49 protein-coding genes and 1 pseudogene (2 of these 50 running past the window's edge) are annotated in these 57,671 nt (G+C 40.8%); 19 read left to right on the top strand and 31 right to left on the bottom strand.

What is annotated here, in order from left to right:
- A protein-coding gene (locus GUU89_RS13785; protein ID WP_162128454.1) for a hypothetical protein crosses the window boundary here: on the bottom strand, positions 1-247 show its 5' portion. 215 nt of this gene lie to the left of the window's left edge; only the first 247 of its 462 coding nucleotides appear in the window; it begins with the start codon at positions 245-247; the stop codon falls past the left edge of the window.
- Between the two features lie 354 nt (positions 248-601).
- On the opposite strand from GUU89_RS13785, the gene GUU89_RS13780 reads away from it, so the two are divergent.
- Positions 602-3,151 carry an Ig-like domain-containing protein gene (locus tag GUU89_RS13780; protein WP_162128453.1) on the top strand — a complete coding sequence of 850 codons (2,550 nt, stop codon included), beginning with the start codon at positions 602-604 and terminating at the stop codon, positions 3,149-3,151.
- Between the two features lie 62 nt (positions 3,152-3,213).
- Here GUU89_RS13780 and GUU89_RS13775 read toward each other — a convergent pair whose 3' ends face one another.
- Positions 3,214-4,239, bottom strand: a complete 1,026-nt coding sequence (locus GUU89_RS13775) for a hypothetical protein (RefSeq protein ID WP_162128452.1) — start codon at positions 4,237-4,239, stop codon at positions 3,214-3,216.
- A gap of 220 nt (positions 4,240-4,459) precedes the next feature.
- On the opposite strand from GUU89_RS13775, the gene GUU89_RS13770 reads away from it, so the two are divergent.
- Both GUU89_RS13770 and GUU89_RS13765 read left to right on the top strand, forming a co-directional pair.
- The gene (locus GUU89_RS13770; protein WP_162128451.1) at positions 4,460-5,515 is read left to right on the top strand and encodes a hypothetical protein; all 1,056 of its coding nucleotides are present in this window, start codon (positions 4,460-4,462) and stop codon (positions 5,513-5,515) included.
- Positions 5,516-5,517: 2 nt separating this feature from the next.
- Positions 5,518-6,954 carry an MBOAT family O-acyltransferase gene (locus tag GUU89_RS13765; RefSeq protein WP_162128450.1) on the top strand — a complete coding sequence of 479 codons (1,437 nt, stop codon included), beginning with the start codon at positions 5,518-5,520 and terminating at the stop codon, positions 6,952-6,954.
- Between the two features lie 77 nt (positions 6,955-7,031).
- Here GUU89_RS13765 and GUU89_RS13760 read toward each other — a convergent pair whose 3' ends face one another.
- Positions 7,032-7,463, bottom strand: coding sequence for an SHOCT domain-containing protein (locus GUU89_RS13760; RefSeq protein WP_202924468.1), 432 nt, complete (start codon positions 7,461-7,463; stop codon positions 7,032-7,034).
- Positions 7,464-7,616: 153 nt separating this feature from the next.
- Between GUU89_RS13760 and GUU89_RS13755 the strand changes: the two genes are divergently transcribed.
- Positions 7,617-8,021, top strand: coding sequence for a response regulator (locus GUU89_RS13755; RefSeq protein WP_162128449.1), 405 nt, complete (start codon positions 7,617-7,619; stop codon positions 8,019-8,021).
- A 12-nt stretch (positions 8,022-8,033) separates the two neighbouring features.
- On the opposite strand, the gene GUU89_RS13750 is transcribed toward GUU89_RS13755, so the two are convergent.
- Both GUU89_RS13750 and GUU89_RS13745 read right to left on the bottom strand, forming a co-directional pair.
- A complete protein-coding gene (locus GUU89_RS13750; RefSeq protein WP_162128448.1) occupies positions 8,034-8,741 on the bottom strand; it encodes a DNA alkylation repair protein in 708 nt (235 codons plus the stop codon).
- Positions 8,742-8,819: 78 nt separating this feature from the next.
- Positions 8,820-10,367 (bottom strand): T9SS type A sorting domain-containing protein, encoded by a 1,548-nt coding sequence (locus GUU89_RS13745; RefSeq protein WP_162128447.1) that lies wholly within the window; start codon positions 10,365-10,367, stop codon positions 8,820-8,822.
- Positions 10,368-10,866: 499 nt separating this feature from the next.
- On the opposite strand from GUU89_RS13745, the gene GUU89_RS13740 reads away from it, so the two are divergent.
- Positions 10,867-11,442, top strand: a complete 576-nt coding sequence (locus tag GUU89_RS13740) for a helix-turn-helix domain-containing protein (RefSeq protein WP_162128446.1) — start codon at positions 10,867-10,869, stop codon at positions 11,440-11,442.
- 207 nt (positions 11,443-11,649) lie between these two features.
- Complete coding sequence (locus GUU89_RS13735; protein ID WP_162128445.1) at positions 11,650-13,746, top strand: ATP-binding protein; 2,097 nt, start codon at positions 11,650-11,652, stop codon at positions 13,744-13,746.
- A 26-nt stretch (positions 13,747-13,772) separates the two neighbouring features.
- On the opposite strand, the gene GUU89_RS13730 is transcribed toward GUU89_RS13735, so the two are convergent.
- The 5 genes from GUU89_RS13730 to GUU89_RS13710 form a co-directional block, all read right to left on the bottom strand.
- A complete protein-coding gene (locus GUU89_RS13730) occupies positions 13,773-15,149 on the bottom strand; it encodes an alginate export family protein (RefSeq protein WP_162128444.1) in 1,377 nt (458 codons plus the stop codon).
- Between the two features lie 95 nt (positions 15,150-15,244).
- On the bottom strand, positions 15,245-15,838 hold the full coding sequence (locus GUU89_RS13725) for a short chain dehydrogenase (protein ID WP_162128443.1): 594 nt from the start codon (positions 15,836-15,838) through the stop codon (positions 15,245-15,247).
- Positions 15,839-15,975: 137 nt separating this feature from the next.
- The gene (locus tag GUU89_RS13720) at positions 15,976-16,989 is read right to left on the bottom strand and encodes an NAD(P)/FAD-dependent oxidoreductase (RefSeq protein WP_162128442.1); all 1,014 of its coding nucleotides are present in this window, start codon (positions 16,987-16,989) and stop codon (positions 15,976-15,978) included.
- A gap of 5 nt (positions 16,990-16,994) precedes the next feature.
- Entirely contained in the window at positions 16,995-17,216 is a 222-nt protein-coding gene (locus GUU89_RS13715; protein ID WP_162128441.1) for a hypothetical protein, read from the bottom strand.
- A gap of 88 nt (positions 17,217-17,304) precedes the next feature.
- Entirely contained in the window at positions 17,305-18,201 is an 897-nt protein-coding gene (locus GUU89_RS13710; RefSeq protein ID WP_202924467.1) for a helix-turn-helix domain-containing protein, read from the bottom strand.
- A 382-nt stretch (positions 18,202-18,583) separates the two neighbouring features.
- Here GUU89_RS13710 and GUU89_RS13705 point away from each other — a divergent pair, with 382 nt between their 5' ends.
- Entirely contained in the window at positions 18,584-18,826 is a 243-nt protein-coding gene (locus GUU89_RS13705) for a hypothetical protein (RefSeq protein WP_162128440.1), read from the top strand.
- A 207-nt stretch (positions 18,827-19,033) separates the two neighbouring features.
- Entirely contained in the window at positions 19,034-19,864 is an 831-nt protein-coding gene (gene ygiD, locus GUU89_RS13700; protein WP_162128439.1) for a 4,5-DOPA-extradiol-dioxygenase, read from the top strand.
- 454 nt (positions 19,865-20,318) lie between these two features.
- On the opposite strand, the gene GUU89_RS13695 is transcribed toward ygiD, so the two are convergent.
- The 15 genes from GUU89_RS13695 to GUU89_RS13630 all read right to left on the bottom strand — a co-directional run bounded on the left by GUU89_RS13695 (position 20,319) and on the right by GUU89_RS13630 (position 34,925).
- Positions 20,319-21,068: a maleate cis-trans isomerase family protein gene (locus tag GUU89_RS13695; RefSeq protein WP_162128438.1), complete on the bottom strand. Its 750-nt coding sequence runs from the start codon at positions 21,066-21,068 to the stop codon at positions 20,319-20,321.
- 129 nt (positions 21,069-21,197) lie between these two features.
- A complete protein-coding gene (locus GUU89_RS13690; protein WP_162128437.1) occupies positions 21,198-22,112 on the bottom strand; it encodes a fumarylacetoacetate hydrolase family protein in 915 nt (304 codons plus the stop codon).
- 98 nt (positions 22,113-22,210) lie between these two features.
- Positions 22,211-23,065 (bottom strand): cupin domain-containing protein, encoded by an 855-nt coding sequence (locus GUU89_RS13685; RefSeq protein ID WP_202924466.1) that lies wholly within the window; start codon positions 23,063-23,065, stop codon positions 22,211-22,213.
- A 5-nt stretch (positions 23,066-23,070) separates the two neighbouring features.
- Positions 23,071-23,319, bottom strand: a complete 249-nt coding sequence (locus GUU89_RS14845) for a hypothetical protein (protein ID WP_202924465.1) — start codon at positions 23,317-23,319, stop codon at positions 23,071-23,073.
- 36 nt (positions 23,320-23,355) lie between these two features.
- Positions 23,356-24,345 (bottom strand): carbon-nitrogen hydrolase family protein, encoded by a 990-nt coding sequence (locus tag GUU89_RS13680; RefSeq protein WP_162128436.1) that lies wholly within the window; start codon positions 24,343-24,345, stop codon positions 23,356-23,358.
- A gap of 19 nt (positions 24,346-24,364) precedes the next feature.
- A complete protein-coding gene (locus GUU89_RS13675; protein WP_162128435.1) occupies positions 24,365-24,799 on the bottom strand; it encodes an acyl-CoA thioesterase in 435 nt (144 codons plus the stop codon).
- Between the two features lie 132 nt (positions 24,800-24,931).
- Positions 24,932-26,512: an FMN-binding glutamate synthase family protein gene (locus GUU89_RS13670; RefSeq protein WP_162128434.1), complete on the bottom strand. Its 1,581-nt coding sequence runs from the start codon at positions 26,510-26,512 to the stop codon at positions 24,932-24,934.
- A gap of 1 nt (position 26,513) precedes the next feature.
- Entirely contained in the window at positions 26,514-28,103 is a 1,590-nt protein-coding gene (locus GUU89_RS13665) for an AMP-binding protein (RefSeq protein ID WP_162128433.1), read from the bottom strand.
- Between the two features lie 19 nt (positions 28,104-28,122).
- Complete coding sequence (locus tag GUU89_RS13660) at positions 28,123-28,476, bottom strand: four helix bundle protein (protein ID WP_162128432.1); 354 nt, start codon at positions 28,474-28,476, stop codon at positions 28,123-28,125.
- A 51-nt stretch (positions 28,477-28,527) separates the two neighbouring features.
- A complete protein-coding gene (locus GUU89_RS13655; RefSeq protein WP_162128431.1) occupies positions 28,528-30,825 on the bottom strand; it encodes an oxidoreductase in 2,298 nt (765 codons plus the stop codon).
- Positions 30,826-31,431, bottom strand: coding sequence for a flavin reductase family protein (locus GUU89_RS13650; RefSeq protein WP_162128430.1), 606 nt, complete (start codon positions 31,429-31,431; stop codon positions 30,826-30,828).
- A 127-nt stretch (positions 31,432-31,558) separates the two neighbouring features.
- Positions 31,559-32,404, bottom strand: coding sequence for a class I SAM-dependent methyltransferase (locus GUU89_RS13645; protein WP_162128429.1), 846 nt, complete (start codon positions 32,402-32,404; stop codon positions 31,559-31,561).
- A gap of 113 nt (positions 32,405-32,517) precedes the next feature.
- Positions 32,518-33,156, bottom strand: coding sequence for a class I SAM-dependent DNA methyltransferase (locus GUU89_RS13640; protein ID WP_162128428.1), 639 nt, complete (start codon positions 33,154-33,156; stop codon positions 32,518-32,520).
- 76 nt (positions 33,157-33,232) lie between these two features.
- Complete coding sequence (locus GUU89_RS13635) at positions 33,233-34,642, bottom strand: alpha/beta hydrolase family protein (RefSeq protein ID WP_162128427.1); 1,410 nt, start codon at positions 34,640-34,642, stop codon at positions 33,233-33,235.
- Positions 34,643-34,760: 118 nt separating this feature from the next.
- A complete protein-coding gene (locus GUU89_RS13630) occupies positions 34,761-34,925 on the bottom strand; it encodes a hypothetical protein (protein WP_162128426.1) in 165 nt (54 codons plus the stop codon).
- Positions 34,926-35,196: 271 nt separating this feature from the next.
- Here GUU89_RS13630 and GUU89_RS13625 point away from each other — a divergent pair, with 271 nt between their 5' ends.
- A complete protein-coding gene (locus tag GUU89_RS13625) occupies positions 35,197-35,487 on the top strand; it encodes a helix-turn-helix domain-containing protein (protein WP_162128425.1) in 291 nt (96 codons plus the stop codon).
- A 179-nt stretch (positions 35,488-35,666) separates the two neighbouring features.
- On the opposite strand, the gene GUU89_RS13620 is transcribed toward GUU89_RS13625, so the two are convergent.
- Positions 35,667-36,779 (bottom strand): pyridoxal phosphate-dependent aminotransferase, encoded by a 1,113-nt coding sequence (locus GUU89_RS13620; protein WP_162128424.1) that lies wholly within the window; start codon positions 36,777-36,779, stop codon positions 35,667-35,669.
- Positions 36,780-36,885: 106 nt separating this feature from the next.
- Here GUU89_RS13620 and GUU89_RS13615 point away from each other — a divergent pair, with 106 nt between their 5' ends.
- The gene (locus GUU89_RS13615; protein WP_162128423.1) at positions 36,886-37,029 is read left to right on the top strand and encodes a hypothetical protein; all 144 of its coding nucleotides are present in this window, start codon (positions 36,886-36,888) and stop codon (positions 37,027-37,029) included.
- Here GUU89_RS13615 and bla read toward each other — a convergent pair.
- The 3 genes from bla to GUU89_RS13600 all read right to left on the bottom strand — a co-directional run bounded on the left by bla (position 37,012) and on the right by GUU89_RS13600 (position 41,099).
- Complete coding sequence (bla, locus tag GUU89_RS13610; RefSeq protein WP_162128422.1) at positions 37,012-37,770, bottom strand: subclass B1 metallo-beta-lactamase; 759 nt, start codon at positions 37,768-37,770, stop codon at positions 37,012-37,014. The two genes, GUU89_RS13615 and bla, sit on opposite strands and share 18 nt — an antisense overlap.
- A 183-nt stretch (positions 37,771-37,953) precedes the next feature.
- Positions 37,954-38,757, bottom strand: coding sequence for an HNH endonuclease family protein (locus GUU89_RS13605; protein ID WP_162128421.1), 804 nt, complete (start codon positions 38,755-38,757; stop codon positions 37,954-37,956).
- Entirely contained in the window at positions 38,754-41,099 is a 2,346-nt protein-coding gene (locus GUU89_RS13600) for a leucine-rich repeat domain-containing protein (RefSeq protein ID WP_162128420.1), read from the bottom strand. Before GUU89_RS13600 ends, GUU89_RS13605 begins: the two co-directional genes overlap by 4 nt.
- Before the next feature lie 426 nt (positions 41,100-41,525).
- On the opposite strand from GUU89_RS13600, the gene GUU89_RS13595 reads away from it, so the two are divergent.
- Entirely contained in the window at positions 41,526-42,167 is a 642-nt protein-coding gene (locus tag GUU89_RS13595; protein ID WP_262886117.1) for a DUF6266 family protein, read from the top strand.
- A 180-nt stretch (positions 42,168-42,347) separates the two neighbouring features.
- Here GUU89_RS13595 and GUU89_RS13590 read toward each other — a convergent pair whose 3' ends face one another.
- Positions 42,348-47,984 carry a GEVED domain-containing protein gene (locus GUU89_RS13590; protein WP_162128418.1) on the bottom strand — a complete coding sequence of 1,879 codons (5,637 nt, stop codon included), beginning with the start codon at positions 47,982-47,984 and terminating at the stop codon, positions 42,348-42,350.
- A complete protein-coding gene (locus GUU89_RS13585; RefSeq protein WP_162128417.1) occupies positions 47,873-49,258 on the bottom strand; it encodes a hypothetical protein in 1,386 nt (461 codons plus the stop codon). Before GUU89_RS13585 ends, GUU89_RS13590 begins: the two co-directional genes overlap by 112 nt.
- 322 nt (positions 49,259-49,580) lie before the next feature.
- On the opposite strand from GUU89_RS13585, the gene GUU89_RS13580 reads away from it, so the two are divergent.
- The 8 genes and pseudogenes from GUU89_RS13580 to GUU89_RS13550 all read left to right on the top strand — a co-directional run.
- Positions 49,581-50,000, top strand: a complete 420-nt coding sequence (locus GUU89_RS13580; RefSeq protein WP_162128416.1) for a transposase-like zinc-binding domain-containing protein — start codon at positions 49,581-49,583, stop codon at positions 49,998-50,000.
- A gap of 94 nt (positions 50,001-50,094) precedes the next feature.
- A complete protein-coding gene (locus GUU89_RS15365) occupies positions 50,095-50,685 on the top strand; it encodes a hypothetical protein (RefSeq protein WP_317163891.1) in 591 nt (196 codons plus the stop codon).
- The gene (locus GUU89_RS15360) at positions 50,664-51,332 is read left to right on the top strand and encodes a hypothetical protein (RefSeq protein ID WP_317163890.1); all 669 of its coding nucleotides are present in this window, start codon (positions 50,664-50,666) and stop codon (positions 51,330-51,332) included. Before GUU89_RS15365 ends, GUU89_RS15360 begins: the two co-directional genes overlap by 22 nt.
- Positions 51,333-51,368: 36 nt before the next feature.
- The gene (locus tag GUU89_RS13570; RefSeq protein ID WP_162128415.1) at positions 51,369-52,907 is read left to right on the top strand and encodes an MFS transporter; all 1,539 of its coding nucleotides are present in this window, start codon (positions 51,369-51,371) and stop codon (positions 52,905-52,907) included.
- An 11-nt stretch (positions 52,908-52,918) separates the two neighbouring features.
- Positions 52,919-53,143 (top strand): DUF6814 family protein, encoded by a 225-nt coding sequence (locus tag GUU89_RS13565; protein WP_162128414.1) that lies wholly within the window; start codon positions 52,919-52,921, stop codon positions 53,141-53,143.
- A 252-nt stretch (positions 53,144-53,395) separates the two neighbouring features.
- Positions 53,396-56,083: an ATP-binding protein gene (locus GUU89_RS13560; RefSeq protein ID WP_162128413.1), complete on the top strand. Its 2,688-nt coding sequence runs from the start codon at positions 53,396-53,398 to the stop codon at positions 56,081-56,083.
- 10 nt (positions 56,084-56,093) lie between these two features.
- Positions 56,094-56,453 carry a response regulator transcription factor gene (locus GUU89_RS13555; protein WP_162128412.1) on the top strand — a complete coding sequence of 120 codons (360 nt, stop codon included), beginning with the start codon at positions 56,094-56,096 and terminating at the stop codon, positions 56,451-56,453.
- A gap of 28 nt (positions 56,454-56,481) precedes the next feature.
- A pseudogene (locus GUU89_RS13550) lies at positions 56,482-57,671 on the top strand (acetate--CoA ligase); it runs 708 nt beyond the window's last position.

Here is a 57,671-nt window from a genome sequence, read left to right as displayed (position 1 = left end):
CAAAAATGGTGTCCCCTTCTTTGGCTTTCTGATAGGCAGCGGATATAGTTAGTTTTGGAGAATCAGGCGATAGACCGTCGTTATTGTCATTTCCTATGGTTTTGGTATACAAATCTCCTTTCAGGGAAGTATCATTTACATAATAGTTGACAGCTCTTGTTTCATGATAAGAGAAAAAGATAATGCACAACAACAAATACTTGTATTCTTTACTTTTAGTCGAATAGAAGTGTAAAAGTGAAACCATAAAATAAAATGTTAATAAAAACTTAAATCAAATGTAATGAATTGAATGTTAAATTTCAAAATAAATCAGTTTGTTTATTGATTTGTATTCAATAAGTTGTGATTGAAAGACTTATTTTATCATGAAAATTATTAAATGACTGCTATTTCATCATTATTGGTTTTTAAGGAACATTTCAAGAAAATCATACCCGCTTTATTGTTAATAACTGCTATTTAATTGTTAATAAGTCCAACTTAAGTGTAGTTTGTAGAGTTTTTAGGTTGAATATCGACTTACTTGTGTAAACTGTTGATATGGAGATAACTTTGCCACATAGTTTAATCCCAAATCTATTTTTACAAAATAAAGCATATGAAAAAAATACTACTTTTATTAATCGTCGCTTCATTTTATTCGATCACGACCAGAGCACAATGTACTATTACGGGAGCTACCGTTAATTCAAGTACGTTAAGTTGTGCTTCATTGGCTTCATGTTCTACTATTTATGTTGGTAACGGAACAAATGCTACAGTCTTGAATATGAATGCTAACTTGGATTTGACTTGTTTAGGAGCCATCCAGTTTGTTATTAGAAACAATGCCAGTATTGATTTCTCTAATGGTAATTATGATTTGTCCTTTGCGGCTAACACCGCTATCATAGTTGAAGCCGGAGGAAATTTAAGTGCCGGAACTAACTGTAGTGCCTCAGATTTGATAAAGGTAGGAGGCACCAAAGTAGCTTCATGTAACGGTAGTGGTGGAGGAGTTTTAATGGATTTCCCTACTTTGGTTTCAGGTGGTGGCTATAACACCGTTAATACAACAGGGACAACTATATGTGCTTCAGGTTCAGCAACGATAACAGCGGCTAAAAATCCTACGCCTTCAGCCACAACAGTTTATGAATGGTTTACAGTTGCTACAGGTGGAACTCCTTTCTTAACGACTACAGTTACTTCAAGTCCTTATTCGACTACTTACACGACACCAACATTATCCGCTAATACAACTTATTATGTTCAGGCGACCACTGGTTCGGTTACTACGCTAAGAAAAGCAGTAACGGTAACAGTAACAGCAGCACCTGCCGCACCTACAGTAACGCCTACAAGTCCGGGTTGTAATGTTGCCAATGGTTCAATTACTATAACAGCACCTACCGGAGCTGGCTATACCTATAGTACTAACGGAACAACTTATACTAACACAACAGGAGTGTTTAACTCAATGGCTGCTGGCACGTATAGTGTTACAGCAAAAAATAGTACTGGCTGTATATCTTCAAGTACAAGCGTAACGTTAAGCCAGCCATCAAATACTTGGAACGGAACCGTTTGGTCATCAGGAACTCCTCCTACAAGTTCACAACGAATTGTTTTTTCAGGAGATTTTTCTTCTTCCTCTGATATAACCGGATGTTCTTGTCATGTAACATCAGGAAATGTAGTTTTTACTGCCGGAACAACTTTATCTCTTGTTAATGAGGTAAAAGTAACTGCAGGTTCTTTATCTTTTGATGATACGGCCAGTTTGGTACAAACCAATGATGCTGCTGTCAATTCAGGTAACATTACTTATAGTAGACAAACCTCTCCACTTAAATTATATGATTATACTTATTGGTCATCTCCGGTAGCCGGTGCTGCTTTAAGTCAATTGGCTACCAGCTCAATGTGTTATTCATTTAGTCCCAGTATCAACAATTGGGTTTACCAAGCCAACTCAACCGCAATGACACCGGGAGTGGGGTATATCGGAAGAACACCAGACCCTTTATTGTCTGCTACACTCCAAACAAATTTTGTCGGAGTTCCTAACAATGGAGTGGTTAATGTTTCTATAGTGAAAAGTACCGGAGCCTATAATCTTATCGGTAATCCTTATCCATCTGCTATTGATATTGATTTATTCCTAACAGATGCTACCAACTCAACAGTTGTAAATGGAACCATTTATTTTTGGACACACAACACCAGCATTACCAATAATAATTATACTATTAATGATTATGCAAAATATAATTTTACAGGAGGTGTAAGAACTTCAACACCTGCTCTTTCAGGAAATATTTACCCAACAGGAAAAATAGGAGCAGGTCAAGGATTTTTTATTGAAGCCAATACAGCCAAAGCGAATGGAACTTATACAGCTTCTTTTAAAAATGCTATGCGTGTAACGAATACAAATACTCAATTCTTTAGAAATAGTAATACGGCTGCTAATTCATCAGTATCATCTATAGAAAAACATAGATTGTGGTTGTCATTGACCGATACACAAGGCGCTTATAACCAAATGTTATTGGGATATGTTACCGGAGCTACTAATGATTTTGATACCATGTTTGATGGTAAAACAATGCCGGTTGGGAATCCTGTAGCAATTTATACTATGGTAGGTGACTATGATTTATCTATTCAAGGTAAAAGTTTACCTTTTTCAGAAAATGATGTAATTCCTGTAGCCTATAGCACGACTACTAATGGAACTTTAACCATAAGCTTAGAGAACTTTGACGGATTGTTTGAAAATCAGAATGTTTATATGCTTGATAAGGTAACAGGTGTGTATCATGATATGAAATCAGGCGATTTTACATTTACTACTACAAGCGGTACTTTTGAAAGTCGTTTCGAACTTCATTTCACTAACACGGCTCTAGGTACGGTTGTTCCCGATTTCAATGCTGCTGTTGTGGTGTTAACGAATCAACATCAACTTACTGTTCTTTGTGAAGCCTCACCAATTGCTAAACTAGAAGTGTTTGATCTTTCAGGAAAACAAATCTTCTCGCAAAGCGGATTAAACACTACTAATTTCCAAACCGGAAACTTATCAGTTGGCACACAAGCACTTTTAGTAAAAATAACATTAGAAAACGATATAACAGTAATCAAAAAAACGTTGATGAACTAACATTAACCCTGTTATCATAATCAACTAACCATCACTTCATGTGGTGGTTTTTTTTGTGATTATTATAGGTTTTGTGCTGTGGCAATATATTTTTCTAACTTTTCCTGAATGATTTGTAAAGGTGAAGCCAAAGCATTTATATATTGAAAATTACCTTCTCTTTTGTTGTCAATAGAAAGCTGAATCGGGCAGGCCTCACTTTGAATTGCATTTACTTTAAAGTCTTTGCTTTTGGTATCATAAAAAACATAAGGAGCGCCTGAAGAACCAAATCGGAAGTACCCTTTAATTAAATAACGCAATCCTTCAAAAGTATAATTTCCGCCAATTCTATCCTGAAAAAAGCTAAAATGGTCTGTAAAACCTTCAATTTGAGCTTTGTTGAGTAGCTTTCCAATTTCACTGGTTGGTGAGCTTTGCAGACAATAATACTGCTCCTGATTGTCATTTAAAATAGAAAAATCTACGGTTAGACTCGGCATGGCTTTAATCACTTCAGTCGGCGTATTTATGATACGGTACAACGCTATATCTTCGCTGTAAAAAGCCTCTACTAATTCTACTTCAACCAAAAATGTATGCCTGTTAATGCCTGATTCTTCAAAATATGTGTCTGAAGTAAAATGAGGTGTAAGCGAGGAGTCATTATAAAACTCATTGTTTTTAAATTGAATAATGAGATGGGGTTTGGCTATGTTTTTATCCATTAATGAAGTCCAACGGGTGTCAAAATTAATTTGCCTTAAAATATCAACGGCAAACTGATAATCACTGGGATTATTATTGGTCCAATACCGCTTGTTGTTTGTAGTATCTAACGGAAAACAAGTTTCAAACCATTGCGTTTGTGCCGAATTCAAATAGGGTAAAATAGCAGTTTCAAATACACTTTGCTCAATTGATTTAAATGTCTTTGCCTCGGTTTTCAAATTATGTGCTACCGAAAGAATCAATCCGTTGCCAATATGAAAAGCACAAATGTTATTTTCAAAATGACGGCGGTGGGGTTCATTCCGGTTTTGTATCCACATGATTCGGAATAGAGGAGAGGTTAATTCGTTTGTTAATTCCAATTGTTGTTGAAGCATCTTCTTTTTTAAGCTAATGTAACGAAAGATTATTGAATTTTAGTTCACTCCATTTTGAGTTCGATTTATTAACAGGAAAATCGTTAATAAGTAAAATAGGAGTATGTGTATGCCTCTTTATTAATTATTTAAATTTGAAATAGTTATGAGCAAATCCAGCATTCAATTCCCCACTTGATAGGATTGCATTTTATTTTTTACTAACCAACCTCTTTACAGTATGAATGAAAAATCGCTATTCAAGTCTGCTATGGTAACTTTGGTTATCGTAGTTTGTGTAGTCCTTGGTTATGAATTGTATTTAAGAAATCAGGGAATCTCTGTTGATTATGATGATGGACCGCCGTTATGGGCCGATAAACGCGCTCAAATTTATGGACCAACTGATAAAACGATTGTTTTTATAGGGTCTTCCCGAATCAAATATGATTTAGACAGAGCTACTTGGAGAAAACTCACCACCACACTACCGGTGCAGCTGGCCATGGAAGGCACTTGCCCGAGACCAGTTTTAACCGATTTAGCAAATGATCCTAACTTCAAAGGGAAATTGGTTATTGACGTAACCGAAGGTTTGTTCTTTAATATGGCACCCCCTTTTATGGAAACCGCGAACGAAAATATCAAATACTATTATGACCGAACACCGGCACAACGAGCTAGTTTTGAACTGAATAAAGTATTGGAATCAAAGTTTGCTTTTTTGGATAAGGATTTTTTGTCGACTAATGCCCGATTAGAAGCGCTACAAATTCCAAGTCGTCCGGGTGTTTTTATGATGCCGACATTTCCAATGAATTTTAAAAGAAATACTTTTGGCCGACAGGCTTATATGACCAATAGTTTTGTTGCCAATGAAGCCGAACGCAATCAAGTGAAAGCCATCTGGGGCTTTTTTGCTAAAATGGCTATGAGTGCTCCGCCAATGCCACCGGCTGCGTTTGATGCTATTTTTAAATCGGTTAAAGCTGATATTGATAAAATAAAAGCCCGTGGAGGTGAAGTAGTATTTGTGCGAACACCATCCAGCGGAGTCTATTTACAAGGTGAAAATATGGGGTTTCCCAGAGAAAAATTCTGGAACCGACTCTTAGCGGAAACAAAATGTCCCGGAATTCACTTCATGGATTATCCGGCTATAGCTCATTTTGACTGTCCTGAATTATCCCATTTAAAAAAGGCAGATGCCAAATTGTTTACCAAAGAGTTTTTCCGCTTACTGTCACAACAGCCCGGATTTACTTTTTTACAAAATACTAACCCTAAAAAACTGTAATTATGGTATTCAATTCGTACACTTTCGTCGTATTTTTTATACTGATATTATTCTTGCACAACTTACCGTTGTCGTGGAGGGTTAAGAAAATCAATTTACTGGCCGCCAGTTATATCTTCTATGCTGCTTGGAATCCCCCTTTTATACTGTTGCTGTGGTTGTCAACAGTAGTCGATTTCTTTGTGGGAAGAGCTTTGTATACCCAAGAGAACCCGCATAAAAAGAAACTCTTATTAGTCATCAGTCTGATTGGCAATTTAGGCATGCTCTGTTTCTTTAAATACGGTACTTTTTTGCTCGATAATTTTGTTGCAGTTTGCCATTTGGTTGGGTTCAATTTTCATCCGGCTACACCTAATATTATTCTGCCGGCAGGGATTTCGTTTTACACTTTTACCACCTTGTGTTATACGATTGATATGTTCAAAAAGAGAAGTGAACCGGTAAAATCACTGCTCGACTTTTCCTTGTTCGTGACTTTCTTTCCGCACTTGGTGGCAGGACCAATAGTAAGACCTCCGCAATTAGTCTCTCAGTTTGAATCGCCAAGAGTTGCTTCGCGCAAGCAAATGATGGATGGTTTATTACTGCTTACGTTAGGTTTATTCATGAAAGTAGTTTTGGCCGATAGTATGTTGTCGGACACGGCTGATACCGTTTTTGATGCCCATGATGCTTTGCCTATGCTTGATGCTTGGATTGGTGTGTTTGCTTTTTCGGGACAAATTTTTCTTGATTTTGCCGGCTATTCTACTTGTGCTATTGGTGTAGCATTGTGTTTAGGTTTTGTACTGCCTCAAAATTTCAATTATCCATATGCCGCTATAGGCTTTTCCGATTTTTGGAAACGTTGGCACATTACTTTGTCAAGTTGGTTAAGAGACTATTTATACATTCCGTTAGGAGGTAATCGTCATGGTAAAATGAGGACATATTTTGCCCTAATGATGACTATGTTATTAGGCGGATTATGGCATGGTGCCAATTGGACGTTTGTAGCTTGGGGTGGTTTGCATGGCATTTACCTTTGGGTAGAGAAATATTATAAAGATCGTAAAAACATCGATAACCCTAAAGGCATTGTCGATGAAAACAGTCAATGGGTTGGTTTTTTCTATGCCTTTTTAACGTTTATGCTGGTGAATGTAACTTGGGTGTTTTTCCGTTCGGATACATTTGGAAAAGCTTGGCAATTACTTTGTGCAATGTCTGGGTTTGCTTCAGGAGATAAAGCCTTATTAACTACGTTAGCCATTTTAAAGGTTGCTATTATTGTCCCGTTGATTTTGTTATGCCACTGGGTAATGCGCAATACCAAAGTGCTCGATGTAGCTCATAGAGTATCGTGGCTGTGGCTAAGTTTAGTTTGGTCATTTCTGTTATTGGCTATTATTTTCGCTCAAGAAAGTGGTAGCTCCTTTATCTATTTTCAATTTTAAGTTAAGTATTTAATTGAAAGTAAAAGAGACGCGAATATCGCGTCTCTTTTGTTTATATTTTAAAGTATATTAGGGTATTATTGCCCCAACATTTTTCTTTTTTGTTGGTCAAACTCTTCAGAAGTTATCACACCGGCATCTACCAATTCTTTCAGTTTCTTCAACTCATCAGCTAAGCTGGATGAAGGCTGAGTCTGTGTTGGTGACGATTCACGCTGACTGTTTTTTACTTCCAGCTTGCCTTTTTCTATACCTTCCTTAATTTGTTTTACTTCGGCTTTTGTAAACCCGTTAGCCGCCATCATAGTACCTCCTGCAAAAATGGTAATTGAAGAAAAGCCTACTAAAGGGGTATCAATTTCTACTGAAGCAATATGCTCGTAATCAAAATGTTTGGTTTCTCCGCTAAAAAGCCCCGGAATTTTAATAGTAACTCCGGTGGGTTCTAAATAAATCTCTGCGGGAAATATTTTGTTGCCGGAAGAAAGGCGAGAAGCTATAAATTTCATGATATCAATTTTAATTTTAACGACGCAAAGATAGGAAAAACTAAAGCGAAGACCACACAAGAAATTCATGTTGAAATTATACAACGAAATCCCATTATCATGTAAAAATTTTGATCGGTAATCCACTAATTTTAATATTATAAAACAGTGATTATGGAAACTTCTTTATCGATATTTTATCTTAATAACAGCCATGATGATTTGGCCAGTTTTAAAAATGTGGCTGAAGAATTAGGGAATAAAGTTTTGGTGTTTAAGGGTGGTTATGAGATGTTACAGGCACTTAGAAGCCAAACCACAACTCCCGATATGATATTTTTGGATACACACATGCCAATTGTTAATGGTGAAGAAGTGTTGGAGGTGTTAAAAAAATCCAGAGAATGGAAGAACATTCCTGTGGTTATCGTTTCCGGTGCTTTTCCCAAAAAACTGGCCCGTCATTTTTTTCAAATGGGTGCCAATTATTTAATGAAAAAACACCACAATCCTAATTATAAAAACGACATAACACAAGCACTCCAAATTAATTTACACAAACCTCAAGCGGCCAGTTGAAAATTTAATGCCTTAGCATTTCAATTTCTTTTTTTTCTTACCAATTGTACCTCTGTCACTGGCTTTTTTAATATAATCAGTTGCTAAAGGGACTTTGCAGGCGGTGCCATTCATATCTACACTTAGTATCCCAATTTTATTAGCAGTGGCAACGGCATCTTCGGATAATTCAGCTATATAGGTTCCGACGGCTATAATAAAACCATTCATAGCTTGTTTTTCGCGGTTTCCTGCGGTATGTATTTCATTTGCTACTCGGGTTAATAAATTTTTATAGACGGCGATGTCTAATTCGCTGTCAGTTTTGAGTGTAGCCCAGCCTCCTAAAGTAGCCCAACCCGCTACAGCTATGTGTTCTTTCTTAGCATCAATCCATTGCAGGCCCATTTCAAAACCATACCGACTACCGGCCGCTACCCATGGTAAGGCGTAAGTGTTAATGTTGTTGGACTCTGCCATTTCCACCCAAGTTTGCAAATCTTCCTTCGTCATTTTTTCATCATCGGCAATTAAGCCCGCCAAGTACATAGCATCTGCATTACCGGTAGCATAAAGCTCTAGTGCCAGCGCATAATCCTTTTTAATTTTCTTTTCAATGATTTTTAGGTACTCAATTTTAACTCCAAAAAAGGGTTCTTTTACACCATGTTTGAGCAAAATGTTTTTAATGGTGTCGCTGCCCTTGGCCTCGAGTTCATTCATGATATCGGAAACTGTCATTTTAATTACGAATTATAAATTATGAATTGATAATACTAACGTAAAGATAGTAATATTGAATTTATGTTAAAAACAGAATTACGCTTTTACAAAACGAATGACTTGGTTGTTTTCTAATCGGATAAAATAGGTTCCTTTGGGTAGAGTTGTAATATCGATTGTGGTTGTTTCGTTCCTACAGTTTACGGTTTTTAATTTTTGTCCCAAAAGATTGTAGATACTGGCCGTTTCGGTATAATCCTTAGCCGCAAGGACTAAAGTAGTTTGCGCAGGATTGGGATAAACCGATATACTGTGCAGTGATGGACTGTTTACATTTAGTGTTGTGGTATTAAGTTTGGACACAAAGGGATAATAGGCAAAACCGGCTGAATTATGTGTTAGCGCATCAAAAGTTACATCCCCGTTGACTATACCGGTTAGTACCACATTGTTATCCGGTAATACCGTAATGCCATCAGCTCGGTCTTCTGAGTTGCCTCCGGCCAATTTAGCCCATAACACTTCCCCTTGCGGATTGTATTTTAATACTATTAGGTCATGGTTAAAACCTGCTGTTTGTGTGCTTATTGTTGGACTCCATTGAATAGTTCCTCTGGTTCTGGCCGTTAGGTATAAATTTCCATTGGTATCCAACGCCAGATAATTGCGGTTACCTACTATGACTTCTCCGGCTCCGGGCACTTCTTTCACCCATTGGTAAACACCATTCGAATTGAGTTTAGCCAAAAAGAAATCGCTAAAGCCATTAATGGGACCTTCAGTAGTGAGGTTTCCAAAAGTATAATTTCCAAATAAATAGGAACTGAAATAGACTTCATCAGGAGTACGAACCAATACCTGTGGCTCAGGACAGGTAACATCTTCCACAAAATGCATCCATTGCATTTGACCGTAGGAGTTGTATTTGACCAAGTAGGTATTATAGGGCAAAGTATTCGTCATGGGAGTCCCATTGAAGCTTACATTGGTTTCGGCACAGGAACCTGTAGCGAAGATGTTTCCTTCAGTATCTATACTTACACTTGAAATAGATTTTACTTGTGTTTGTGTAATTAGCTGTAGTGAATTTCCATTGGCATCCAGTTTTTCAATATATGAATCCATATAAGTGTCATAACCAATGTAAATATTTTGTTGCTCGTCAATAGCCAATGCCTTAAAATGTTCTACAAACATATCGGGTATGGTTTTGTGCCATAGCAAATTTCCGTTGTTGTCAAATTTTAATAAAATAGGTTTTACTCCTTGAAGATTGGTCGTCAGATGTAAATCATCCACCTGAATTTCATCAATGTAAGCTGCCGCAATATATAAATTACCAGCACCGTCAACCAACATTTTATAGGCATTGACTGTACCGCTAATAACTTTACTAAATACTACTTGTCCGCTAGGATTGAATTTCAAAAACCAAAGATTGCCAAAGATATCTGTATAAGGATGGGCATTATCTTTAAATCCACATACAAAAGTGTTTCCCAGCTGATCAGTAGCGGTTGGATACCCAATGCCTTCGGGATTAGCACTAAAAGTTATAGCAGGCGTTGCTAACCATTCAAAGGTTTGAGCTTGTAATAATGCTGAAAGAACCAGTAAAAGACCTGTGATGTACAGCTTTTTCATAAAATGTAATTTAAGTACATTACAAAGTTCGTAAAAAGCAAAATACGCTCAACTTAATTAAGGTTTACATGAGGTAAACAAATCGTGTTTACTTTTAATAGGATGCTTAACAAAGGTTTTCAGAGGCCATGTATATCCAAAATAAAAGCAAATTTTTCTGTTGAAGTAAGATCCCAAAATTATATAATGCGTTCCCAAAGTTCTATAATAGTGGGGTTGTAGTGTCACCTTATCTTTGTCTTATAAATAACAATAAATCATTAATCATTATGAAAACAGTTGAAAACCAGTGCCAATGTGCACCCGAAACCACAAACGTAAAATGCAGCAATCCAAATTGTACCTGCGAAAATTGTAATTGTGGTGCTGATTGTACTTGTGCTTCTTGTCAATAACATTAGCACAGTAAAAATTAAGTTAAGCCGTTCCTCAAAGGAGCGGCTTATTTTGTATGGCTAATAGCTCTTATTTTTTCATTTCAAATTACTAACTTTACCTTATGAACACTCCTGTACTTTTAGTCAAAAATATGGTTTGCCAACGTTGTGTGATGATGGTGGAAGCTATTTTAACAGCTGAAGAAATTGCATTTCACAAGGTTGTTTTTGGCGAAATTCATTTAACAACGGCTCTAACACCCATCAAAAAAGAAATCCTGAAAGCAAAATTAAATCAAGTAGGTTTTGAACTTATTGATAGCCCTATAGGTGGTGTAGTTGAAAAAATTAAACAGTTGGTTATTAAAAGAGCTCGTAATGAAGCCGAAGGGGAGGACAGTAAAAGCAAGCTGTCGGTTTACTTGTCGGATAAACTGCATCATGAATATACTTACCTGAGTAGTTTATTCTCGGCGGTTGAAGGCCGTACCATCGAAAATTATTTTATTGAACAACGCATCGAAAAAGCCAAAGAACTACTGGTTTACGATCAACTTACCCTGTCGCAAATTGCATTTCAATTAGAATACAGCAGTGTGGCACATCTTTCTACCCAATTTAAAAAGATAACCGGATTAACACCAACTTACTTTAAAGAAATAGGCTCTCAAAAACGTAAAGCATTGGACCAAGTTTAAAAGCAATATATCTTTAAGTTATAAATTTATTTGTGATACTTTACTTATAGGTATTACTCTTGTTGAGATAAGATATTGATAAAAAAACATTCAGTTTTTCAGATAAAACAATTTATTTTAGTTAAAATGATATAGTATTAACATGCTATAAGTGTTGGAGTAAAGTTTTTTTAGTATTTTGGTCACCCCTAAATCTTAAAAATAACGATGGTAGTTAAAAAAACATACCCTAAAATAGTACTGCTGATCTTTTCGTCCAGTATTATTTTTATACTGCTTTATTCTTCGCTGTATTATTACAACCTTAAAGTTCAGGAGCAGGTTTACAACGATTCCACCCAACAATACCAGAGCCAGATTACGCAATTGCTTGAGATGAACGCCAAGCCCATTTCGGTTTATATAAATAATGATACTAATTGGGATGAGTTTGAGACTTTTATTAAAAAAAAGGATATTGTTTGGTACAATCAAATTATTGCTAAGGAAATAGGTATTTATAAGGCTGATTATATGGTGGCTTACAATGCTCAAAAAGAGTTTGTTACCCACACACTTACTGCAAAATTTAATGAAAAACTCGCTATGCCGGCACAAGCTATGGCCGCATTAGACCGTCAGGGGTTGAGTCACTTTTATTTACAAACCCCTCTGGGAGCCACTGAGGTTTTTGGCGCTTCGGTTCATCCGTCATTTGATTTGCATAAAAATAAAACCCCTTCGGCCGGCTATTTCTTTGTTGTACGTTTGCTTGATACGGCTTACCTGAATAGTCTCGAAAAGTTAACCGGATCAAATATTAAACTTCAAAATCAATGCATTTCACCGGTTTATAACAGTAATATCATCACTAGCCAAGTCGCTTTAACCAAGTATGATGGAACCACCATAGGCTGTTTATCATTTGAACGTAATTTTGAGGTTTACTTTGAAAATACGACTACCATACTTTACTTGATTGTTTTTACTTTTTTTATCAATTTATTGCTTAGCCTTTTACTCACGCGCAATTGGGTATATTATCCGCTGCACTTGATTCGGAATGTACTTGAAACCGGAGATAAAAAATCGATTACCGAACTCAAAAGTACTACTGGTGAGTTTAGGTATATCGGCAATCTTTTTGAAGAAAATAACCGCCACAAAAAAGAGCTGGTAGATGCTAAGATTAAGGCCGAAGAAAGTGACCAATTGAAATCTTCGTTTTTGGCTAATTTGTCACACGAAATCAGAACTCCTATGAACGCTATCAATGGATTTACCGATTTGCTGATGACCACCAACCTAACTGATGCTGAAAAACAAGAATACCTTCAGGTAATTGACAAAAGCGGTAAAAACTTAGTGTCTATTATTGATGATTTGATAGAGATGTCTAAAATCGATTCCAATCAAATTACACCAAACTATTCGAGTCTTAATCTGGAAGCATGTATTCATGAGTTGTACGAAACCATAAAAATAACCATTCCTAAAACCAAAAAAGTATTCTTACGCATCAAAGAAACAACCACGCCACCCAACCGCAATATCATTACCGATGAAACCAAATTCAAACAGATACTTACCAATTTAATTACTAACGGAATCAAATATACCGAAACCGGAGTGGTGAGTTTTGGGTACCAAATTGACGAAGAAAACCAACAGCTTATTTTTCAGATAGAGGACACCGGATTGGGTATCACCGAAGAAAATCAAAAATATATCTTTGACCGTTTTAAAAGAGTAGATACCGATTTGGCCATACGGGAAGGTGGTTTAGGACTGGGACTGGCCATTACCAAAGCCTATGTCGAAATTCTGCAGGGTTCCATCAGCCTGAATTCAGTACTTGGTAAAGGCTCCGTTTTTTCGTTTACCATTCCGCTACAATACGACCGTTTACCGGTACTGCCTAAGGAACCGGTGACACTCGTAAAAGAAATCCATAACGATAGTTCGGTTACCGTGCTTATAGCTGAAGATGATAACATCAATTTCTTGCTGTTGCAAAAAATACTCAAGCTTCGAAATTTTAATATTATACGTGCCCTAAACGGCCAGGAGGCAGTAACCATTTGTCTTGAAAATCCTTCGGTGGCTATTGTACTGATGGATATTAAAATGCCTGTGATGAATGGGTTTCAAGCGCTCGAAATTATTCACTCATTTCGTCCGGGCTTACCGGTTATTGCTCAAACAGCTTATGCGTCTAAGGAAGATGAAGAGCGTATCTTCTCGGCCGGATTTACCAATTATATCACTAAGCCTTTAAATAAAGAAAAACTTTTTGCTATTATGAAAGAGCATCTCGGTGAATAGGTGTAAAGATACTAATTTTAGTGTTTTTAAAATCTAAAAGCGGATTTGAATGACAGGTAAAGAATGTCTTTCCCGACACCGGTTGCTTTAGGATAACTGCCTATATCAAAATAGGAAGCATCAAGAGCAAAAGATACGTTTTTGGTTTGCTGGTAATTGGTTTCTAAGACATAAAGTTGACCTAGTGTTTTCTTATTAGTTATAAAAAGCGCATTGGGTTTTGGTCGGTTTTGCACCATACCGGGCGAATAAGTGCCATCCTGATTGCTGTTTCGTCCCATGAAAAAAACTTGTGCCAGCACATTCAACTTCTGAACCGGATTTATTTTTACATAAGGCGATAAACTTACCATGTTGGTGGCGCCTATTGGAGCAACTAACCCATAAGCGGGTTTGGCGTACAATAAATTATAAGTGTTTAATTTACCATCAGTACTGTCTTTATCACCCGAAGCTAAACTAACAGCTAGCCCAATGATTCCTTTTTTAGCGGGAAGTACAGTTATATTTACATCAGCTAAGACACTGTATGCCTCAATGGTTAAATCGTTAAACTTTCCGGTTTGGTAGGCACCTTCCAATTCAAAGTTTACGATTTTCAAGTTTGAAAATAACCGTATACCACAAGTCTGTCGGTTTTCGTAACCCGATTGGTAATTATACTTTTGGTCTCGTGATTGGAAGTTAACCAAAAAGTAATCCAATCCCAATTTACGATTGGCATAGAACTGAGTACCGTAAATTCCTAATAACCCATCATGCATGCTTTCATCATCAAAGACATATTGTTTTGAAATTACTTTGGAAACGGCAAAGAAATCGAGTGAACCGTTTTTGAATTTTCGTTTTACCAACAATCCGTCGAAAGCCTGACGGGTATTAGGGCCTTCCCTGAAAGTTATCAGCCTATGATTGCCGTAAAACAGTTCCTGATGGCCTAATCGGAAATTCCAGTTGTTGAATTTTAATTCGCCAAAAGCTTGGTGCAAACTTAGCTGGTTCTCTTCAATTTCGGGCACCATAGGATTGTCATTAAAAAACCGTGCGGTATTGCTTAGCTGCATAAAAAACCGAAAATGACTGCCAAGTTCTATATCGGTATGTATCATAAGACGATGCCAAAGCTGTGAAATAGTAGCATCGGAATAGGTGGGTGGTACATCTCCAAAGTTCAGATGATTGTAATGTTGTACTTGTTCACGCCATTCACCACCAAACGAAATGAAATGGTTCTTTCCTAATGGGATATATTTTAATTGGTCAAGCCCTTTTTTTAAACTGTCTTTTCTTAAGACCGTAAAGTCATCGTCATAGCGCACCCAACTGATTTTGTTTTGAGCGCCTGAATTGTAAGCTATCAGAGAAGCTATAAGCGTGGCGAGGTAAATAATATATTTTGTCATGCTGATTGTTTTGATTTAAATGATGATTGAAACGATTGGAAAACCACAGGCCATTACCATTGCAATAATGACCCATGGAGCTATCGCTTGAGCGATTAAGGTTTGATTACATGACCGGTTACTTTGCCAAATACACTTTTGCGGAACATGAATTCCAATTGTCTCATAGTAGTTGGAATTTCTCCGGGGAAGTATGGGAAATATTGTGGTGAGTCTTCAATAACAGTTGGACTTACCGCATTGATACGAATGCCATTTTCCAATTCAATTGCTGCAGCACGAACAAAACCTTCCACGGCACCATTAGCCGCTGATGCATTAGCAAAGTTTACCTGAGGCTCGTGGGTTAAGGCTCCGGTAATTAAGGTAAAAGATCCTTTAGGGTTAATGTACTTTTGGCCAATTAACACCAAATTAATTTGCCCCATCATTTTACCTTCGACCCCTTGTCTGAAAGTTGAATCATTCAGTTTGCCCCAAGGTCCGACGAAAGTGGGTCCGGCGGTTGAAATTAAAGCGTCGAAAGTGCCCACCTGTTTAAACATGTTTTCGATTGATTCAGTTGAAGTGATGTCAGCATCGATGTCACCGTCTTTTGAGGCAACTTTGATAACTTCATGCTCCTTTTCTAACGCTTTTACTAAGTGTGTTCCCATGGTGCCTGTAGCCCCTACAATAATGATTTTCATAATAATGATATTTAATATTTAATTGTTTATTTTTTCTTCGACAAAGGTATTTCTGTGCATTGGCCTGTTAGTAGGACAAAAATTAAGTCGGATAGGACATTTTTAAAGTAATTTACTATCCTACAGTTTGATCCCTTTTAAAATTGTTCGAGTATCAGTTTTTTACTGACCGCCATACCCGCAGTGGTTCCCATAGCCACAGCATTGGCAACCGCTCGCAATCGGGTAGTATTGTCGCCGCAAGCGTAAACACCATCAATCGTGGTTTCCTGAAATCCATTGACCTTGATATACCCATCTTCATTCATTTCGCATCCTAATGACTCGGGAATGGTACAATGCTGTACAAAAGGTCTCGGAGAATATAGGACGTTTAGAGGAACGGTACTGCCATCGGTGAAAACTATGACTTTCAGGTGACCGGTGTTATGGTCTAGTTTTGTGATTTCCTTTTCTACCACTTTAATATGGTGCTTTTGCAGTTTGGCCAGTTGTTCTGTTGTTAAAGTTGCTTGGCCATTGGTGTAGATAGTCAAGTCGCCGGTCCAGTTGGCAATCATTTTTGCCAATTCAAATGCATAGTCGCCGTTGCCAAGAATGCCTGTTGCGGTATCGCGAACTTCGTAGCCATGACAATAAGGGCAATGTAATACGGATATTCCCCAGCAGGCCTCAAAACCGGCTATTTTGGGCATAACATCTTTTATACCTGTAGCGAAGATTATTTTGGACGCTTGGAATTTTTCTCCCCATTCTGTTTCTATGTCAAAGCCTTTTTTTGTTTTCGTTCCTTTTGAGGCTATGCCGTTAAAGAAATTGATATTAGGATATTTTGCGACTTGTTCTTTACCAATAGAGGCAATTCCTTTTGGCGTATTACCATCCTGAGTCAGGAAATTATGGGAGTAAGGGGTTTGGGCATTGCAGGGATGACCACTGTCAATAACTAAAACCTGTTTTAAGGCTCTTCCCAAAGCCATAGCTGCGGCCAATCCGGAATAACTGCCTCCGATGATGATAACATCAAATGATTTTGTAGTGTTCATGAAAGTATTGATTGAAGATTTTGTAAACGAAATGGGTAAAACCACGGCGGTAAGTGCCAATCCACTTTGTTTGATGAATTGGCGTCTTGAGGAAACAGGTTTCATCCCTATTATTTATCCTTATTGGAGTTGATTTGACGGAATATGAAATCTATAAAAGGAACACCAATAAATACCAGCCAAGGGACTAAGGCCACCGTGAGTATAAATGTGCGTTGGTATAATGGCAATGCAGTTAAGGCTTTACCAAACACCAATAAAAAAAGTGTGATTGACGGATAAATAGCCAGCCATATCTTTAAGGAGGCCAGTAGTTTCATTTTTGTTTTCATACGGATTTCTTTTTTGAAATAATTTATGAGGCAAAATTACTTCGACAGCCAACCTTACCGGTAGGACAAAAATGGAGATGAATAGGACTTATTTAGAGTTTTGTCTAAACGTTTCCGGGGAGAAAGAAGTATGTTTCTTAAAAAAGCGAATGAAATAGGAAGCGTCATCGTACCCTAAGTTATAGGCAATCTGACTGACCTGATTGGAGGTGGCTAACAATTGTCGTTTGGCTTCCAGTAGAATATAATCGGTTATAATTTCGGAAGGCGTTTTGTTTAGCAACGTTTTTGTTATGGCGCTTAATTGATAAGAAGACAAATGCAATAAGTTAGTATACTGCGAAACTTGTTTCAACGTAGTTATGTTGGTTTCAACTAAGGCTAAAAAGTCTTCCAGTTTTTCCTGTGCATACGGAGTGCCTTTTGCTGTGGACTGTACTTTATCCTGTCGTTGGCGCAGCAATTCGATAAGCAATATGCTAAGGTTGGCTTTTAACACTTCCTGATATCCTTTTGCTTTAGTCGTATATTCTTTTAAAGCCTCAGCCAATATAACTTCCATTTTATGAAATCCATCCGGCTTTAGTTGATATAAAGAAAATTGGATTAGTTTGGTTAAATGATTTTGGGCCGCACTGTTATGTGAATACAAAAAATCAGTTTTAAACTGTACCAAATAGCCAGTGCTTCCGGCCTTTATATGCAACTGATGCACTTGTCCGGGACGCAATAAGAAAACCGTATGGTAGCCAATGTCATAAGCCGTAAAGTCAATTTCATGAGAACCGGCTCCTTTTTGCAAAGCCAACAGCAAATAAAAATCATGCCGATGAAGTTCCTGCACCAAGTCCTTGCCCGACAACAGAGTTTCAATAGCCCTAATGCTGAAACTACCTGAGAGGTTAGGCTCTTTGAGTGTCTCCGGTATATGTCTTATCGGAATGTTTTCCATTGTTACTTGTTTCTTTGCTGTGGTGTACAACATTTTTTCAAAGATACTTAAGTTTTAGCAGAAGCGGAATGGCAAAAGTACTTTCAATTTTGTTTTAAAAGGAACCGGACAAGAGCTTTTTGTTAGGATTAGGGCATGATTTTTATTTGCTGTTGCCTGAAGAAAAGGCAATGGTGTCATAATGTAAATTAGGATAAGAAAGCGGTACAAGTTTGAATTTTTAGTTTTTTATTGATAAAACGGAAGTATGGCTGAGTAGGTGGTAGTTACGTTTTTTAAGTTAGCAAGAGGATGTTGGTACAGTTATATTTTCGATGAACTACATCTTTTTTTAACAGTGCGCTTCGGTTTATTTAACATAGTTTGCCAAATGGTTTAGGTACTTTTGCTATACCAAAACTAAATAACACCTACTATGTCTAACTTTACTGTCTTTGAGTATACTCAGAGCATGCGTATCCCTTTAGTAATCGAATATTTTTTCGAAGGCGAAAAGATTGCCGATCCTGCTGCTTTCTTTGAAAAGAACCCGGGTGTTTTTGAGCTTTTTTTTCCGTCCCACGAAGAAACGTTGGACATGATTAACAAGAAAATATTATACTATCAAACCCACAAACTAATTGTTTCAGAGTATGGGTTTTATTTGATACATCTGTAAAAAGCTGTACTTCCTGCTTAAACAAACTTAACAACTTGTTTTATAGCATTTCTTTCCCATTGTAGGCATCTCAAATCTTTTATCTTTTGCCACGATTATCATTTAATTGTTAATCGAGGCCGACAATTTTCGCCTGTTATCTCTTTACTAGACATCGGTCATCTCCAAAAAATGCCTATCTTTATCCTACTTATAAATGCCTAAACAATGACTACTTTAAACGATTTACAGTACATCACTAATACCTTTCCCAATACAGCCAAAATGCCCGTATTTTTCTTCGGACATGGCAGCCCGATGAATGCCATAGAAGAGAATCAATTTGTGCAGGGGTTCAGAAACAGCGTGAAAGATGTACAAAAACCAACGGCTATTTTATGTATTTCCGCCCATTGGTTTACGCGCGGCACTAAGGTAACCGCTATGCAGGTTCCTGAAACCATACACGATTTCGGAGGCTTTCCCAAAGAATTGTTTGCGGTACAATACCCGGCACCGGGGAGTCCGCTATTGGCCCATGAAACCCAACAGTTGCTTAAACCGATGGAGGTAGCCTTAGACGAAGAATGGGGCTTAGACCATGGTACTTGGTCGGTTGTCAAACATTTGTATCCGTTAGCCGATGTGCCTGTTATCCAATTGAGCATTGATTATACCAAACCGGCGGAATTTCACTTCGGTCTGGGCAAACAGCTTCAAGCCTTGCGTCATAAAGGCGTCCTGATTATCGGTAGTGGTAATATCGTACACAACTTGGGTTTGGTTGATTTTCAAAACTTTCACAAAGATAATTACGGTTTCGATTGGGCCCTGGAAGCCCGTACTACCATTAATGGGTATTTGCAACACAGCGATTACCAACCGCTCTTAGATTATGACCGTCAAGGAAGTGCTTTTAAACTGGCTATTCCAACCCCCGATCATTACCTGCCTTTGCTGTATACCTTAGGATTGCAACAAAAAGAAGATACCCTAAGCTTGTTCAACGATAAAATGGTGGCCGGAAGCCTTAGCATGACTTCGGTTAAAATAACATAAAAGAGGAGAAGAAAAAAAGGAAACTCTTTCGAATTTCCTTTGTGGGTTATGACTTTGATTCATCAGCTATTGCCCTATACCTTCTTGTACGTCAATCGAGAAAACCAAGTCTCAAAGCCTTCTGCTAATCAATCAAAACCATACCCAAATTTAAAGATAAATGAAAAGGTAAACAATTGTTTATGAGTGTTTAACATCACTTTAACGCCGGTGTATTTGTGCCAAAAAAAAGGAGACCCTGTTCAGGCCTCCCGTTATTTGATTTTGATTTATCATTATTAGCTTGTACCATCTTTATACAGCCAACTATTGAATTTCCTTTGCGGAACGTTCAAGTAATTAATCAAAATCATACTCAAATTTACGATTAAAGTTGCTGCAATAGTCTTAAAATCATTACTTTAACATTGATTTAACGCCTTAAGATTTCTTTTCCTAATAAAATGAAATTAGACTAGTAGTTTCCGTTTAATAATTCTCCGCCTATGATTGACATAGGTTGAATCCCCAGTTTTTTCATCATCTCGTAAGTGGTACATACCGCAGCCGAAGTAACCGGTATACCACATTCCGCCTGAATAGCATCTATAGCTTCCAAAGAAGGCATTTGCACACAAGCCGAAGCTACTAGAACATCCACATCAGTTAAGTCCAATTGCTTGTATATTTCCAATAAATTCAATGGGTTTTGAGCCGCTACTTCCAAGTTATCCGGAATCTCGAGCGCGATGCTTTCTTTTACTTTAATCCCTTGATGTTCTATATAATCCACCACCATATCGGTCAGTGGGCGCATGTAAGGTGTAATAATCGAAATTTGTTTGGCTCCCAACACTTTCAACCCGTTAATCAAAGCCCCGGCCGAAGTTACAATAGGCGTAGGGAAGTCATTAGCAATAGTCTCCTGATGCAAGTTGACTTCAGACACGCAATGATAACCACGCCCCATACTCATAATAGCCACCAAACAAGCATAACCCATCACATCAACGTGCGCATCAGACAGTTCCTGAGCACATTTCAAACTCATGGCATCCATGGCTTCCAATTCTTCTTTGGTTACTTTCTTCATGCGCATGCGACTGCTGTGAAAGGTAAAGCGTTCTGGCAATATGGTTTCTCTGGCTCTGAAAATAGCCGGTATTTCGGTTTCCATCGTCACATTCGATGACGGTACGATTTGTCCTATTCTGTATTTTTTCATTTAATTTATTTGTTATCTCATTCCGTGCTGGCTGAGCATGATGGGCGTTCCCCTGACGGGTCGGGCTTTCCGTTCCAATCTTTTTTGACAAAAAAGGATTTCCACTGCACTCCCTAACGCAACCTGTTGTTACTTTGAAATCTCTTTAACTGTATTGACTAGGGTTCCTATTCCTTCAACGGTAGCTTCAACTATATCGCCATCATATAACCATTCTTGAGGGTCTCTTCCGGCACCTACACCAGCCGGCGTTCCGGTGGCAATGATGTCTCCCGGTTCTAAAGTAAATACAATACTCAAATCTTCAATCAGTTCGTTAATGTTGAACAGCAGGAATTTGGTATTCGAATTTTGTTTTTCTACTCCGTTTACCTTAAGCGATAAGTTCAGGTTGTTCGGGTTTTCGATTTCGTCTTTCGTTACTAACAAAGGACCCATAGGAGCAAAAGTATCTTGTCCTTTTGAAACAATCCATTGGCCTTCTCTACGGCAGTCACGCGCTGAGATATCATTGATTACCGTATAACCAAAAACATAATCCATAGCCTCTGCTTTCGGAACATATTTGCCTTTTTTGCCAATGACTACAGCCAATTCAACTTCCCAGTCTAACTGAGCGGTGAGTTTGGTGTTCTTGATAATTTCGGTATTAGTTGCGGTAACCGTGGTAGGTGGCTTCGAAAAGATAATAGGTTTTTGCGGCAGCTTTCCGGTCGTGTCTAAAGTACGAGCGCTTTCAGAAACGTGTTCGGTATAGTTTAACCCAATGCCGATGATGTTCTTTCTCGGTTTTTGAATAGGCGCCAGGATAGTCACTTCGTCCATCGAATAGGCTATTTCATTCAAATAAGCCGCCTCGGTATCGGCCACCATATCGTTTAATTCTTCTACGATTTCAATACCCATATCAATCAAATCCAACATGTCACTGGGTAACGGGAAATTCGAAATCTCACCAAAGTCTTCCATATCGATGACCTGGTTGTTGTGTAAAAAGCCTAAACGCGGTTCGGTATCGGCGGTTTGGTAGGTTAGTAGTTTCATTTGTTTGTTATTTGGTAAAGACCTAGCTGGGTAACGTCTCTACATGATTTTATTTTTATAGTTAATCTTTTTTACTTTAATGTTTTAGCGCTACTTACTTACAACGATTGGTGACCATTGTTTTCAGTGTATTCTTTCCCTTGAAACAATCCCAATCCTTCAATCACCGGCAAATCGTTAAAGCTGAATAAACAAGCATCTTCGGTTTCAGAAGCATTGTGATGTTCGTGCCAAGCCCATGAGGGTACACAGAAAATGTCGCGTTCCTTCCAATCAAAACGTTCACCGTTAATGATAGTATACCCACTTCCTTTGGCACATTGATAGACAAAAGAACCGGTATGTTTGTGCGCCTTGCCTTTGAAACCTGCCGGTAACAATTGCATCGAAGCTCCCATAGTTTGCATTACATGACCACCGGTCATCGGATTGGAATACTGCATCAATATCCCGTCAAACGCATTAGGGTGGTTAACAATTTGCGCTTCGAGTAAGGCAGGGTAAACTTTACTCCAAGAGTATTTAAACAAAGGCGAATAAGGTTTGTCCCATTGATGGTCAGCCGGCAGTAGCCCTGCACAACCATAACTTAATGGCAAATGATTAATCGGAGCAACCAAAGGCTGCTTACCGTCGTATACGGCATAATCATTGGCTTCTAAAGCATTAACCAACGGAATATCTAAACCGTCTTGCCATATGCAGGTTTGCCCATCGGGCTCTACACCATGTTCATGCCAAGTAGAATTAGGCGTAATCACAAAGTCATTTACTTCGAGCATGATTTTATTGCCATCAACTACTGTGTAGCCTTTAGAACCTTCCATGATAAAACGCAATGCCGAAGCTTTGTGGCGGTGAGCCGAAGTGCTTTCACCGGGGCGCGTTACCTGTATTCCGGTGTAAAGCCAACCCACAGCAGCGGATACGTCTTTTCGTTTGTCATTTACCAAATAGACTACACGTCTACCGGCTTGTTCGGGGTTACCAGTTCGGAAGACTTTAAAACCAAGCTTCTTAAATCTTCATATTTCCAAAGCATTGGTACCGAGTTGGCTTTCGGCTCCCATGGCTCAATATCGTTGGCTACCGTCCATAAGGCACCGGCACCAAGGGCTTCCAGTTCTTTATAATAAGCTTCGAGTTCAGGTGTGTCTTGAACCCGGGCGCGACCAATAACGTCGTCTGAATAGTTGTTTGTTTCCATGCTATTTATAGTATGCCTAATCGTTTTTAAAATCGTTTAGGATTTTTTATTAAACTCCTCGTGGTTATCTACAAAGGTAATCTTTCTGGTTGGGGCAGTATTCACTCTTAAATCAAAAATGTCAAAACGATTGTAATGTCCAAGAATGTCGTGCATTTGTTTGGGTTGGATGCATTTTTCTAAATCGATATCAGCGTACACTATGCCTTCCTCATCAATTAATGGGGTTCCGATTACCGCACCATTGGGACCAATAAATCCGGAGAAAGCCGAGCTTTTACGAGAGAGTAATTCATCTACATTGGGAACATCGTTGCGCAACGCGTCTTTTATTTCCTGAGAAATGGTGGAGCAAGACACTATAGTAAACAGTTTTCCTTCAAAGGAATGCGCAGCGGCTCTGATTTTAATGGCTTCGGCCATGTCGTAATCCGGTGGCGCCACCGGTAGCGAAATGTAGTTGGCAATGTGAATCAATTCGCCTTGCGAAAGCAAAGTAAAACGCGCCAAAGTATTAGTGTTTTCACCACAAGCTAACGTGCCAATAGGGCCTATTTCTGTATCGTAGACTTTTAGAGAAGAACCGTCACCGCTGGTCCAAGTCAATTTTTCAGCCCAAGTCGGAACCAACTTTCGGTGTTTGCCTATCAGGTTTCCTTTGTTGTCAATGATTAAATTGGTGTTGTAAATTTCGCCATAGCTGTCACCACGTTCGTTAATACCGATAACTATGTGCATGTTGTACGCTTTGGCCGCTTGGTATAACGGTTGCATGGCCGCATCGTCAACGGCTACCGAGTTTTTATACAATTGCTCATACCATTTACTGCCTTGTACCGGAGTCATAATCCAATTCCAATACGGATAACCCGCTACGAATACTTCGGGAAATGCAATAAGTTGCGCGCCATTAGCACTGGCTTCTTTTACAAAGGAAATGGCCTTATCAATCGTTTTTTCTACATCGAGAAATACAGGTGATGTTTGTACCGTAGCGGCTTTGAATTTTTTAAAATCTATACTCATACCTTCTAGTTCGTAATTCCTAATTCGTAATTTGTAATTCGTAATTCCTGATTTTATGCTTCATGTCTTCATTGAACGGCTCAGCCTTAATGTTGTTGCGGTCTTCGGCAATGCCAACATTAACGAGCGTTACTTCGCCTTCCAAGCAGGTGTTCCCTTGTTCGTCTTCAAAACGAAAGCCACAAGTTACTGAGGCTCCGCCCAGTCTAATCACCCAAAGTTTTTTAGTCAATAGTTCCCCGATGCGTGCCGCTTTCTTGAATTGTACTTTCAAATCCACTGTGGGTATCCCGTTGGTTTCGTGTATTTTGGAAAACGGACGTTCTAAAGCTTCTTCAAACCAGTCTTCGACTAAATCATTAAGCATTTCCAGAAAACGCGGATAGAAAACGATACCTGCATAATCCACGTGTTTGAAGCGTATTTTTTCTTGTTTGGTAAAATAGTTGTCCATATCTCTTTCTTTAACCCCGATTATTTCACAATACTTTTATTCCTTATGGAAGTTCGATGAACACTTTTCGTTTACCGTAGAAATCCACGAACAGTTTGCAATGGTCAGCGGGAATAACTTTTAATTTAATTACTAAAAACTCTCAGCGGTGGCCCGTTTCCAAAACTTAAACATATCGTTGGGCACCTTACTGCCATCAAGCAAGCACCCTTCTTTTGGCTCAGGATACGTCTCTTCAAAAGTTTTGATTTGGGTTCGATCTACCCGCATACTTACCACACTACGGTCTACTTTATCCGGATGATCAATGCCTGCCGAAGCCATGAGTTCCATGGCACTTTTTACCGTTTCGTGCTGGAAACGGGCTACGCGCACACTTTTTTCTTCAGGAACCAATCCTTTGGTTAGTCTCGGATCTTGTGTTGCAACGCCGGTCGGACAAGTATTAGCGTGGCATTCGAGGGCTTGAATGCACCCTAATGCGAACATCATACCGCGTGCCGAATTACACAAATCAGCTCCGATAGATAGTGTTTTAATGATATCAAAACCGGTGATGATTTTACCGCTGCAAATAATTTTGATGTCTTTTTTTATATCAAAACCTACCAAGCAGTCGTATACAAAAGCCAGTGCATCACGCAATGGCATGCCAACATGGTCTGAATATTCTTGTGGTGCCGCACCGGTACCGCCTTCGCCACCGTCAACGGTAATGAAATCAAAAGTGGTTTTGGTTTGCACCATGGCTTTACAAATAGCAATGAATTCGGACTTGTTACCGATACAGATTTTCATGCCAATAGGTTTTCCGCCGGAACCTTTTCGCAGCAATTTTACAAACTCCATCAGTTCAAGAGGTGTTTTAAAGGCTGAATGCGTCGGCGGAGAAATAATATCGTGTCCTTTATCCACCAAACGGATGGCTGCGATTTCGTCGGTTACTTTTTCTTTTGGCAATATCCCACCGTGTCCGGGTTTTGCCCCTTGAGAGAACTTAATTTCAATCATTTTCACATTGTCTAAAGTAGCTCTTTTGACAAACTCTTCATACGAGAAGTTACCGTCTTTGTCACGACAACTGAAATATCCGGTTCCGATATTCCATACCACGTCACCACCTTGTAAATGATAAGGCGATAATCCACCCTCACCGGTGTTGTGGTAAAACCCTCCTTCTTTGGCACCGTTGTTCAGTGCTAAGATGGCATTTTTACTAAGCGAACCAAAACTCATCGCACTGATGTTGAATAGGCTGGCATAGTAAGGTTGGGTGCATTGAGAGGAGCCTATTTTAACTCTCGGATTGCTGTTGACTTGTGAAAACGGAATCGCCTTGATGCTGTGATTAATCCATTGATAGCCTATTTCGTATAGGTCTAATTGGGTTCCGAAAGGATTGGAATCGGTTTCTTTTTTGCTTCTTTGGTATACCAAACTGCGTTGCAAACGGTTGAAGGGTTTGCCATCGGTATCGCTTTCAATAAAGTACTGTCGGGCACCGGGTCCTAATGCCTCCAGCAAATAACGCATTCTGCCTAAGAGCGGAAAGTTGCGCTTAATGGTTTGCTTGGATTGATACATGTCATAAAAACCCATTAGGATTAACGGAATAAAAATCAATCCTAAGAAACTAAACTTCCAATTCACATAGGTGAGTACCCCCATGATGGCAAGAATAGTAATAGCAAAAACCAAAAATGCTTTTCTCATTTTATTTTAATTTAAAGCGTTGTATTTTACCGGTCTCTGTTTTAGGGAGTGCCTCAGTAAAATAAATCACTCTTGGATATTTATATGGTGCTGCTACTTCCTTGAACCAGTGTTGAATATGGTTCTTCATGTTATCTGTAGCTTTACTCTGTTCTTTCAAAACAATATGGGCGCAAACCAGCATCCCTCGCTCTTCATCAGGTAGCCCAACTACCGCACATTCTAAAATCTCTTCGTGTGTCAACAAGACACTTTCTACTTCTACAGCGCCTATGTTATAGCCCGAAGAGATGATCATATCATCACCACGAGCCACAAACCAAAAGTACCCATCTTCATCCTTACGGAAGATATCACCCGTAAAATTCCAGCCGTTGACCACATATTCTTCTTGCTTATCTATGCGGTTCAAATATTTACAACCTGTAATGCCTCGAACCACCAGTCTTCCCGGTTCATTGGTAGGGACTTCATTCCCGTCAGCATCAATAATCTTGGCTTCGTAACCGGTGATGGCTACCCCGGTGGCACCGGGTTTCATATTGTCTTCGTTGGAAGAGATAAAGATATGCAACATTTCGGTAGCGCCAATGCCGTCAATGATTTTTAACCCTGTAGCTTCATACCAATCTTGCCATACTTTTAGCGGTAGTGTTTCACCGGCGGAGACACATTTGCGCAAGCTGCTGATATCAAATTCCTTGACTTTGGTAGTAATAACGCGCCAAGCCGTAGGAGCCGTAAAGCAAATCGTGATTTTGTGATCCTGTATTGCCTGTAGCAACATATCCGGTGTTGGCTTTTCAATTAAGAACGTGGAGGCTCCAAAATACAACGGAAACAATACTAAGCCGCCTAAACCAAAAGTAAAACCTAATGGCGGACTCCCGGTAAAGATATCATCAGGGGTGGGTTGTAATGAGTAGTTGGGAAACGCTTCGCAAATATTGAGAATGTCTTTGTGGTAATGCGAAGTCATTTTGGGTAAGCCCGTAGTGCCTGAGGTGAAACCAATCAAGGCAATGCTGTCAGACTTGCTGTGGTAATTAGTAAAGGTCTTAGGTTTGGTAGCCATTAATTCCTCTAGTTGCGAATTGCCGTAAAAGCAAGTTTTTTTGAGGAAATCCGATTTAACCAACTGCATTTCGTCTGCCAGTTCGCTGTCGCAAAAGGCAAGTGCTATTTCGGCACAATCAATGATGGTCGTTAATTCTTTGGCGCGTAGCAACGGCATAGTGGCTACTACAATGCCACCGGCTTTTAAAATCGCAAACCAACAAGCTACCATCATAGGGTTATTGGCGGAGCGAATCAAAACGCGATTTCCGGATTGCAATCCTAAATCATCCACCAAAACATGGGCAATCTGATTGGCTTTTTCAAACAAATCGTTATAAGTCCAGGTGCTTTCAAAGGTGCGAAGGCATACATTGTTTCCGCGACCTTCTTTGATGTGATGGTCTAACAGTCTGTCCACACAATTCAGCATTTCCGATCTGGCAAACTGTGGCAAGTCCAGGAAAGCATAGTCGGGCTGCAGGTCCTGACTGGGTAAATGGTGGTGAGCAAAGTTATCCTCGTAGTGCTTCATGTTAATTACGAATTATGAATTAGGAATTACGGAGCGTTTTTTGGATGGAACCAATTATTCTCAATAATTCATCAGTGTCTTTTAATAAATCGTTGGATTCTTCTTCAGTAAGATAGTCGGTATCTTTCATAAGCCTAATCCAATAATGCGTTTCCCGTGCCTCCTTGTAGGCAATGGTGAGTTTTGAATAAAAATCTTTATCAGTTTGCCCTCCAATGGCTTCTTCGATATTAGCACCGATGGAAGTACCGCTGCGCAAAAGTTGTTTACTCAAAACATATTCTTTTTTAGTGGTACACAAAAATTGATGTGTCTTAATAATCTTAACCGCAAAAGCATAGCTCTTTATTTGAACAATATTATCCTTTTTCATAAGCTATAGTGTCAAATCCGTAATTCATAATTCCTAATTCGTAATTCCTTATTACTTTTCATTGCTCTTAGGTTTCAGCGCTTTCTTCATGCTTTCCGTTTGTTTTCTCTCGGCTGCTTTTAAAGGGTATAAGTGCGAGCTTCCTGCTTTGTAGGGCTTTGGAATATCAGCGGCTTCTACTTGTTCGTAGGCTTGAGCATTTCTAACAAAATTAGCATCGGCCAATAGCGGTCGGCCCAAGGCTACTAAATCAGCTCTGCCGTTTAGGATAATGGTATTGATTTGGTCAATATCCTGAATGTAACCGGTTGTTATGGTAGGGATATGAACGGTATTTCTAACGGCATCAGCAAAAGGTGTTTGCCACATTCGGCCTACTTGCGGTTTTTGATGTTCGACGGTATTTCCGGTAGAAACATTGATGATGTCGGCACCGGCTTCTTTAAAAGCGGTAGCTATGGTGATTACTTCTTCTTCTGAAATGCCGTTTTCAGCCCAATCCGAAGCGGAGATTCTGACCGACATCGGCTTGTGTTGCGGGAATACTTTTCGCATGGCACTAAAAACCGTCAGCGGGAATTTCAAACGATTCGCAATGCTTCCGCCAAATTCGTCGGTTCGAATATTGGTCAGCGGCGATAGGAAGGAAGCCAACAGAAACCCGTGATGGGCTTGCAATTCGATTAAATCAAACCCCGCTTCGTCAGCATGCTTAGTGGCTTGTACAAATTGGCTAACAATAGTTTCCATGTCAGCGGTATTCATTTCTCGCGGAATAGGCAGCTTGTCATTAAAAGCAATCGGTGAAGCTGATAGTAAATCCCAAGGCAAGTCTATAGGCTCATTAGTGCCTTCCCAAGGTTTTTTAACCCCGCCTTTGCGACCGGAATGCCCCAGTTGTATGCCTATTTTAGCACGACTGTTTTGATGAATAAAAGCGGTTATGTCTTTCCATTTAATCACTTGTTCCTGAGTATATATACCGGCACAACCTAAAGTAATACGTCCTGTCTCAGCTACTGCTGTCATTTCGGTTACTATCAGTCCGACACCCCCGGTGGCTCTACTACCGTAATGCACCAAATGCCAAGGGGTAATGTTGCCATGTTCCGCGCTATATTGTCCCATCGGCGACATCACGATGCGGTTTTCCAGCTCCATTTCCCGTAATCGGAATTTGGTAAAAGCGGCCGGTATTTCGGTGGTGGCACTTTTTTGAAGGGTATTGAATTCCGTCAACACCTTATCGGTAAACGATTTGTCGCGCAGTCTTAAGTTCTCATACGTTACTTTCTTGGCCCGCGTCATGCACCCAAAAGCAAATTGATAGAAGGGATGCTGGTTGTTGCGGTCCATGTTTTCAAACCAGTCCAGTGAAACCAGAGCGGCATGTTGTATCATTTCTACCGTATTTCTACGGGTTTTATCGTATTGTGCAAAAGCAGCCTGCACATCATTAGGATGAGCAATCACCGCGTCAGAAAGGCCAATCGCGCAATCCATTGCCAGTTTAGTTCCCGAACCGATAGAATAGTGGGCCGTGGCTTTGGCATCGCCCAACAAAACGATATTATCATGATACCAGTTTTTATTGGTAACGTGCGGAAACTGACGCCAGTGTGATTTATTAGAAATCAGGGGATGACCGTCGAGCTCTTCTTTAAAGATTTCCGCTATTTTGGCCATGGTGTCGGCTTCATTGGTCACTTCAAAACCGTGTTTTTGCCAAGTATCCTCACTGCATTCAAAGATCCAGGTACTCATGCCGGCTTCGTATTGGTAGGTATGCGCTACTATAGTTCCGTGAGGTGTGGTGCGGAAGAAATAAGTAAAGGCATCTAATGGTTTGGTAGATCCCAGCCATACAAAGCGGTTTTTCTTTAAGGCAATGGTAGTCCCGAATTCCTTTTCATAACGCGTTCTGATTAGACTTCCTATGCCATCGGCGGCTAAGATGATGTCTGCGTCTTTATAGGGGCTTAAATCGTCTATATTTTGCTCAAAATGCAAATTGACTCCTTCCTCGCGACAGCGTTGTTGTAGTAATTGCAACAAAGTCTTTCGCGAACAGCCGCAAAACCCGTTTCCGGCGATGCTCACTGCTTGTCCGTCGCGGGCTACTATGATGTCATCCCAATAAGCGAATTGACTTCTTATTAATTCATACGACTGCATGTCGCGTTTAAGGAACTCCCCTAAGGTTTCATCAGAGAAGACCACGCCAAAACCAAAGCTGTCGTCGGGTTTGTTGCGCTCGTAGATGTCGATTTGACAATCAGGCATCGCTTTTTTGGTCAATATGGAAAAGTAGAGTCCACCCGGACCGCCACCTATAACTGCTATTTTCATTTAAGTTCTTTTGACAGAGAATAACTCTCCTAATTTGGAATAATAGGAACCGGCCAACCGGGCAATGGGTTGGTAAGCTTCTAAATTGATTTTGTAATTGTCTAACAAGACACTGTCGTCAAAGTGCATCATGACTATGCGACCAATAACCACACAGGCACCCCCGTGTTTGTGGTCTTCGAGGAAATAATGGTGCACCAATTCGCATTCAAATGCAATCGGACTTTCCTTAACCCGCATGGGTTTTATTTTATGGGAGGGAATTGGGGTAACGCCGGCCAGCTCAAACTCATCTACCTCTGAAGGTACTGCTTGTGCCGTAAGGTTCATAGGTTCGGCCAAGGCTTCGGTTACCATATTCACTACAAATTGCTTGGTAGCCAAGACGTTGTTAAGGGTGTCTTTGTTGGTGTTGTTGCCGCGCCCGGTAGAAAACATTACATGAGGCGGATCCTCGCCCACGGCATTGAAATAGGAAAAGGGAGCCAAGTTGTTGACGCCGTTTTCACTGATGCTCGAAATCCAACCAATGGGTCTGGGAATGACACTGCCGGTAAGTAGCTTATAGACAGCGGTATGCTCTAGTTCGTTAGGGTCAAATTGCATTGTGTTGTTTGTTTACTACAAATTAAAGTTATTTTTGGTATTTTTTTAATTGTAATCAAATTTATAAGCATAAAAATAGGGATAATTTACTTTTATCCCTATAGTGTTGCGAATGACGTACTGCCGCCTATTTTTCGCCATAAATGACTAAAGCACTCGAATCAATCTGTACGTTGCCGTCCGGATAGCGTTGATTCACGGCCTCATACACTTCTTTTTTTATCTTAGCTTTCATGGCCTCGTCCGCTTTACTGAGCGCGGCTACTATGGGTGCGGCTACCTCAGTCATTACATTCCAGTATTCATCGGTCGTCTTGCTGTTTAGTTTGCCGGTGACTTCGGTTTGCTTGATGTTTTTTAATCCGGCTTGTTGAAATAAGTCAGTTATTAAGCCGTCTTGGGCGCATCGGAACATACCGGGGGCGCCGGGTGGTGGTGGCGGTAACTCCATATTGCGGTTGATGGTACCCATCGTAGCGGTTACCCAAAAGTTCTTTTCAGGGCCATTCCATACAGCAGTGGCTATGCGTCCGCCCGGTTTTAAGACCCGTGCCATTTCTTTGGCCGCCAAAAGCATATCGGGGAAAAACATAAAGCCAAACCGGCAACTGATGGCGTCAAAGGTGTTGTCGGCAAACGGCAACTCGCACACGTCACAAGCTTGGGTTTCAATATTAGTAATGCCCCGCAGCATAGCATTTTCGCGCGCTATGGCCAACATGTCTTCCGATAAATCAGTGATAATTACTTTTCCGTTAGTCACCTTAGTGGCTATAGACAGTCCCGGTTCGCCGGTTCCTGCTGCTATATCTAAAACCACATCGGTGGCTTTGGGTTGTAGTAATTGAATAATTTCATCGCCCATGGGTTTTAGAAAATCCATCATCAGTTCGTCCCATTTCTTCCAGCCGGGGGAGAACTTGTCCCATGACGCTTTTTGTTGGTCACGAATTTCTTCCAGTTGTTGTTCCATGATGTATAAGTTAACAGTTAATAGGTGTTTTACCTAGTTAGTACGGTCTGTCGTTTAGAGGAAAGAAGCGGAGCGAGTAGCTAACAAATTTACGGATTAATACCGTAACTCCTTTATTTTTTGGCTATTAAAATCAAATCGGTAATAGGGCTCCCATCGGTGGCCGGGTATACTATACGTTCGGTGAGTAGGATGCTGAATCCTGCTGCTGTAAGAGCAGTTGACAGGTAATCTTCCTGATGGTAGTGCATAAAAATAGCGTCACCGGTGCTCCCTTTTTGCCAACCCGAACGGCTGTAATCGTCTTCCATAGTGCTGAGGTACAGCAGCCCATCGGTATTTAAAATACCATAAGCCTGATGGATAAAACGAATAGCCTCTTCTTGACTAAGGTAGGGCAGGCCAAAACCACACATGACCCCGTCGTAAGTAGTCTTTAAGGTATTGGCTCCTATAGCTTTAACGTCCAGCAGTTGAAACTGAGCTGTAGGGTTGTTTTCCTGCGCCAAAGCCAGCATCTTCGGGGCCAAATCGGTGCCTAGGATTTTAAAATCCGAACGCTGTTGCAAAAGGTATTTCGTAATGTTACCGGGCCCGCAAGCCAGTTCGAGTACAGCCGCGTTTTCTTTTTTGATTTCACTACAAAATCGGTCAAACGTATCGTGATACAACGATACATCCATAAATCTATCCTGATACAACGCTGCGCATTTATCAAAGACTGCTACCGCTATTTTAGTTTTGTCGGTCATGTGGTTCCGCTTTATCGGGCTGCAACTCCCTGTTAGAGGTTTCAGAGCAGTACGCTTGGCAGTGGTACTCCCGTCGTTATTTGGTTTGATTGTTTATCCATTGCGCTACATAGGCTAAAGCATCGGGCGAAAAGGTTTGCTCAATATCGGCATACTCATTAGGCGAGCCGGTTTTACATTCCTGAAACAAGTGGTTTAAGCCCGGAAACTCGTGTAGTGTCACGTTCTTGTTCCCTGCTTTAAGCAAGGCTTTGTTGATGGCACTCAGGTTTTCTTTAGGCGGTACCTGCAAATCTTTTTCGCCATTCACGGCCAGTACCGCACATTTCACTTTCTCTAAAGCGGTAGCCGGATTATACTTGATAAAATAGGTCATCCACGGGTTGGCAATCTGACTCACCTGCAGGGCTACAAAGCCTTCGTCGCTTAGGCCTTGGGGTTTGGCGGGTGCCTTTTCTCCTTTGGGTGGGTTTTTCTGTAAGTTGGTTAAGTACTTGGTCAAATCAGCGTTTAAGATGCTCGCGTCTTTAGCACTTTTAATCATATCAAACACTTTGCGGTTGGTGGCTTTAGAGCTGGCTATTTCAGCGTCTGTAGCACCTTCTACACGGGCTATGGCTTCTTGTTGCAACAGCAGTAACTCATCGCCCGGTATACCGGTTCCGGCCAGCAATACGATAAAACTAACGTCTTTTGACTGCGCGGCTACCATAGGAGCAATAACACCGCCTTCGCTATGACCCATGATGCCAATCTTTTTAGCATTACACTCTTTACACGTTTTCAGGTAGGCTACCGCACTGGCGGCATCCGTAGCAAAGTCGGCCGTAGTAGCTGTTTTAAAATCGCCTTTTGATTCTCCCACGCCACGGTCATCATAGCGCAATACGCCTATGCCTTGTTTAGTTAAATAATCGGCTAAGACCAAAAAAGGTTTGTGCCCCAATAGTTCCTCGTTGCGGTTTTGTGGCCCGCTGCCCGAAACCAAAATCACCACCGGATACACGCCTTCTTTTTTAGGCAAAGTCAAGGTACCGGCCAGTGTAATGTTGTCCTTGGCATTGGTAAAGGTTACGTCTTCGCTATAATAGGCAAAAGGTTCTTTAGGCTCTTGCGGTCGTTTCGGTTCTTTTTTTTCTATGGCTTCGCGCGACAAGTTCATCGGAAACTCCATGCCATTTTGCTTAAACGTGCCCACCACGGCTTTGTCTTTCAGCTCTCCGGTATATTCAATATGCCCGGCCGGAATACTAAAACTTAGTTTCCCGTTTTCAAAAGTGGTCGTCGTTACCGGTATGCCGGCGGCTCCTTGGTCGGGGCTGTCCATAGTGGCACTGTAACCCGTATCGGTTTTGGTAATGTTAAGCACCAGCCTCAATTGGGCGCCCGGTACTTTGAGCATACCGTTCCATTGGCCGGTGATGTCTTGAGCTATGGATACTAAAGAAGTTAGTGAAAAGGCAATAAGGAAAGCGGCTTTTTTCATAAGTGAAATAGGTTTAGCAATAAAAGGATATAATAGTTCTTATAAGTAAAAGTTGAAAGCGATAACCCCGCCCAAAGGTTTTGCCGAAGCTACCCGTGGGGTGTGTACCGACAGCGTTTTAAAACAGCTCGAGCAGGGAGTATAACACGCCCCAAACACCTATAAAAAACAGCCCGGCATACAACTCGGCTTTGTGTTTTAGTAAATCTTTTTTGAGTAGGGCACGGTACAGTACCCAAGCGGCATAGAGCAGTACAAAAACCAGTGGCAAAAAAATTCGCATAACGAAGCAATTAAAATGTTATCCTAAGGCGGCCTAGTGTATCCGCCGTTTTACTGATGCTAAAGATATAGCTTTTTTTAATAAAAAGCACGCTGGCTATCCGGTAGGAAATTTAGGCATAGTTTTTGATTTTAAGTCGTTTCCTTTCAATACGTTAAATCGGTTGAACGGTCAAAAGAAATACAGAATAGTTGGGGCACTTTTATCAGTATCGTTTGGAATAGCTTATAAATAGTGCTGTTTTAGTAATGTTTAATTTAATTGTAATCCTATGAGTAGTAAAGAATTTAAGCTATTGCAACGGGCAATAGAAGAGTTGAAAAACATGCTGCTGACCAATCAAGAGGTCGCGGTGAGTGAAGTGTTTATCGACAGCCATCAAATGGAGCGCTTCCTCAAGTGCAGTCCCTCCACCTTACAACGGCTCCGCAACAACGGTACCGTACCGTGTTTTAAAATGGGCCGAAAGTACTATTACCCCAAAAACCTTTTTACCCAAGAAGCCCTCAACAGCATCCGAAGAAAAGACGACCCCTCTAAACGTTTTGATGATAAAGACTAATACGCTGTTACGCTTTCCGACCTCTCTCTCAACCCCTTTACTTTTTTCTACTGCTTCGCGTCCTAATATTGGCGTAGGAGCGCACCCTTATTTTCTTTTACAGATATGTTTCGGTAGTAAAAACTAACCGGAAACAAAGCAACTCAACTATAGCACCAAACCGCTTTTGGTGGTGGTTTTTATTGTATGGCTTTAATAAATTGCTTCATTTCGGCCATGGTACCTACGGTAATCCTGGTCCATTTACCTTCCTCTTCATAGATTCTTCCGCCTTGAATGCCATTGTTTTCCAATTGTTTGAAATAGTCCTTATGGTACTTGGAAAGCGAAAAATAGATAAAATTGGTAGTAGAAGCAATGCACTCACAATTTAATTTTTGGAGTTCCTTGATCGTATAGTGTCTTACCTCTTCATTCAGGGAGTAGCAATTGGAAACAAATGCAGTATCTTTCAACGAAGCAATAGCCGCAAGTTTTGATACTACACTAACACTATTATTGGTATTGGATTGCAAATTGGCCATAGCCTCAATGATGGTTTTGTTCGCAATAGCATACCCAATACGGGCTCCGGCCAAACCATATATTTTAGAAAAGGTCTTGGCGATAATAATATTGTTGTGATCCTTTACCATAGTACAGAGGGATTGCTGTTGGGTAAAATCTAAATAAGCCTCGTCTATAAGTACCAAGGTGTTTTGTGGAATCTTGGTTACAAATGCGACCAAGGCTTCTCTTTCACAAATGGTTCCGGTCGGGTTGTTTGGATTACAGATATAAACCAACTTGGTGTCCGGGTTTACTGCTTCCAACATAGCTTGCAAATTAAGCTTCTTATCGATTGTTAGGGGGACTCTATTTTTCGTTAACCCTAAAGTATCTAAGGTAACGGTCCAATAATCATAACTTGGGTCTGCTATTACATAATTCCCTTTATTTGATGAGGCCAACTTTGCCACCATATCTAAAATTTCAGTTGAACCGGCTCCCAACACTATGTTTTCCTCTTGAACACCATGCTTTTGAGCAAGGGCAGCAATCAGTTGGGTCTCAATATCCCAATGATACCGGTTACTAATAGTAGCATGGTCTACAAAGGCTTTCCGGGCTAATGGAGACGGGCCATAGGGGTTTTCATTGGAGCGTAAATAAATTAGGTTAGCCTCGTCTTTAAAACCGGTAGTTAACTTTTCAGCCGCGAGAGGAGAAGCTAAGGAATCAAAGTTGGTTAGACCCATACCGGCTACGCCGAGTCCAATTTGTTTTAGCCAAAGTCTTCTGTTCTTTTCCATATTTCTTTTTGTAAAGTAGTCTTTTAAAAAAATAGTTTGTTACAACTTAAGAATACTAAAATTATCACCTAAGCTCCTTGGCTTGAAGCTATACTAAAGGTGGTGAATGGGATTACTTTCTACTGCTTCGCGTCCCGGGATTGGCGTAGGAGTGGATCCTTATTTTAAAATACACCAACGGTATTCTTATCGAAACCCGCCACTACAGCTGTCCCAACCGGCTGAAGATGCTCTACTGTGGTTGGAATAAAGTTATGGTATAATCCAACAATTGGCGGTCTCCGTAGTCTCCGTGACCGGGTACTATCAGGGTGGCCTCCGGGTAGGCTTTCTTCACTTGTGCTACCGTGGCCGACCAATCAGCGGTATTGGCATCTCCCAAGTAGCCCTTGCTGGCCTCCAATGCTTTAATCAAACACCCTCCGAAAAGGATATGCTCTTTCGGAAAATACCCCACTACGTTATCCTTGGTATGCCCTTCACCGAAGAAGGTTACCATCACTTTTTCCTGTCCCACCGGTAAAGTAATAGTATCGCTGAAACTATTTTGAGGCGTGGTTAACCGGGCTTCTTTAGCCAGTGCCATGGTTTTATAATAGGCATAAGAAGGAATGCCTTTTTGATGAAAAGCCTCTAAACCACCCAAACAGTCATCATGAAAATGCGTAGGAACGACCGCCTTTATCGTACAATGCAATTTTTTAGTAACCCATTTAATTAATGCCTCGGCTGATTTAGTATTGGTGGGCGTATCTAATACGATAACTTCAGTACCGTCTTTTACCAGTAACCCGTTGCAAGGCACATACCCAAACTCATCCGTTTGCTTGTACGAGGTGTGTTCATAAGTATTGGGACTAAGCTGGGTGATAAGCAACGCTTTAGATTGGTAAACCACTTTGGGTTTAAAGGGAACTTCTTTTTGAGCACAACTTTCTACTCCGGTTAGCGTGATTAGCAGTAGCAAAAGAAGGGTAAAGGGCGTTTTCATAGTTGTTTTTTGGGGTTAGTATTGTATTTTAACCAACATGCTGTTGCTTTGTTTTATGACGAAGACAGTGGGCGGATTAATTTGTGATAAAAATAGACTTTTTGTCTAGGAAAGTATCAAGGTAACTAAGCATCACAGCTATTGATTCAAATCAATGTTATAGTTAGTTTAAATTAACAAAAATCATGATGCGATAGCAATGTTTAGCGCCCATTCGTGACCACTTTCACGCAGACAATACTTAACAGCTGCTGAATACTCGGAAAATCTATTTGATAATTCGAATAATTCTAACTGCTTAGCTTTAATACTTTGCCTTCTGGCTAAGTCAAAAGTAACAGCTTGTAATGCTAATAATTCTTCTGTTTGCCTTATTAATCTTGCTGTTTTCCTATATTTATCTTTTCTTCCTTCAACTAATCCAACCATATTTAAATTCATTCGCCTAATGGTATATTCAGCTTGAATGTTATCCCTTGAATTTTCATTATCGGATTTGGGACTTACAATTCCTTCGTTATTAAATTTCAATTTATCAGGATCATCAGGCTCAGTTGGGTCTAAAAAACGAATGTCTTCATTCTCTAATGCATCAGCAGGGGTTGTTGCTTTATTAGCATTAACATGAAAATAATCCCTTTTCCTTACATTACCTGCAGGAGCAGAGTATCGATAATTTCTCCAGTTGAAGGCTAACCACCAATAACCTCCTTGATCATTCCCTTGTTCATCAATAGCTCTCGCTTTAGGTCGAAAATGATCAACATGACAATGAGCAAAATCATTTATAGATTCTGAATACCAACATTTTCGTCTAAGAATATCACAAAAATGTTGTTTTAATTGACCCCATAAATTTTCATTGTCTGTTATAATTGTAGTTATTTCTTCTGGAGTTGCGGCAGCTAAAAGTTGGGTAGTCAAATTATCCGCTCTTTCTAACCAATCATGTTCAGGTTCGTAGTTATCAATATTTATAAAAATCATTTTTGTTCTTTTTGTTCTTTTAGTATTTCTTCAAGTATCTCAGATGCAATATCATTCTGGAGTTCCATTTCTTCAGGAGAATATTTTTGTTTTATAAATTTATCTCTCTTACCAACAGCAACAATAAACTTTTCATACAATGGATCTCTATCTGTTGTATTAATTCCTAGACTATTCAAATTATGAAATATTTCATTTAACTCAGATTTTTCATCACTAGAAAGTTTTCCTATATCTTGTTTTAAAAGTAGCTCATTACGTCTACTCATTATTTCCAATGTATGAATATCTAATGTTGACTTTAATCCAAATAGCTCACTAGTTAGTATACCTGCAACTCCTAAACCTTTTGGGTCAAAGTCAGGTTCAAAAACTGTAGTGAGTCCTTCATGCTCTTTTAACACCCGTACTTGTTTTTTCAAAAGACCACCAATTATGATTGGGTCATGTGTGGAGATTATAAATTGGGTGTTAGGAAACACATCTTTAAGAATTTCGATAAATGAAACTTGCCATATCGGATGCATTGATATGTCAACCTCGTCAATGATAACGATAGCGCTTTCTTGAAATGCAGAATTAGGGTTTGAAAGAGGGAAAGTATCGATAAATCGCTGCATCAAATATCCTACCCAGCTAACAACTATTTTAAATCCTTGACTTATTAAACTTAATGGTATTCCATTTGGGGCATCTTGTGTTTTGACCCAAATTTCAGGAGGGTTAATTTTAGTTACAGTTATAAATTTAATCTCTTTCTTGGTAATTTTTGATATAATCTCAAAAGCTGTATCAATTAAAAACTCTTCATTACTTTGATTTCCATCTAACTCCTTGTTCTTTTTTACAAAATCAAAATATAAATTTGCAATCCAACTGGTAAACGATTTTAACCTAAAGTCATCCTTTCCGTTTATCAAAGGAATCAAATCTTCTATATGTGGTTGGCTTTGTTTAACTTGGAATGAATCTTGTCCGTGATTGTCAATTCCTCTATCTTGAGGAAACCCTACAATTAATGATTTTAAGTTATACTCATTATATATTATCTTAGAATCCTCTTTCAAGTTGAATATGATATCGTTACCATTATCTTTTGGAATTATTTCAATGCTATTAGTGAATGAATCTCCATCGATTGTGTAATCCAAGATTATCGTACCATCTTTATATAAAATACTTGTTTCAGTATATTCTAATATCTTAAGTAAATTGCTTTTACTTTTTTCTTCAATTTTCTTATAATTTGGTCCTATTATTCCTAATGCCAAAGTTTTTAAAATAGTGCTTTTTCCACAACCATTCTCTCCGATTAAACATGTAATATCTTTATCAAAATCTATTTCAACATGAGAAAAGTGACCAATATTAGTTAATGTGAGTTTTTTAAGTCTAATATCTGGTTTATGTTGTTTTAAAGCCTCAAAAATTAAATTATTTAGTTGTTCATAAGATGAGTAAGTTTTAAATTCATTTTTGAATTCATTTTCTAATTTTAGTTTTGTTGTTTGAAATTCTTTCCAATAATCCAAATTAGCAGACTCAAAGTTGTTCTCAATAAATTTATCTTGAGAGAAAATATAAAAGCGTATTTTTTTTTCGAGACACAATCTAGATATTTTTTCTACTAGCGTTTGGTCTATATGTGTATCTATTGGACAAATTAAGAAAACAACATTTGTTTCTTGATTAATATCTGTTTCAGAATTTATTGTAATAAAATCTATTTCATTTGATTTCGAAAATTCGGATATAAGATTGTTATATCTTTCAACAACATTATCTTTATTTGCATTTATAAAACAATAAGCTTTTTTTGTAATCAAGCTTTCAACTTTTTCTTTTTGATTATTAAGTATATAATCAATTGTTTGGAATGGATTTGTTTGGCTGTAACTTGGTGGTAAAGAAAAGTTGTTTCCTTCTATCGAAAAGTAAACAAGTTTGTTTAATTTTTTTATTTCTGGTGGCAGATAATTTAATTTATTGTTATTTAAATACAAGTGTGTTAGATTTTCTAAATCTCCTATTTCCCTAGGCAATTCGACAAGTTGATTATTTTCAATTCTTAATTGAACCAAAGAGGTTAAACTTCCAATTTCATTGGGAAGTTCATTAATCTGATTATTTGATAAAAACAGTTGAGTTAGTTTTTTCAAATTTCCAATTTCTTTAGGTACAAATTCGATTTTATTGTTTCTCAATCGAAGAATTTGGAGTAAAGGAAATTGACCAATGTTTGTGGGAATGGTCTTTATCGAGGTACTTTCGATACGTATTTGTGTTTCATTTGGTTGTATAGAAGGAAACTTTGTAATTCCTTCACCTATAAGGTTAATCATAATGTAGTCATTTTAGGCTTGGTTATGATTAGTATATATTTACAAGCTTATACAACTCTTTTAGTTATCAAGGAATACATATACTAATTGATTCAAACTTACAATTTATTTCTTACAAATCAAAAAAACAATTTCCCCACCCATCTTCGCCCTTTCTCCACAAGGTGTTCGCAAAAAAGGGACTTTTTGCGAACGAAACCGCAACCACACCCGAACAAGTTGCGAAGCGGGGGATGAAAAAGGTGGTTTTGAGCCCTCATAAGAGGTCAATACTGGTCAATACCGGTCAAAAAGTACCTTAAACAGTCATAAAACATCTTACCCGTCAGGCAGTTGCGGGGCTCAAAAAAGGGCTATAGCTTTGTCTTTAATCAGCCGAAGGTGTGGCTGAGAAACGGAGTAGTAATCCCTTAAAAACGAATAGATATGGGAACTTACAACAAGGGCATCTTAGGCCCATTTTCAGGAAAAGTTGGTACCGTGGTGGGTGCCAATTGGCGTGGTAAAGACGTGATGCGTTCTTTACCCAAAAAAACCGACCGTACCCCAACGGACACCCAACTCTTGCAACGCGAGAAATTTACGGCAGTGTCTAATTTTTTAACCCCCATCAGCCCCGTCATCAGCAAGTGCTTCGGGTCGGGCAGTGGCGAGCTCACCCGTCGCAACCAGGCCATGTCGTACCACATGAAAGAGGCGGTGACGTATGTAGACCCCGACTTTGAGATTGACTTTGCCAAAGTGATGGTCGCCAAAGGAGACTTACCGGGCGTGCAAAACCCCGCTGTTTCGTCGCCCAACCCCAACACCCTAAAATACGATTGGGACGATAACTCCGGGCAGGGTTCAGCCAAGGCTACCGATACGTTGGTCGTAGTGGTGTTTGCTCCGGCTACCGGCTTGTACTATTACACGCTGAATGCCGCTGCCAGGGTTAGTAAAGTAGCCGTGATTACCTTGCCTACGTTTTTTGCCGGGGTTGAGGTGCAAAGCTGGATTAGCTTTGTGGCCGAAGACGGGAAAAGCTATGCTACCAGTGTATACATGGGCGCAATAGTGGTATCCTAGGCATTGGGTATAGGTTTAGTACTTAAAAACTCCCCGGTTGGGGAGTTTTTTTGTGGGGGTACTCTAAAAATAAACGAAAAGCTTGTGGTGACTTGTCGTTTTGGGGTAAGCTACTACAGTCGGGCTGTAGAGGTTGGCGTAACCCGGCAATCCCGCGAGTTGCTCGAGGTTTGGCCTAGTTTAATAAATCAATTTACGGGTGACTTTACTGCCGTTTTCCAGTGCAACCGTTATGACTAACACCTGATTGTTGGCCACCAAATCCTCCATAGTATAACTGTTTTCATGCAGAGTAGGCGAATCAAACAACAAGCGACCCGAAATATCATGCACTGTTATATGGGTCATGGCTATAGGGGTGGCTGTCACCGTAACCTTGTTCTCTGTTTTGCTCAGTAGTACGTCAGCGTAGTTGGCGTCTAGCTTATGGTCGTCTCGTTTAATTTGGTAGCGCAGTCGGAAACGGGTACTGTTGTTCCCGCTGTTGGCGTTAAACGTATAGGGTTTCTGTTTTAGGTTGGTGGTTTTTCCGGCTACCAAGTCTTCTAAATAAATAGCCTGACTCTCGTTGCTGAACAAACCATCAACCGCAGCCAATCCTATAGTGTATTTGCCTGTAGCCGGTATGCTGACGCCCAAAGGCACTATATCTTTATTGTCAAACGAAAGCGCGCGCCCTTGTATGATGTATTTATCGGTACCTATTAACGAATACAGCGCCAAGTTGCCGGTATACTGCGCCGAGGCATCAAAGAACTTGTCTTTGCTCATCGTGGCGCCTTCAATATAGCCTATCAACGTTCTATCGGTAGCATTATTGCCTACGATATCCAACCAAATGCGGTGGCGTTCGATATCTTCAAAGGCGTTAGAAGTTCGGGCGGATTGGCGGTAAAATACACTGTTGTCAAAGGCTGCACTGCGTAGGGAGTTGTTAAAAGTAACTACATCATTCGAAGCAGGGCCATCGCTCATTTGCACAAAGAACCCTTGGCCGGCACCCACATATAAATCTTCGGCTGCGGTTGGACAGCAATTGGTACCGCTGTAATTATAGGTCAGGTAATCGCCCGGGTTGTAATTGTAAACAAAAGTGCCGTAAAACGGGCTGGCGGAGATGGACGGCAAGGTACCGTGTGTCCAAAGCCTGATGTTTCCTTCGATTACATTTCGGTTTTGATATAAAAAGCGTCCGCCACTGATGGCCGAAGGGTAAGGGTTACCCAGCAAGTTCCAGTTGTCACTGAAGTTGCTGATCTCGGCCCCGTTAGTTCCTTGATGGTAAGCGGTGTTGGTGTCATTGCCTCGGTATACCGTAGTGGTAAAAGTACCGTTGTTAGGCACTCCGGTAAAGCTACCGAAAAGCGGTGCGGCTACCGTAGGACTAAAGGAAGGCGGGCCGCCTACTATATACCCTTTGGTCGGTTGCATAACACTGCCCGAAGCATATTCCCAGTTGCCCTGACCGCCATTGGTATTGGCTACAGTAGTATTCCAACTGAACGCGGAGCCCGAGGCTACCGGAGCCGTTATGCTGTTCACATTATAGTTGGCCACCGGCGAGGACCAGTACACATAGTCGTAGCTTCTTACCGAGGCGTTGCGTTGGTAAAGGATATTTCCGGTGTTGGTAGTGTTGTTAATTTGGACAAGATTGGAAGTGTTTTCCAACTGAAATAGGGCATTAGGTTGCACCGTTACCCAGTCCGTAATGGTAATGTTGTTGCCGGGGTTTACCGTTAGCGTGGCATTGTTTAAAATGGATAAAGTACCCGATAACCCATTGTAGCCCGTGCCCGAAATGATAGGGTCGTTGGCCGTTGGAGGCACTACCACACAATCGGAACCTGTTGGAATGCCTACCGGTGTCCAGTTGTTGTCGTTGCTCCAGTCTGCGTCTACCGTACCGTTCCAAGTTTTGCTGCCGCCTATCGTTACCGTAGTTTCATCGGTTTCTACCAAGGTGGTACCGTTGCAAAGGCGGTAACTTATTTCGGCGGTATAGGTCGTGGTGGCCGTTGGACATACATTAACTACATCGGTAGTAGCAATCACCGGTCCCGAAGTGCCTGAGCCTTCGTGCCATTTCACGCTGGTTAACGAATTGCCCGAAGGCACAAAGCGCCAAGCTTCGTTGGTGGTCGCCCAATTGGCATTTACGTTGCGGTTGGGTGCCATAATCCCCTGACTGCCAGTCGCGTTTTGCAAGCCTATCAAAGCGTTACCATTGTTCCAGCTGGGGCAGGTTGTTTTTTCTTGGATGTATACTTCAATGATGTTCGTGTTTTCATACAGCACCATCATACCGGTGTATTTGATGGAGGTGCAGGCGTACATCGGTACGTTTTTCCACGACACCACTAAGGCTCTACAGCCGGTGTTCAGGGTAATTAGTTCCCACCCGATATTTCCGCCCACGCCGGGGTGGATGTCTTGATAAACACCAAAAATGGCATTTTTAAACAAAATAGGATTCGGCACATTGCTGTTAAAAGACCAAGCGGAGTACCCACTAGGCACGTTGCTGACGGTATCAAACGAAAGGGCACCGTTAGAACTGATTAGGCATTTGTTGTAGTTGTTGCCGTAAAAGCAAAAGTTAAAAGGCAGGTTGACCACCGGTGACCACACATCATCCACGTTGATGCTTAGCGGATTGGCCATACAGCCATACTGGTAAGGCGGGGCATAAGGGATAGACTCCACGGTATAGCCGGTCGTTTCGCCTAAGTGGAGGTATTGGGCTTCTAAATCGGTACATCCTATGGCGTTACAACTGTTGAGCGGTTGTGGGTCGGCGCCGTTTAAGTTTAACCCGCCGGCTACTACCGATGGGCAGCCTAAAGCCGAGGTTCCTATACCGCTACCGGTCGTACAATTGGATTGTGAAAACGTAACCGGACCTATCCATACGCCGGGGCCGTTAGCCACATCGCAATACGAACGCACCCAGAAATAATAGGTAAAGGCAGGGTTTAAGCCTATTAAACTAACCGAGGTAATGGCTGAGGTTACACTGCCCGTAGGCACAGAAGCATAAACCGGTGGCACCGCAGAGGTAGAATAAAAATACTGATACCCGCCGCTTGGTACCGGGGAGGCGGCAGTCCAGCTAATGGTAGCTGTGGTCTGGCTGGTAAAAACAGCGGTTAAAGCACTAGGGTTAGCCGAACAGGGTAGCGGCGTCACTTCGAGGGTGTAGTCCTCCGTTTCGCCACTGGTAATCACCCCACAAGGCGTGGGGTTGAGTGAGCCGGCATCGGCCTTAATACGCATACGGTGTTGTCCGATGGTGGTACTGCCCGGAATGCTGAACGAACCCGTAACAGCAGTCACAAACGAGCCTGAGGCGTATACTTTTTCACCGGCATCATTAAAATCTAAATCATCGTTCCAGTCGACCCAAATGTTGAAGCCGTAGGTATTAGACCCGTTAAAGAAAGCCGCGCTAAAGTTGACGGTTCCGTAGATTTGTTGGGTAACTACTTGGGCTATAAAAGGGCCATACCCTGAGGCAGAATAGCCTGAATTGGTATTGTTGATATTAGTACTGCCACCGGTAGTGGTAAAACTGTTGATGTAGCGTGTGGAAGCAACGGAAGTCGAGGCACAATAGCCTGTGAAAACAGTGCCCGATACATAATTACTGTTACAAGTAGCCGTGGAGGCTTTTATACGGTAGTAGTAAGTAGTATTAATGACCAAGCCCGTCACGTTTAAACTGATGGTTGGATTGAGCACGGTATACGGTGAGCCGCTGACCGGAGCCGTAAAGCCGGCATCTGTAGCCACTTCAATGGTATACGTAATCGGAATTACATTGCCGCCAATCGGAGCAAACCAATTGAGTGAAAACCCGGTAGCGGTTACATTGGTAACGGCTACACTAACCGGTTCGGTAACACAGGTAATCACATCACCCACGAGTGGGTCAAGGGCGCTGTATACCGGTCCGGCACAGTTGGTATTGTTATAAGCATAAATATAGTAGTAGTAATGGGTGTTGCCGGTAATATCCGTAGCCGTAAAATCAGGCGTAGGGCTGTTGGCCACAAAACTATAATTGAACCCTAAGGAAGTAATGTTGAGCGCACTGTAAAGCGTATTGTTAACCGGATGCAACGGCGGAATACTCGAGGTAGATTGTATGATTAAATAGCCGGTAGCTGTACCGGTAAAGCTGGCATTTACGGCAGTGTTGTCAACGGTGCCTAAGATAAAATCGGTGGCTTGCGCTACCGGTTCGTCACAAGGCGGTGGTGTCATGGCGCAAATACCAAAGGCCCCACTGCTGCCTCCGCCGTTTTCCCAAAAGCGCACATACAGGGTTTCGCCGGGCGTTCTGCCGGATACGGTTACGGTTGACATTAGCGGGTTGGCACTGCTGTCGTCATCACAAGTAATTTCGGTTAGGATGCTGCAATCGCCTTCATAGATGGCCACGCCGCTATTGGTCACATCGCCCGCTTGGGTGTCAATAACCACCATTCCGGTACTAGGAACCACTACGCTAAACCATACGTCATTGTTTACATAGTTAGCACAAGAGGGCTGATTCATAAATAAACTGCTGCTGGCATTGGTGTTGCTGTAAGTATCATAGTTGCAGGTCAACAGCACATTTAATGGCGTAGCATTACAAGCTTCATCATTGTCAGGAGGGATAACGCCACAGTTGATGGTAAAGTCGATTGTGCCTCCGGTAATCAGTTCAGGATCCAGTAAAATATAGTATTCCACTCCGGCGGTTAGTGTAAAATAAGGGCTGGTAGCCGTATCGGTTAAACTGGCGATACAGTTCCAATTGTATTCATCGCACCCCAAAGCCGCCTCTTTGAACTGGTAATCTACCGCCGAAAAAGAAGCGTTTTGCGCTATCATATAACTGGCTGAGGTGGTAGGGGTAAACGAATATATTTTTTCAATACCGAAGGTGTTCAAACCACAACCGGATACGCCGTAACTGCCATAACCTGCCGCTAAGGTTTGGGATATTGGAGTGCCGCAAGTTACTACGGTAGGCGCTGTATCACACGGATTGGGTGGCGTGGTTACACATATTTTGAACGTTCCGAAACCAATGGCGTCAGGGCCGCTATAGACTCTTACGTAATAAGTTTGGCCAACGGTTAAGCCGGTAACCGTGCCGCCTTCAGCCTCAGTGCCACCAGTAGCGTCGTTACATTGCCAACTATTCAGCCCTCCGGCGCAAGTGCCTTCAAACACTTCAAACACCGCGTCGTACATAGTAGTGGGCGTAACGGTAATTACATGGGTAGGGTTAGTGGCTACAAAAGTGTACCACACATCATCATCGGCAAAGCCCGAACAGCCGGGCAGGGTTTCGTCGGCACCTATAGTGGTGCCGTTAGTACTGGTGGTGCAAGCTGTAGTGGGATTTACGGTAAGGGCCACCGCGCCGGTACATTCATCATTGGCGGGGGTAGGCGCTTTACACGATAAGGTAAAGTTGACCGTGCCTCCGGTAATGGTAGAAGGGTCAATCATAATATAATATTCATCGCCCGCATTTAAATCCATATAAGCACTAACGGTGTTACCGGTTAGATTCGATACACAGTTCCAACCGTTTTCGTTGCAACCGCCATCGGCTAATTTTATTTGGTAATCTATAGGGCCGTAAGCGCTGTTTTGGGTAATGAAGTACTTTCCGTTTTGGTTAGGGGTAAAGATATAGATATGTTCTACACCACTGGTTTCGCCTCCACAAGCAAAATTGTTGTAGCTGCCATAGCCGGCTTGTATCGCCTGATTAATCGTAGTACCGCAATTGTCGATGGGGTAATAGATAAACAAGGGTTGGGTGGTGAGGCGATGCAAATGGTAAAACTACCCTGACCGCTGCCGGAAGCTTCACTGTATACCCTTACATAGTACGTATTGCCTACGATAAAGCCCGATACCGGTGAGGTTTCCACCGCGTTGCCGGTGGTATCGTCTACACACAACATGCTCACTAAACCGTCACAACTGCCGTCAAACACTTCAAAAACCGCATTGGTTAAGGTAGACGGGGTTACGGTTATAATTTGGTTTGGACTCAAAGCGGTAAACGAGTACCAAATATCATCATCCGCCGTCCCGGAGCAGCCCGGTAACGATTCGGTCGCACTGCTGGTATTACCCGTGGCGGTTACGCTGCAAGTGTTAGATGAGTTAACAGTTAAGTCGGTAGCATTGCTGCATTCGTCATTATATAGTATAAGAGTGGAACAGCTAAGGCTAAAGCTGACCGTGCCTCCGGTGGTTGTTTCCGGGTCGAGCAAAATATAATAAGGCACCCCGGCGGTTAAAATAAAATTACCGCTGGAGCCGGCATTAGTCAGGTTGGCAATACAGGCCCAGTTGTTGCCGTTGCACCCTCCGGATTGCGGTTTGAATTGGTAGTTAACTGCGGCATAGGCACTGTTTTGTTGAATGGTATAATACCCGGTAGTACTGGGGGTATAAGTGTATATTTTTTCATTTCCCGTAGTGATATTGCCACAAGCCTGATTGGCATAAATACCGGTTCCTGCGGGTATGGTGGCGCTTATAGTAGTACCGCAAGCGGCTATAGCGGTAGGGGAGCTACACGGGTTAAAAGCGGCTGTAATACATAACGTATCTATGGTCATGCTGGAGCCTCCGCCCACGTTGACTACCTTAAGATAGTAAATCCCATTGGCTAGTGATTGGTTGATGGTTTCGGTTTGGGAGGAGTTAGAGGCGGTATCGCTGTTGGCACAAGCTATTTGGGTTAAGCCCGTACAAGCCGAGGTAGAGGACATCAGTTGTAAGTAGAGGTTACGGTCAATAGAGTCCACTTTTATTTTTATGTTCAATGGCCCTCCTGTAACGGTAAAGGTATACCAACGTTCCTGTCCGAAACTTACGGTTCCGCAGGCGCTGTTGATGTTGGGGGTGTTTTGTGTTCCGTCATTCACTACTTCCAGTTCCCGGCAAGCCCCGTTGATGGTGACGGGCAGGGCGGTAGCACAAGTGTTTTGCGCTTGAATAGTAAAAGAGAGTAAAAATAAAACCAAGGCAGTAAGAAGTCGTGGCGCAAAAAGAGTAGAGTTAGAATTCATTGACCGTTATTTTAAAGTTGGGCTTAGAAAGTTTTTTAGTTAACAAACCAAACTTTAAATACCCTAAACGAATGTTAAAATAGTGTTAGGCAAGGTCGATAGGAGCTATTTATAATCGCATAATTGGCTTATGCCGGTAGTATTGACAAGGGGTGTGGTTATTTTGTGTTAGCTGTAAGAAATGGACAGTAGTGTGATTTTATAGGAATAATTCAATAAAACATTAGTAAAATTGAAGAGTATCTAATTTTAAAGTAAAAAAAATAAAGATAATGCTTTTGTATATTTGCTAAAATAGTATATTTATGCAAAATTTATATATATGGAGATTTTAGCCTGTCCCAAATGCCAAAGCGATACTATAGTAAAAAGCGGTATCATCAAAGACCGGCAGCGGTATTTGTGTAAAAAGTGCAATTACTTTTTCACCGTCAATAAGATGGGGAAAAAGATCGACAGCTACTATGTTACTAAGGCGTTGCAGCTCTATTTGGAAGGGCTTAGTTTTAGAGAAATAGAGCGTATTATAGGGGTTTCACACGTTACGGTAAGCAATTGGGTCAAGGAGTTTAAGCTGACCAAACCTAATCATACCGATTACCACCCCACTTATAAGATATACAACCACTTAGAACTGGTGGAATACTTAAAAATCAAAGAGCATTTGTCAGGCGCCGGCATGATTATTACCGAGTTAGGTGATAAGTTTATGCTAATAAAATGGGAGCGTTTCAAGGATTAGCTATATAGGTTAACATATATATATATTAGAATTTTTTTCATTGGGCAAAATGTTGAATTTGGTCTCGTTAAATCAACCAAACCCAATTTAGAATATGAAAAAAATTATCCTTACCGCATCGTTCGTTTTATGTTCGGCTTTAGGCATGGCTCAGGGGTCTACTGAGTATGGCAGTGGCTTGAAGGTAAACGTGAACGAAGACGGCTCCAAGTACTTCAGGGTTATTACCTGGGGACAGTTTTGGGCCCAACACAATTCAGACAAACCGTTAGATGCTAATGGCAACGAACAAGAAGACCTGACGTTTTCAATGCGCCGGGTGCGTATGTTGCTGTATGCTCAAATCAACCCCGACTTTTTAATCGTCACCCATTTTGGATTAAACAGCTTGAATGCGGATAATATGAGTCCGACCGGAGTGAAAGACAATTCAGAGTTGTTTATACACGATGCTTATGTGCAATACAGCTTGTCTAAAAACCACGCTTTGGGAGGCGGATTGCACTATTGGAACGGCGTTTCCCGTTTGAACAGCAGCAGTACGTTAAACATGATGACTTTAGACAACCAACGTCAAACCTGGGCTAACTTAGGTTTGTCGGATCAGTTTGGCCGCAGCATGGGGTATTTGCCAAAGGGGCATTTAAAAAGTTGCAATACCGAGTGGCTATTAATGACGCTTTGACTAACAATTTAGAAGTCGCAACGGTTCCTACCAACGGGGGAGCGGCCGTATATGCCGGGAAACGTTTGCTGGGTTCTAAAGAAGCCGGTAAAACGTATTCGGGGTATTTTGAATACAATTTCTTAGATACGGAGAGTAACTTCTTGCCTTATAAAGTGGGGACTTATTTAGGCAGTAAAAAAGTGTTTAATATAGGTGCCGGTTTCTTTTCCCATCCTAACGGGTCGGTGCTTGCTGATGCTTCCGGAAAGTTGAGCGGGGAAGACGTTACGATTTTAGGTTTAGATGCTTTTTATGATGCGCCTCTTGGTAAAAAAGGAGGAGCTTTGACGGCTTATGCTTTGTATCAAAATAACGATTACGGAAAAGACTACCGTTTCGGTACTACCTATGAAACCGGTACGATGGTGTATACCCACGTGGGGTATTTGTTGCCTTTGAAATACAAAACAAAGTTTCAACCTTATGTTTCGTACACCGACAGAAAGATAGATGTATTAGATGATAATGCTACACAAATAGGCATTGGGGCCAATATGTTTATGACGGGTCACCACTCTAAACTGTCTTTAGAATACCAAACGCTTAAGTATGCGGCTGCCGATGCAGTGAATACCATCACATTGCAAGCTATGATTTACCTATAACAGCTTCTTTTTTACTAATTTAACACATAACAAAGTATGAGCGATAAATCAACAAAAGGAATCTGGAAAGTAATCTCCGCTTCCTCTATGGGTACCATGATTGAGTGGTATGACTTTTACATCTTCGGTAGTTTGGCCGTAGTGATTTCTACTAAATTCTTTCCGGCCGATAACCCTACAGCGGCATTCTTGTCTACCTTAGCCACCTTTGCGGCAGGGTTTGTAGTGCGACCTTTCGGGGCGTTGTTCTTCGGACGCTTGGGCGACTTAATCGGAAGAAAGTATACCTTTATGGTAACCTTACTCTTGATGGGTGGAGCGACCTTCTTAATAGGCTGTATCCCGAGTTATGAAACTATAGGTTTTATGGCACCGTTACTGGTATTACTGCTTCGTTTACTACAAGGGTTAGCCCTGGGTGGTGAATACGGTGGTGCCGCCACTTATGTAGCGGAACATGCTCCTAAAGGGCAAAAAGGCTACTGGACTTCTTGGATACAAACCACGGCCACCGTGGGGCTTTTCATTTCATTAATGGTGATCCTGATTACTAAAAACGTCTTGTCTAAAGAGGCATTTGAAGAATGGGGTTGGAGAGTACCGTTTTGGGTTTCTATCCTAATGGTATTGGTATCGTACATTATTCGTAAAAACATGCACGAATCACCTGTTTTTGCCAAAGCCAAATCAGAAGGAAAAACCAGTACCAATCCGTTAAAAGAAAGTTTTGGTAACAAGTACAACTTAAAATTTGTTTTATTGGCTTTATTCGGAGCCACTATGGGACAAGGAGTGGTGTGGTATACCGGTCAGTTTTATGCCATGAACTTCATGAAAACCGTGCAGTGTGTTGATTCCTCACAAGTAGACACACTCTTGGGAATAGCATTACTAATCGGTACACCCTTCTTTATCATCTTCGGATGGTTGAGCGATAAAGTGGGTAGAAAGTATATTATGATGGGAGGGATGTTGTTGGCTATTATTTGCTATCGTCCTATCTACAAAGCGATGTATCAAACTACTGATGTGACGTTAAAAACCGAAGTAGTAGCCAATACCACTACAGTCCCTTCGATGAAAGAGGTAGACGCTACCAAAATGGATTCGATTTACACTACCAATAAAACTTATACCGATGGAACTACTGTGGAGGAAATCAAAACCAAGCATTTTGAAGCCGGTAAGTTAATGGTGGATGATAAAGGCAAAGACAAGGTAGAAACCAAAATCACTAAAATGATTACAGACAGTGATAAAATGATGTTGATGTTCTTGGTATTCCTGCAAGTACTTTTTGTAACGATGGTTTATGGGCCTATTGCAGCCTTCTTGGTAGAGATGTTCCCAACCAAAATCAGATACACTTCAATGTCCTTGCCTTACCACGTGGGGAACGGAATTTTCGGTGGATTGCTACCGGCTATCTCTACCTATTTCGTAACTTCGGCCAAGGATGCCGGTGACGCCGAGTTTTATTTGGAAGGACTTTGGTACCCAATTGGTATTGCTGCAGTCTGTTTCGTCATAGGAATGATATACATCGACAGAAAAATTAATACGCTTCACGAATAATACGAAACACTATGAACACATTAAAAAAATATTTAGGCATTGTATGGATACTGTTAGCAGCCGCGGTTGCGTATTATTGTATCGGTATTTTCGGGGGTAAATTAACTTCCGGCAAACAAGATGATTTAGTTTTCGGCATCATCATCTTCTTTATTTTGTTGCCCTTGGTGGTAACAGGATTGCTATTATTTGGTTATTATTGTATAACCGATGAATACGAAGAAGATTACGATTAGTTTTAATTTTTGGTTAGTTACCCAAAGGCTCTTATTTCTAAGGGCTTTTGGTAGTTAAGTATACGATGAAAAAAAGACACCAACAAAAGTTAGTAATAGTATCGATGGCACTACTGATAGGGCTCAATATCCCTATTGTATTGCTGTTTGACTCGGCCCAATCGTTGTTTGGGTTGCCTGTTATTTACATCTATATCTTTTCGGTTTGGGCATTCTCCATCTTGGTTTCTTTCTTAATTATAAAACGATACCATGAGTAGTGTTGGTCTTTTGCTAATCCTGACCCTTTATTTGGGCGCGCTTTTCTTTATTGCTCATTGGGCGGAGAAGAAAGGCAACAGCAAGTGGACGGTCAACCCTTATGTCTACACGCTTTCTTTGGCTGTATATTGTACGGCATGGACGTATTACGGCAGTATTGGTTTGGCGGCACAAAGCGGACTGAGTTACATCACGATTTATCTGGGGCCTATTATCATCATCCCCTCGTGGATAGTGATTTTGAAGAAGATTATCCGCATTTCAAGGGTTAATAAAATTTCGAGTATAGCCGATTTTATTTCGCTTCGGTACGGCAACAGTAGGTTCTTAGGGGCTATTGTAACTGTGGTAGCGCTGTTTGCTATTTTGCCTTACATCGCTTTGCAGTTAAAAGCCATAGCCGAAACCTTTCACGTGGTGACCAAAACCGATATGAGTAAGTATATCTTTGATGATACCACGACCTATGTGGCTATTGCCTTGGCTTTGTTTGCTTCCTATTACGGTACGCGTTATGTTGATGCTTCGGAGAAACGAAAAGGGATTGTTACCGCTGTGGCTATGGAAAGCGTATTAAAGTTGGTCTTTTTTGTCATCATCGGCATTTATGTAACGTACTTTGTTTTTGACGGTTTTGACGATATTTATCAAAAGGCTTCCACTTTGGAACACTTCAAAGAAAAGAGCACTATCGGCGGACTGCCCCAAGTGATTAACTGGTTTTTTCTTTGTGTCCTTTCGATGTTTGCCATCTTCTTATTGCCGAGACAGTTCCAAGTGGCCGTGATAGAAAACAACCGAGAGAACCATGTCAACAAAGCCATTTGGTTGTTTCCGCTGTACCTTTTAATCTTTAACATCTTTGTCTATCCGATAGCGTGGGGCGGTAATATTATTTTTCAAAACCATCCGGTAAACTCGGATTTATATTCTTTATTGATTCCACAGTTCTTTAACAACAAAACCATGACGGTGATAGTGTTCTTGGGCGGTTTCTCGGCAGCCATCTCCATGATAGTGGTATCCTCTATAGGCTTATCAACGATGATAACCAACAATGTTTTGATTCCGTATAACTTACTGGGAAAGCTGAAAAGCAAAGAGCAAACCATCAGCAGTAAAACCATTGTCAACAGTCGGAAGATTGGGATTTTCAGTTTAATTATTGTCGCGTATTTGTTGTACCGTTTCTTTGGGTTAGATTACAGTTTGGTTTCTATAGGGTTAATAGCTTTTGTGATTATTGCCCAATTGGCTCCCGCTTTCTTCGGGGCGTTGTTTTGGCGAAGAGGCTCAAGATTGGGGGCCGTGTATGGCATCTTAATTGGCTTTGCTATTTGTTTCTACACCCTGCTGGTTCCTTATTCCATTGGGATTACCAATGACCACAGTACCTTTATTTCAGAAGGTTTGATGGGCTATAAATTGTTGAAACCGTTTCAGCTCTTCGGATTAGATTATTTACAACCGGTGCAGCATGCGTTGTTTTGGAGTTTGTTGTTCAATACCATAGCCTATTTCTCGATTTCGGTCAGTTTTAAAGGCAATTATCGCGAACGCAATTATGCCGAAATGTTTATCGATATCAACAAATACATCACCAACCATGAGAATGCTTTTGTATGGAAAGGTACCGCGTATACCAGCGATATTGAAAAGGTTTTGATTCGGTTCTTAGGCGAAGAACGCACCAAGCGCGCTATGAATATCTTCAACTTAAAATACAATGTGGATAAGGACCAAGAGTTGGCCGATGCCCGTTTGGTGAAGTTTTCTGAGAATTTGTTGACGGGGCATATTGGTACCGCTTCGGCCAGGATATTGATTTCAAGCGTAGTCAAAGAAGAAAAAATCACCTTGCCCGAAGTGCTTAAAATCTTAGAAGAATCTAAAGAGAATATTATCATCAACAAGAAGTTGACCGAAACTTCAAATGAGCTCAAAGAAATTACCGCTAAGCTGCAGAATGCCAATAAATCCTTGGTGCTGAAAGACCAACAAAAAGACGAATTCCTAGATACGGTGACCCACGAGTTGCGTACGCCTATCACCGCTATTCGTGCCGCTAGTGAGATACTGCATGACGATGATGACATTCCGGAGGAGCTGAAAAAGCAATTTCTGCAGAACATTATTTCGGAGTCAGACCGATTGAATCGTTTGATTGATAAGATTTTGGATTTAGAGAAATTTGAAACCGGTAAGCAAACGTTGCATCCCACTAAAAACAATTTAGTCAAAACCATTGAAAGCGCCGTCGAACCGTTACAGCAGTTGATTAGGAACAAAAAAATAGCGATTCATATCGAATCTAAAGACAAAGTAAATGCCTACTATGACGAAGACCGTATTATACAAGTGTTGACCAATTTGATATCTAATGCCATTAAGTTTTGTCCCGAGACAGAGGGGTTGATTACCATACAAGTGGTAGAGAAAGACCATTTTATTCAAACCAGCGTGCACGATAACGGCAAAGGAATCAATCCGAACGATTATGAGATTATCTTTGATAAGTTTTACCAATCGATGAATCAGAACATCAAGAAACCGGTCGGCAGCGGCTTGGGATTGGCCATTTGTAAACAAATTGTAGAACACCACAAAGGGAAGATATGGGTGCAACCAGCTGTAAAAGGTGCTTGTATAGCCTTTACTTTACCTAAGAAACCAGACTAAATCAGTAGTTATGAAAAAGATATTAATTGTAGATGACGAGCCCAACATCGTAATGTCCTTAGAGTACACTTTTAAGAAAAATAATTTTGAAGTCTTTATTGCCCGTGACGGTCAGGAAGCGTTGGATATTTTAAAATCCACTTTCCCCGATGTTATCATTTTGGATGTCATGATGCCTATGGTGGATGGTTACGCCACTTTGGAACAAGTAAAAAAAGACGCCAATCTTAAACATACCAAAGTTATTTTCCTATCGGCCAAAAACAAAGAAAGCGATATTGAAAAAGGATTGGCTCTCGGAGCGGATGCTTATTTAACCAAACCTTTCTCAGTTAAGAAAATCGTAGAGCAAGTGAACGATTTGCTTTAATCATTAAAAAACAACAGCACACCACAACATGAATTACGCAACATTTTATAAAGAAAGTATTGATAATCCGGAAGCCTTCTGGACTCAGCAAGCCGATGCCATTGAATGGTATCAAAAACCGTCGGTTATTTTATCCAAAGACGGAAACAATTATCCGCTTTGGTTCAAAGACGGACGGTTGAACATGTGTTATTTAGCCTTAGACAAGCACATACAAGACGGTCACGGTGATCAAATTGCCATTATTTACGATTCACCGGTGACGCAAACCGTAAAGAAATATACCTACAACGAAGTAAAATCGGAAGTAGCCAGATTGGCGGGAGGGTTATTATCGCTGGGGTTAAAAACCGGCGAAACCGCTGTGATTTATATGCCTATGATTCCGCAAGCGGCCTTTGCTATGTTGGCTTGTGCCCGAATTGGAGTGACGCATTCCGTAGTATTTGGGGGTTTTGCCCCGCATGAATTGGCTATTAGAATTGATGACTGTAAACCCAGAGTAATCCTAACGGCTTCTTCCGGAATTGAAATAGACCGCTTGATTGCCTACAAGCCCTTAGTGGATGAAGCCATTGCATTGGCCGAATACAAACCTAAAAAAGTGGTGGTATTGAACCGCAAACTGGGCGCGAGAATCCCGTTTAAGAAATACGATGTCGATTATGATGCTTTAGTGTATGGTTCTGAGGAAACGCCTTGTGTTCCGGTTGACAGCACACATCCGCTGTATGTTTTATATACTTCGGGTACCACCGGAAAACCCAAAGGAATCGTCAGAGATACCGGTGGTTATGCCACAGCCCTGAAGTTTTCAATGCAATACATTTACGGTGTCCAACAAGATGAGGTCTTTTGGGCCGCTTCTGATGTGGGCTGGGTAGTGGGACATAGTTTTATTGTCTACGGGCCGCTAATCAACCGAAATACTACTGTGCTGTTTGAAGGCAAGCCTATCAGAACTCCGGATGCGAGTACGTTTTGGCGAGTGATTGCCGAACACAAAGTAAGCGTCATGTTTACAGCACCCACAGCCATACGCGCTATTAAAAAAGAAGATCCTAACGGAGACTTTATCAAGCAATACGATTTATCAAGTCTGCGAACACAATTCCTAGCCGGTGAACGTTGCGATGTGGCCACCTTAGAATGGTACAGAGAACATATTCCGATTCCGGCTATCGACCATTGGTGGCAAACCGAATCAGGTTGGCCTAT

Origin of the sequence: Flavobacterium phycosphaerae, from assembly GCF_010119235.1 — a bacterium.
Taxonomy (GTDB): Bacteria; Bacteroidota; Bacteroidia; order Flavobacteriales; family Flavobacteriaceae; genus Flavobacterium; species Flavobacterium phycosphaerae.
This window is presented reverse-complemented; position numbering and strand designations above follow the sequence as displayed.

What these genes read in the sequence shown, in the direction of transcription:
- GUU89_RS13780 (WP_162128453.1), top strand. Translation starts at nt 602, where the DNA reads ATGAAAAAAATACTACTTTTATTAATCGTCGCTTCATTTTATTCGATC.
- GUU89_RS13775 (WP_162128452.1), bottom strand. Translation starts at nt 4,239, where the DNA reads ATGCTTCAACAACAATTGGAATTAACAAACGAATTAACCTCTCCTCTA.
- GUU89_RS13770 (WP_162128451.1), top strand. Translation starts at nt 4,460, where the DNA reads ATGAATGAAAAATCGCTATTCAAGTCTGCTATGGTAACTTTGGTTATC.
- GUU89_RS13765 (WP_162128450.1), top strand. Translation starts at nt 5,518, where the DNA reads ATGGTATTCAATTCGTACACTTTCGTCGTATTTTTTATACTGATATTA.
- GUU89_RS13760 (WP_202924468.1), bottom strand. Translation starts at nt 7,463, where the DNA reads ATGAAATTTATAGCTTCTCGCCTTTCTTCCGGCAACAAAATATTTCCC.
- GUU89_RS13755 (WP_162128449.1), top strand. Translation starts at nt 7,617, where the DNA reads ATGGAAACTTCTTTATCGATATTTTATCTTAATAACAGCCATGATGAT.
- GUU89_RS13750 (WP_162128448.1), bottom strand. Translation starts at nt 8,741, where the DNA reads ATGACAGTTTCCGATATCATGAATGAACTCGAGGCCAAGGGCAGCGAC.
- GUU89_RS13745 (WP_162128447.1), bottom strand. Translation starts at nt 10,367, where the DNA reads ATGAAAAAGCTGTACATCACAGGTCTTTTACTGGTTCTTTCAGCATTA.
- GUU89_RS13740 (WP_162128446.1), top strand. Translation starts at nt 10,867, where the DNA reads ATGAACACTCCTGTACTTTTAGTCAAAAATATGGTTTGCCAACGTTGT.
- GUU89_RS13735 (WP_162128445.1), top strand. Translation starts at nt 11,650, where the DNA reads ATGGTAGTTAAAAAAACATACCCTAAAATAGTACTGCTGATCTTTTCG.
- GUU89_RS13730 (WP_162128444.1), bottom strand. Translation starts at nt 15,149, where the DNA reads ATGACAAAATATATTATTTACCTCGCCACGCTTATAGCTTCTCTGATA.
- GUU89_RS13725 (WP_162128443.1), bottom strand. Translation starts at nt 15,838, where the DNA reads ATGAAAATCATTATTGTAGGGGCTACAGGCACCATGGGAACACACTTA.
- GUU89_RS13720 (WP_162128442.1), bottom strand. Translation starts at nt 16,989, where the DNA reads ATGAAACCTGTTTCCTCAAGACGCCAATTCATCAAACAAAGTGGATTG.
- GUU89_RS13715 (WP_162128441.1), bottom strand. Translation starts at nt 17,216, where the DNA reads ATGAAAACAAAAATGAAACTACTGGCCTCCTTAAAGATATGGCTGGCT.
- GUU89_RS13710 (WP_202924467.1), bottom strand. Translation starts at nt 18,201, where the DNA reads ATGTTGTACACCACAGCAAAGAAACAAGTAACAATGGAAAACATTCCG.
- GUU89_RS13705 (WP_162128440.1), top strand. Translation starts at nt 18,584, where the DNA reads ATGTCTAACTTTACTGTCTTTGAGTATACTCAGAGCATGCGTATCCCT.
- ygiD (WP_162128439.1), top strand. Translation starts at nt 19,034, where the DNA reads ATGACTACTTTAAACGATTTACAGTACATCACTAATACCTTTCCCAAT.
- GUU89_RS13695 (WP_162128438.1), bottom strand. Translation starts at nt 21,068, where the DNA reads ATGAAAAAATACAGAATAGGACAAATCGTACCGTCATCGAATGTGACG.
- GUU89_RS13690 (WP_162128437.1), bottom strand. Translation starts at nt 22,112, where the DNA reads ATGAAACTACTAACCTACCAAACCGCCGATACCGAACCGCGTTTAGGC.
- GUU89_RS14845 (WP_202924465.1), bottom strand. Translation starts at nt 23,319, where the DNA reads ATGGAAACAAACAACTATTCAGACGACGTTATTGGTCGCGCCCGGGTT.
- GUU89_RS13680 (WP_162128436.1), bottom strand. Translation starts at nt 24,345, where the DNA reads ATGAGTATAGATTTTAAAAAATTCAAAGCCGCTACGGTACAAACATCA.
- GUU89_RS13675 (WP_162128435.1), bottom strand. Translation starts at nt 24,799, where the DNA reads ATGGACAACTATTTTACCAAACAAGAAAAAATACGCTTCAAACACGTG.
- GUU89_RS13670 (WP_162128434.1), bottom strand. Translation starts at nt 26,512, where the DNA reads ATGAGAAAAGCATTTTTGGTTTTTGCTATTACTATTCTTGCCATCATG.
- GUU89_RS13665 (WP_162128433.1), bottom strand. Translation starts at nt 28,103, where the DNA reads ATGAAGCACTACGAGGATAACTTTGCTCACCACCATTTACCCAGTCAG.
- GUU89_RS13660 (WP_162128432.1), bottom strand. Translation starts at nt 28,476, where the DNA reads ATGAAAAAGGATAATATTGTTCAAATAAAGAGCTATGCTTTTGCGGTT.
- GUU89_RS13655 (WP_162128431.1), bottom strand. Translation starts at nt 30,825, where the DNA reads ATGAAAATAGCAGTTATAGGTGGCGGTCCGGGTGGACTCTACTTTTCC.
- GUU89_RS13650 (WP_162128430.1), bottom strand. Translation starts at nt 31,431, where the DNA reads ATGCAATTTGACCCTAACGAACTAGAGCATACCGCTGTCTATAAGCTA.
- GUU89_RS13645 (WP_162128429.1), bottom strand. Translation starts at nt 32,404, where the DNA reads ATGGAACAACAACTGGAAGAAATTCGTGACCAACAAAAAGCGTCATGG.
- GUU89_RS13640 (WP_162128428.1), bottom strand. Translation starts at nt 33,156, where the DNA reads ATGACCGACAAAACTAAAATAGCGGTAGCAGTCTTTGATAAATGCGCA.
- GUU89_RS13635 (WP_162128427.1), bottom strand. Translation starts at nt 34,642, where the DNA reads ATGAAAAAAGCCGCTTTCCTTATTGCCTTTTCACTAACTTCTTTAGTA.
- GUU89_RS13630 (WP_162128426.1), bottom strand. Translation starts at nt 34,925, where the DNA reads ATGCGAATTTTTTTGCCACTGGTTTTTGTACTGCTCTATGCCGCTTGG.
- GUU89_RS13625 (WP_162128425.1), top strand. Translation starts at nt 35,197, where the DNA reads ATGAGTAGTAAAGAATTTAAGCTATTGCAACGGGCAATAGAAGAGTTG.
- GUU89_RS13620 (WP_162128424.1), bottom strand. Translation starts at nt 36,779, where the DNA reads ATGGAAAAGAACAGAAGACTTTGGCTAAAACAAATTGGACTCGGCGTA.
- GUU89_RS13615 (WP_162128423.1), top strand. Translation starts at nt 36,886, where the DNA reads ATGGGATTACTTTCTACTGCTTCGCGTCCCGGGATTGGCGTAGGAGTG.
- bla (WP_162128422.1), bottom strand. Translation starts at nt 37,770, where the DNA reads ATGAAAACGCCCTTTACCCTTCTTTTGCTACTGCTAATCACGCTAACC.
- GUU89_RS13605 (WP_162128421.1), bottom strand. Translation starts at nt 38,757, where the DNA reads ATGATTTTTATAAATATTGATAACTACGAACCTGAACATGATTGGTTA.
- GUU89_RS13600 (WP_162128420.1), bottom strand. Translation starts at nt 41,099, where the DNA reads ATGATTAACCTTATAGGTGAAGGAATTACAAAGTTTCCTTCTATACAA.
- GUU89_RS13595 (WP_262886117.1), top strand. Translation starts at nt 41,526, where the DNA reads ATGGGAACTTACAACAAGGGCATCTTAGGCCCATTTTCAGGAAAAGTT.
- GUU89_RS13585 (WP_162128417.1), bottom strand. Translation starts at nt 49,258, where the DNA reads ATGAATTCTAACTCTACTCTTTTTGCGCCACGACTTCTTACTGCCTTG.
- GUU89_RS13580 (WP_162128416.1), top strand. Translation starts at nt 49,581, where the DNA reads ATGGAGATTTTAGCCTGTCCCAAATGCCAAAGCGATACTATAGTAAAA.
- GUU89_RS15365 (WP_317163891.1), top strand. Translation starts at nt 50,095, where the DNA reads ATGAAAAAAATTATCCTTACCGCATCGTTCGTTTTATGTTCGGCTTTA.
- GUU89_RS13570 (WP_162128415.1), top strand. Translation starts at nt 51,369, where the DNA reads ATGAGCGATAAATCAACAAAAGGAATCTGGAAAGTAATCTCCGCTTCC.
- GUU89_RS13565 (WP_162128414.1), top strand. Translation starts at nt 52,919, where the DNA reads ATGAACACATTAAAAAAATATTTAGGCATTGTATGGATACTGTTAGCA.
- GUU89_RS13560 (WP_162128413.1), top strand. Translation starts at nt 53,396, where the DNA reads ATGAGTAGTGTTGGTCTTTTGCTAATCCTGACCCTTTATTTGGGCGCG.
- GUU89_RS13555 (WP_162128412.1), top strand. Translation starts at nt 56,094, where the DNA reads ATGAAAAAGATATTAATTGTAGATGACGAGCCCAACATCGTAATGTCC.